Below are 57,671 nucleotides of genomic sequence, written 5' to 3' on the forward strand. Positions count from 1 at the left end.
TGAAGAGCTGCCGTTTCCCAATTTCAGCAGCTACTGCGCCAGCAAGGGCGGGATGAAGATGCTCATGCGCAACCTGGCGATCGAACTGGCGCCGATGGGCATCACCGTCAACAACGTCGCGCCGGGCGCCATCGAGACGCCCATCAACCGCTCGTTGATGAACCAGCCGAAGAAGCTTGCCGGCCTGCTGGGCAATATTCCCGCCGGCCGCCTCGGCCAGCCGCGCGATGTGGCTGGCGCGGTGGCCTTTCTCGCCTCCGACGAGGCCGACTACATCACCGGTACTACACTGGTAATCGATGGCGGACTGCTATGGAATTACAGCGAGCAATGACCGATACCGATACAAGACCCTTCGATTACGACACGCGTGCTGTCTCCTCTGCCGACACCCTGACCCCGGCGGACCGTTACCAGGAACTCTTCGTGGCGGTACAGACGCAGCGCGTATTCCCCGACAGCAAGACCTTCGTCGACTGCGCGCCGCGCCAGCATCCGGAACAAATCCTCGATAATTATCGGGCGCGTAGCGGTGAGTCCGGTTTCGATCTGAAAGCCTTCGTGCTTGAGCATTTCCAAGTGTACGAAATGGCTCCAACGGAGTTCGTGGCCAACCCCGACGATAGCCTGAGCGAGCATATCGACCGGCTCTGGCCGGTTCTGACCCGCCATCCGAGGCATCACCCAGAGTTTTCTTCGCTGTTGCCCTTGCCGCACGACTACGTCGTGCCGGGCGGTCGTTTCACCGAAATGTATTACTGGGACTCGTATTTCACCATGCTGGGGCTGGACGAGAGCGGGCACTGCGAGCTGCTACGTTCGATGGCCGATAACTTCGCCTACCTGATCGATACCTACGGTCATGTGCCCAACGGCAACCGCTCCTACTACCTGAGCCGCTCGCAGCCGCCGGTGTTCGCGCTGATGATCGATCTGTTCGAGGACACCGGCGTGCATCGCGCCAGCGATTACCTGCCGCAACTACGCAAGGAATACGCCTTCTGGACCGAGGGCGGCGATAAGTTGCGCCCCGGTGAGGCGCATCGGCGCTGCGTCTGCCTGCCCGATGGCAGCGTGCTCAACCGGTACTGGGACGAACGAGACACGCCACGTGAGGAGTCCTATCTCGAAGACGTCGAAACCGCGCGTTCATCGAGCCGGCCGGCGCACGAGGTCTATCGCGACCTGCGTGCCGGTGCCGAATCGGGTTGGGATTTCAGTTCACGTTGGCTGGGCGACCCGCAACGCCTGTCGAGCATTCGCACCACCCACATCATTCCGGTGGATCTGAACAGCTATCTCTATAAGGTCGAACGCCAAATAGCCCGCCTCAGCGATCAGAAAGGCTGGCATGGGTGTGCCGAAGAATTCCGCCAGCGTGCCGAGGCGCGTCTGACGGCGATCGACCTGTATCTCTGGAGCGACCGGGACGGCGCCTATTTCGACTACGACTGGACCTTGCAAGCGCCACGCGACAACCTCACCGCTGCCACCCTGACGCCATTGTTCGTGCAGCTGGCCAGTGAGGATCAGGCGAGGCGGGTTGCCGATACCGTTCATGAGCGCCTGCTTGCCCCCGGCGGGTTGTCGACGACGGAAATCAGCGACACCGGTGAGCAATGGGACCGTCCCAACGGTTGGGCACCCTTGCAGTGGATGGGCATCCGCGGGTTACAGGGCTACGGTCACGATGCGTTAGCGCAACAGATCGAAAAGCGTTGGCTGAGCATCGTCTCGCACCTGTTCGAAGAGGAAAGTAAATTGGTGGAGAAATACGTGTTGCGACCCAGCGTCGAGCACGCCACTGGCGGGGAATATCCGTTGCAGGATGGCTTCGGCTGGACTAACGGTGTGACCCGCAAGCTGATGCAGGAAGACCCTGCCCATGAGGCGCACCGGTGTCGCGCCGGACGATGCACGCCGCAATGAGCAGGATCGAGCGTTTTGTCGAGGCTCGGTCTTTTCCACTGACGCGTTTCACCCACTGCCGAAGCGCAACAGAGCGATCAATCGCTTTTGTAGGAGCGAGCTTGCTCGCGAATCGGCACTGTCCTCATAATTCAAGGGCGTCGATACGGGTTGGTAATGGCCCCGGACATATCCAGCGTGCCCTTCTCCACGAAGCGCTGAGTACCGAACAGGCCGCCGGCGAGTTTGCCGCGCAGGACATAGGGCACCTCGTCCATGCCGATGTTCTCGGCTAGGCCCAGCGCCTGTCGCGCGGCGGAGAACGCGGAGATGGTCACCGGAACGGTCAACACGGTTTCGCCGAAGCGCGGCACGCTGCCGCGCTCGTCGCTGACGCCACTGGCCAGACGCCGGCCATTGATTTCCAGATCGAGCGCCACGCCGTTGTATTCGAGGGCCATGTTGTTGGGGTTCTGTACGCGTAGCTTGACTGCCATGCGCAGCTCCAAGCCTTCGCCGGACAGCGGCTGAATGCCGGCGACTTGCACATTGAGCGGATCGCGCTGGTTGAAAATCGCACAGCTGGCTAGGCTCAACGCCAGCAGAATGACCGACAGCAGACGTGCAACAGATACAGCTGGGCGCATGCGCATAAATGCTCTACTCGGATTTCTTGGTGAGGTTGCCCAAGCCCTGTAACAGCTCCATGGGCAGCGGGAAAACGATGGTCGAGTTCTTGTCGCCAGCGATGTTGCTCAGCGTCTGCATGTAACGCAGCTGCATCGCTCCGGACTGACGACCGAGCATCTCGGCCGCCTGCATCAGTTTCTCCGACGCTTGCAACTCGCCCTCAGCATGAATGACCTTGGCCCGCCGCTCGCGTTCCGCTTCGGCCTGGCGGGCGATGGCACGAATCATCGACTCGTCGAGGTCCACGTGTTTGATCTCGACGTTGGCGACCTTGATTCCCCAGGCATCGGTCTGCGCATCGAGCACCTGTTGGATGTCGTTGTTGAGCTGCTCGCGCTCGGCGAGCATGTCGTCCAGATCATGCTTACCGAGTACCGCGCGCAGTGTGGTCTGGGCCAACTGACTGGTCGCCGAATGGTAATCCTCGACCTGAATGATCGCCTTCTCGGCATCCAACACGCGGTAATAGACCACGGCGTTGACCTTCACCGAGACGTTATCGCGGGAAATCACGTCCTGGGTCGGCACATCCAGCACCAGGGTACGCAGATCGACCCGCACCATTTGTTGGATGGCGGGAATGACCATGATCAGTCCCGGCCCCTTAACCTTCCAGAAACGTCCCAACTGAAATACCACGCCGCGTTCGTATTCGCGCAGGATGCGGAACGTCGATGCGAGCAGCGCAATCAGCAATACCAGCACCGCGATGAAGCTCATCTCAAAACCGAAACCCATGGTTCACCTCTTCTCGATTGGCGGCTCGTCGGCCGCAGCGACGTCCAGTTGCAGACCGTGTCTCGCCATGACGCGGATTTGTTGACCCAGGTGCAAGGGAGCCGGGCTACGGACCTGCCAGTGCTCGCCCTGCAACTGCACCCAGCCGTAAGTCGGGTCGTTTGCCTGAATGCGGGTGACCGGTGCCAGGCTGCCGATCAGTTCGGCATCACCGCTGACCACGCGTTGTCGGCGAGCCTTGAGTGCCATGCTGACGATGGCAAACACCAGCAGCGCGCTGGCTATCCCCAGCGTGCCGATCAAGGCCAGCGGTATGCCGTAGCCTGGCACTTCGGTGTCGATCAGGATCACCGAGCCGGTGACGAACGCAGCGACTCCACCCAGGCCGAGCACGCCGAAACTGGGCATGAACGCCTCGGCGATCATGAAACCCAGGCCCAACAAAATCAGCGCCACTCCGGCGTAATTGACCGGCAACAGCTGCAGCGAATACAACGCCAGCAGCAGGCAGATACCGCCGATCACACCGCCGCCGCCGGTGCCGGGGTTGGCGAACTCGAATATCAGCCCGTAGACGCCGATCATCATCAGGATCAGCGCCACGCTGGGGTTGGTGATCACTGCCAGCAAGCGCACCCGCCAATCCGGCTCGTGATGGTCGAGCGTGGCGTTAGCAGTCTGTAATGTTCGCTCGCCGGTGCTGGTCTCGATGGTTTTACCGTCGAGTTTGCCGAGCAGGTCATCGATATCGGTGGCAACGTAATCGACCACTTTAAGCGCCAGTGCCTCGCTGGCCGACAGACTGACCGCCTCGCGCACCGCCTGCTCCGCCCATTCGGCGTTGCGTCCACGTAACTGCGCCAGGCCGCGGATGTAGGCGGCGGCGTCGTTAACCTGTTTGCGACTCATAGCGTCGCCGTCCTGCTCGCCGTCCGGCTTCTGCGCATTGGGTTGTTCTTCGGACGGCCCGCCCGGAGCGCCGCCGATTTGCACCGGCGTCGCGGCGCCGAGATTGGTACCCGGAGTCATCGCTGCGATGTGACTGGCGTAGAGCATGTAAGTCCCTGCGCTGGCGGCACGCGCCCCGCTGGGTGTGACATAGGTGGCAATCGGCACGGGGCTGGCCAGGATTTCCTTGATAATGGCGCGCATCGAGCTGTCCAGCCCGCCGGGTGTGTCGAGCTGCAACACCAGCAGCTGCGCATTGGTTTCGGTCGCTCGCTGTATGCCGCCGATGATGTAGTCGGCGCTGGCCGGCCCGATCGCCCCGTCGACCCGCAGCACGGTCACCGGAGCCGCAGCCAGAACCGATCCCGCGAAGCCCAGCCATGAGGCCAGCAAGAGCGTTAGCAGCCAGACCAGTCGATCAATGGGGCGGCGGCGCATTGGCGTGGTCCTCCCGGCTTTGCGAAATGGCGCGACGGTTAATCGCGGCAGTAGCAGAGAGGATAGTTCAGCTGACGCGAGGTACCTGTCGCGACGTCGTATCAGCCGCCGCTGATATGCGCGCCTGAACTCTGCTGCGCAATCGGGCCTCACACATCAGACGAGGCTGATATCCGCGCGGGGTTGTCTCGCCGGCCCGCTCCATGAGGAGTCGTTCATGCGTATTCATCATCTCAACTGCGGCTGCATGTGCCCGGTGGGCGGCAAGCTGTTCGATGGTTTCAGCGACGGACTGACAGCCAGTCTGGTCTGCCACTGCCTGTTGATCGAGACCGAGCAGCACGGGCTGGTGCTGGTCGATACCGGATTCGGTAGCTGCGATGTGCTGGAGCCACGCAAGCGCCTCAGCCAGTTCTTCATCGCCTTCAACAACATCAAATTCGAGCGTCGCTTCACGGCGCTGGAGCAGGTGCGTCAGCTTGGTTTCAAGCCTGAAGACGTCCGGCACATCCTGCTGACTCATCTGGATTTCGACCATGCCGGTGGCCTCGATGATTTCCCCGAGGGCCAGGTTCACGTGCTGCAGCGAGAAATGGACGCGGCGCGCTCGACTCATAGCTTCATTGGTCATCGACGCTACCGTCATCGGCAGTGGGACGATGTGCGCAACTGGCAGTTCTACGAGCCGGGTGGCGACACCTGGTTCGGCTTCCAGGCTGTCAAAGCGTTGCGCGGCTTGCCGCCAGAGCTTCTGCTGATCCCGCTGACCGGTCACACCCATGGCCATGCGGGCGTCGCGCTGCAGACCGGCAACGGCTGGTTGCTGCACGCCGGTGATGCTTATTTCTACCGCGACGAAGTGGGACAGACCGAGCGCCATTGCACGCCGGGGCTGCGCCTTTACCAGCGCTTGATGGAAGTCGATCGTCCGGCGCGCCTGTCCAACCAACATCGGCTCTGGACCTTGTCGCTGGAGCACAAGAATGAGGTGACGTTGTTCTGCAGCCACGACGCCAAGGAACTCGAGCGCATGCGCGCGAGGCAGGGTTGATGTCGCCGCAAAATGACGAGCACATAGGCAGGCCGGTACGCGCCATGATGAAGTATGTTCGCTGGATCGGGCTGGTGGCGTGCTTGCTCGCGGGTCTGGGCTACATTCTGGTGGGCAACCTCAACATGGCCGGGTTTATGCTGGCGCTGGCCGTGCTGTCGTGGATCAATATTCGTCGCAAGCGCGGTGAACAAGGCCCGGTGGAGCGCTAGACACGCCGGGGTGCAGGCGAAGCGCTTGTTTTCGGCGGCAGCCAAGGAACCCCCAAGACGTGATTGGGTCGATTCACAGTAGGCAACCAGACCCGAGGGGAGCACCAACGATGGACCTGATCCGAATAATCATCGCAATACTCCTGCCGCCGCTGGGGGTATTCCTGCAAGTCGGCTTCGGTGGCGCCTTTTGGCTGAATATTCTGCTGACGCTGCTGGGCTATATCCCAGGCATCATCCACGCAGTTTGGATCATCGCCAGACGCTGACAGTGGGCGGAACGAAATAGCCCGCAGCCCGGCCGTTCGGCCGGGTTTTTTGTGCTTACAAGCGAGCCGGTGGTAAAGTCCTCGGTCGACTTGCATGCATGAATCCAATTCACGCGAAAATCCTCAATATGCCGGGATCGGAGCACGCGCAGCGCGCTACGGTGGGTAACTGCCATCGCGCAGCACCCGGGAAAGGAAACCACATGGGCGACTCTTTCATCGAGCAGAACAACTTCAGGCGCATTCTCAACCGCAACGTGGCGGTTCCCCTCGGTTTCGGCTTCCTTAGCGCGTTTTTCTTCAGCGCCATCGTCTATTTTTTGCTGAACGTCAGCCATTGGGTCGAGCGCTCTGTCGTTGGGGTTTCCTATGCGCACGAAACGCTGAAGCTCATGGGGGATATGGAAGCCTCGTTGCGCGGCTACCTCATCGCCGGCGAGGACATTTTTCTCGAACCCTATCGGCGAGAACTGCCGATGCTGGAAGACCAGCTGGAGCTGCTCAAGGGCTACGCTGGCGTTAACCCGGTTCAGCTGAGCCGTGTCGAGCGTGCCGAGAGATTGCATCGGCAATGGATCGATTACGCCGAAACGGCCATTGCCCGTCGAGTCCAGAACCTGCCGATCGATGGGTATGTGCGCAGCAAGAGCGGCATGGAGCTGAAGGACGAGCAACGCAAGTTGCTCGGCGAATTCATCGCTAGCGAGCGGCAGCTGCGCGCCGAGCGTACTGAAACGTCAGAAATGATAACTACCGCCCTGATCGGCGGCTTCCTGCTGTTCAGCCTGATCTTCAGTGGGCTGCTGGTGTATTTCGGTCGGCGCGACCTGCTCAACCTGTCCGACAGCTATGCCCAGTCGCTGGAGCGACAACAGGCCCATGCGGCGGCGCTGGAAAAACAGGCCTGGTATCGCACCGGGCAGACCCAGCTCAGCGAGTCGATCATCGGCGAGCAGGCGTTGCCGACGCTGGGTCAAAACGTGCTCAGCTTCCTCTCGCGCTACCTTGAGGTCGCCGTCGGTGCGCTCTACGTCGCCCAGGACGGCAAGTTGCAGCGGGTCGCGGAGTTCGGCTGGGACAAGGACAAACTGCACAGCGGCCAAACCTTGGAACTCGGTGAAGGGCTTGTCGGGCAGGTTGCTCTGGAGCGCAGGGCAATGATGCTCGACAGCCTGCCGCCCGGTTACCTGAAGATCAGCTCCGCCCTCGGCAGCACCGATGCAAAGTCCGTGTTGATCACACCGGTGGAGGACAGCGGCATACTCAATGCGGTGCTGGAGATTGGTTTCCTGCGGCCGTTGCGCGAAGAAGGCAGTGAGTTGTTGCGCCGCATCAGCGAGGGCGTCGGTTCGGCCATCGAGGCCGCGCGCTACCGCCAGCGTCTGCAGCGAGTACTGGCCGAAACCCAGCAGCTCAACGAAGAGCTCTAGGTGCAGCAGGAAGAATTGCGCGCAGCCAACGAAGAGCTCGAAGAACAATCCAGTGCGTTGCGCGAATCGCAGGCGCACATGGAAGAGCAGCAGGCCGAACTAGAACAGACCAACGAGCAACTCGCCGAGCACACGCAGGAACTGGCGCGTCAGCGCGACGAAATGGATATAAAGAACAATCGTCTGCACGAAGTGCAGCTGATGCTCGAGGATCGCGCCGACGAACTGCAGCGTGCCAGCCGCTACAAGTCCGAATTCCTCGCCAATATGTCCCACGAGCTGCGCACGCCGCTGAACAGCTCGCTGATTCTCGCCAAGCTGCTGGCGGACAATCCCGACGGCAATCTCCACGACGATCAGGTGCAGTTCGCACGTTCCATCTATTCGGCCGGCAATGATCTGCTCAACCTGATCAATGACATTCTAGACATCTCCAAAGTCGAGGCGGGCAAGCTCGATGTTCATCCCGAGCTGCTGACTCTGGCGCGAATGGTGGAGGGGTTGAAAAGCCTGTTCCTGGCTCAGTCGCTGGAAAAGTCGCTGCAGTTCAACGTTGAGCTGGACGAAGGGCTGCCTTCGAGCCTCTATACCGATCGCCAGCGTCTTGAGCAGATACTCAAGAACCTCCTGTCGAACGCCTTCAAATTTACCGAGAAGGGCTCGGTGGTTCTGCGCGTGACGCGCCATGACGAGCAGCGGCTCGCTTTTGCCGTGCGCGACTCGGGTATCGGCATTCCCGAGGATCAGCAGGCGGTGATTTTCGAGGCGTTCCGCCAGGCCGACGGCACCACCAACCGGCGTTATGGCGGTACTGGCCTCGGGCTGTCGATCTCCCGCGAGCTGGCACAACTGTTGGGTGGAACCATTGAGGTGAGCAGCGAGCCGGGCGCCGGTAGCGTGTTCACGCTGATCGTGCCGGAAAATTACAGCGAACTGGAGGTAACTGAGCAGCCGGAGTCGCTTCCCGCCCCGATGACAGCCGAGCGGGCGACGCGGGGCGTACCGGAGTCCCAGATGTCGGCTGTGGCCGCTCCGCAGCGGACCGAGGAGCAAGCCGTGCAGCCTCTGGCTGACGACCGCGATGAGTTTCCGTTCAGCGAACGCTCGGTGCTGGTGATCGAAGACGAGCCGCAGTTCGCCTGCATCCTTCGCGACCTTGCGCACGAGCTGAAGTACAGCTGCCTGATCGCACAGAATGCCGATCGCGGATTCGATACCGCGGTGCAGTACCGTCCCGACGCCATTTTGCTGGATATGCGCCTGCCCGATCATTCCGGCCTGACCGTGCTCGAACGGCTCAAGGAGAACCCGATCACTCGACATATTCCGGTGCATATCGTATCGGTCGAAGATCGTAAGGAAACTGCCCTGCAAATGGGGGCCATCGGCTATGCCACCAAACCGACCACTCGCGACGAGCTCAAAGAGGTCTTCGGCAGACTGGAAGCGAAGTTGGCGCAGAAGGTCAAACGCATCCTGCTGGTCGAGGACGACGCGCGACAGCGCGAAAGCGTGTCGCGGCTGATCGAAGACATCGACGTCGAAATCACTGCGGTGGAATTCGGCGAGCAGGCCCTCGAACTGCTGCGCTCGACTCTCTTCGACTGCATGATCATCGACCTCAAGCTGCCGGACATGGACGGTCACGAGCTGCTTGAGCGCATGGCACGCGAGGACATTTGTTCCTTCCCACCGGTCATCGTCTATACCGGGCGCAATCTGACTCGCGATGAAGAAGCGGCGCTGATGAAATACTCGCGCTCGATCATCATCAAGGGGGCGCGGTCGCCGGAGCGGCTGCTCGACGAGGTCACGCTGTTCCTGCACAAGGTCGAATCGGCCATGGCGCCGGAGCGGCAGAAGATGTTGAAAAGCGTGCGCAGCCGCGAAAAGGCCTTCGAGGGCCGCAAGGTTCTCGTGGTCGACGACGATGTGCGTAACGTCTTTGCACTGACCAGCGCACTGGAACAGAAGGGCGCGCTGATAGAAATCGCCCGCAACGGTCATGAGGCTATCGCCCAGCTACAGGATGTCGATGATATCGACCTGGTGTTGATGGACATCATGATGCCGGAGATGGACGGCTTCACCGCCATGCAGGAAATCCGCAAGGATTCACGCTTCGCCAAGCTGCCGATCATCGCAGTCACCGCCAAGGCGATGAAGGACGATCAGGACCGTTGCCTGCGCGCCGGGGCCAACGATTACTTGGCCAAGCCCATCGATCTGGACCGCCTGTTCTCGCTGATTCGCGTATGGCTACCGAAAGTGGAGCTGCTGTGACATGCCGGACCGCAACCAGGCCATCGAGCTAAAACTGCTGATCGAAGCGATCTACCTGCGCTACAGCTACGATTTTCGTGATTATTCCGGTGCTTCGCTCAAGCGCCGGGTGCTACTGGCGCTACGGCAAATGCAGTGCGAGAACATCTCGGAGCTGCAGCGCAAGATTCTTTACGATCCGCAGGCCTTCATGGAGCTGCTGCAGTTTCTCACTATTCCGGTGAGCGAGATGTTCCGCGACCCCAGTTATTATCTGGCGTTGCGTGAGCAGGTGGTTCCGGTGCTGCGTACCTATCCGTCGTTGAAAATATGGATAGCCGGTTGCAGCACGGGCGAAGAGGTTTACTCGATGGCGATCCTGCTCAAGGAAGAGGGCTTGCTGGAGCGCACCATCCTCTACGCCACCGACATCAATCCACGCTCTCTGGAACAGGCGCGCCAGGGCATTTTCGATATTGGCGACATGCAGCAGTACACGACCAACTACCAGCGCGCCGGCGGCAGGCATAGCCTCAGCGACTACTACACGGCCGCTTATGACTCGGCGATCATGGATAAGTCTTTGAAAGAACAGGTGACCTTTGCCGATCATAGTCTGGCGACCGATAGCGTTTTCGCCGAGACTCAATTGATTTCCTGTCGCAATGTGCTGATCTATTTCAACAAGCCGCTGCAGAACCGGGCCTTTGGGCTATTTCATGATTCCCTCTGCCATCGCGGCTTTCTCGGCTTGGGTAGCAAGGAAACCGTTGAATTCTCCGGCTATGCCGATCGTTACGAGGCATTCGACAAGCAGGAAAGGATTTTCCGCAAGCTATGAGCCATGCGACTACCAGTGCCTTTTCCTATTCGCCTACTCGGCCGATCGATGCCGTGGTTATCGGCGCTTCGGCGGGTGGGCTGGCCGCGCTGAGCGTTCTGGTCAGCGGATTGCCGGCTAGCTTCCGACTGCCGCTGTTGATGGTGCAACATGTTCCGCCCAGCGGGCCGACGCAGCTTGCTGAAATATTCGGGCGCAAGACCAAACTGAAGGTCAAGGAAGCGGCCGACAAAGAGCCGGTGTGTGGTGCGACCCTGTATTTCGCCGCGCCTGGTTATCACCTGCTGGTGGAGGCGGACCTGACCCTGTCGCTCAGCCAGGATGATGCGATGCATTTCTCCCGCCCCTCGATCGATGTGCTGTTCGAGTCGGCGGCCGATGCCTGGGGCGAGCGCGTCGCCGGCATCCTGTTGACCGGTGCCAACGAGGACGGCGCGGCCGGCCTCGAAGCGATCAAACGGGGCGGCGGCATCGCTATCGTCCAGGAGCCCAGCGAAGCCGAGGTTCAGACCATGCCCTTGGCCGCACTCCAGCGCTTTGCGCCGGATTACATTTTGCCCTTGCGCGATATTCATCGACTGTTGCGCGAACTGGAGTGACCCATGCCCAACCAAACCGATGAAGCGAATCTGCTGATCGTCGATGATCTGCCGGAGAATTTGTTGGCGCTGGATGCCATTCTCAAGGCGCCGGGCATCCATGTGCATCAGGCCGAATCAGCGGAGCAGGCGCTCGAGTTGTTGCTGCAGCATGAGTTCGCGCTGGCCATCCTCGACGTGCAAATGCCCGGCATGGATGGCTTTCAGCTGGCTGAGCTGATGCGCGGCACCGAGCGCACCAAGCAGATTCCCATCGTCTTCGTCAGCGCCGCGGGCCGCGAGCTCAACTACGCGTTCAAAGGCTACGAAAGTGGTGCCGTGGACTTCATGCACAAACCGCTGGACACCCATGCGGTGCGCAGCAAGGTCAGCGTGTTCGTTGATCTGTATCGCAACCGCAAGCGCATGGCGCGCCAGCTCGAGGCGCTCGAACGCAGCCGTCGCGAGCAAGAGGTCCTGCTCGACGAGCTGCGTAGCACCAAGGCCGAGCTGGAAGGTGCGGTGCGCATGCGCGATGACTTCATGTCGATCGTCTCCCATGAGCTGAAAACGCCACTCAACACCCTCATCCTTGAAGTGCAGCTGCGCAAGTTGCAGCTCGGACGGAACAACTTCGCCGCTTTCAGTGAAGACAAGCTGAGACAGATGGTCGACAAGGACGAGCGGCAGGTCCAGAGCCTGATCCGCCTGATCGACGATATGCTCGACGTGTCACGCATTCGCACCGGCAAGCTATCGATCAGGCCCATCCGTGTTGATCTGGGCAAGCTGGTGGCCAGCGTGGTGGAAAACTTTGCGCCGCAGATGCAAGCCAGCGGTTGCACGCTGTTGTTCCAGCGACCGGAGCCGATATTCGGCGTCTGGGACGAGTTTCGCATCGAGCAGGTGCTGGCCAATCTGCTGACCAATGCGATGCGCTACGGCGCAGGCAAGCCCGTGCAAGTCAATATCAGCGCCACATCGGCAGAGGCCTGCATCGAAGTGAGTGACCAAGGCATTGGCATCAGTCAGAAGAGTCTGGAACGGATCTTCTGCCAGTTCGAGCGCGCCGAAGGCAGCGAAAGCAGCGCCGGACTGGGGCTTGGTCTGTTCATCGCTGAGCAGATAGTCAAAGCCCACAGTGGTCATATTCAGGTGGAAAGCGAAGAGGGTCAGGGCGCGCTATTCCGGGTCCTGCTGCCGTTGGGTGTTGAGGCCTAAAGCCGGCCCGACGCCATCAACCTCCAAGAGCTGCAGTACTAGTGGTCAGTTTGGAAGGCGCCGTTGCGGTCCAGACGGTAAGCACTGATGGCTTCGTACACTGCTTTTCTCAAGCGGTTGATGCCGCCGATTGGTCGATGCTCAGGAAGTGAATGCCAAGGGTTGAAGGACAGATTGTCACAGTCGATATTCTGCGCCGGACTGTCGAAATCCTGAGCGAGAAGGCGGATATCCGCGACGGACTCAAAAGCGGAGATCGACTCGTCCCACTCAACGCTGGGGTCCTCGATAGGCATGTAGAAATCGGCGTTTTGCCGTTGTACCTGCAAGGTGAAACAAGCGGGCGTCTGGTCGAGCGAAAGCTGCTGGTAGAGCGCGTTGCGCAAGAAGTTTGGCAGGTCGCGGTTCTGTTCGGGTAATTGATAAGCCGGGCAGTTCTCCGGTGCAGGTATCACGCGGTATTTGATATTCAGCGGTCCAAGCTTGAACGGCGCCACCGAGTTGTAGGTCGTCGCCACTGGGCTGTCGGGCGCTGGCGATAGGGTTTTCAGCGCAATCGCCAGATGGCGGATTTCCCAGTGACGGGGATCCCAGCCTGGGAAGAATGCCAGCACTTTCTTGCCCTCGGCCTGAGCAGCGAAATTGCTCCGGTATTCGGCTACGTCGCGGACGAAGAATGCGGGGTGATTGAACATGACGAAATCCTGCTCAGCGGCGTGAGCCGGGTTCGCTGTCAACTTCTGTCCCGGTACGTCGAGCAGCTTTATCGCCATGCCTCGGGCATCACGGACGCGATCGAACTGAGGATAAGCATTGCCGTTCGAAAGCCTTACCCAGGCCTGCCAGCTATGTCCAGGTTGGCTGAAGACGCCATGCTGTAGGTCGCTGTCGATGTCCCCGCGGACGGAAACATCCGCCCTGAGGCAACCATGCGCTTTGGCGTGCGCGTCGCGCAGCACCCGGGTGTTGTCCCGGTGTTGTTCGACGACCCGGATTGCGTCAGCAATAATGGTCTGCGTGTCCGCTTTTTCGGTGACAGGAATCTGTTCCTCGCGTGACACCGGGCCGGAAAATTTCCAGCTATAGAACAGGCTGCCGATCAGCCAGCCGCCCAGGCCTAAGGCCAGAGCCAGCAAGAGGATTTTGCCGAGCCAGCTACCCAAACAGAGCCAGAATTTCTTGAGCATGGTGAAGTCCCTTTTGACCTTTCCATTATGGGAGTAGCAGCGCTGCGATCCGTGGCGTTACCCGCAGTTGGGGCCCGGTTTCCATGGTTTGGCTGGTAAATCTTGCAGTCGCGGCTCGAGTCGATCGTCGCCCAGCACTTTCAAATACTCGATCAGAGCCCAGCGTTCGTGAGGTAGCAGGGCGCGCCCTATAACGCCCTGCTCGCGACAGCCCGCGCGAAACTCATGGCCCCGGTTGCTATTGCCGGTAATGGAGGTGTCGAGCAGAAAGCCACCGGGAAAGGCGCCGGTTTCAAAACCGAGGCGCTTGGTGTCGTATTCGAAGGTACCCACCCAAAACTGGTCCTGCCGTTCGGCCACTGGCGACAATAATTCGAACAGGTTCGCGACCGAACCGTTATGCAGAAAAGGCGGTGTGGCCCAGATACCATCGAGGGGGCGGGCTTTGTAACCGCGTATCTCCTGGACGCCGATGGGAAGTCCGAAACCATCCATACTCGCGCGCTCGTCCGGATGAATATCGGCGTCACGGTATGCGCGCTGTTCGACATAGGCCGTGATGTAGGCCAGCCCTTTTGCGCTGGATATCCTTTGCAGGTCCAGCTCCGCTGGCGAGGCGCCAAAGAGTCGGACATTCAGTTGTTTCAGTTCGTCCTGCGTCCAGCCTAACCGGCTGACATCGAAACGGTGATCGGCAATATTGTTTGCGGTTGTGGGATCGGTGCCGATGATCTCGGTCGGGACGATTCGCATCCGCCATTCAGGGTCCCTGCTTGCAGCAAAGCGCTCGCCCACGGGCTTGGGAGCGGCTGCGTGGCAATAGGCGCAATTTTCCTCGAACAGTGCCCGGCCGAGACTGGCCTTTTCGATATCAACCTTGCCCAACACCTCTTCAGGCCAGCGCGGCGGCTCCAGGCGTTTAAGCGTCTGCTCCAGCCTATCGAGGTCGCGCACGCGAACGCTCGATGGGTAGCGTTCGGCGAGCGGTATGGGGCTGCCATCTTCGTGCAGCAGGCGCAGTGGTGCGCCCACGCCTAATGCCTCGCCGATGTTACGCGCCATTGGTTGCATGGCTGAGCCGTTCCACTGAACCCAGTCGAACTTCCATATATCCCATACCTGCGGATAGCTGACCGGTGCGTTGGCGACCCGATAGTTATCCGCATCAATGGCATCGCCAAACACGGTATTGGCGATCCGCCCGAATGCATCGGTACGGCCGAAACCTTCTTCCGTGGGATAGAGGCCTCGGTGCCAATCGTTGAAGGCTGTGCTGAGCAACCGATCCAGCACCCGCTTGAAATCGACCCGCAGCTGCTCTCGGTCGCGTGCGTAATTGTCGCCTAGGACTTCCAGCGCGAACCGTTTGAATTTGATCGGGTTGTAGTAGGTTGCGGCCATGCTCATTCCCAGGGCCTGGCCGAATGCTCCGCCTCTCAATGTGGGCACCGTCGAGGCTAGCGAGTGCAATGCCGCTCCGCCATCGATGCGTATGGCCTGGCCGCGGTGGCGTAGCTCACCCGTATGACATGCGGCGCAACTTATATCGAGGTAGGCAAAGCCGGTTTCGCTGTCTTCGTGCCGCGCGAAGCCAACGGGCAGATTGGCTGGATTGCGCGTGGACGGCTGCTGCTGTGGATCAACAAGAAAGCCGAACCTGGCCAAATAATTCGGCGCTGCGAGCTTTTCCCGGCCAAATGGCTTTTCCAGCGCCTGAAACCATTCGTACCTCAAGCCCTTAACCTGGGTGCCCTGCGGCGTGTAATAAAAGGCTTGCCGATCTTCTTCGCTCCACTGGTTCAGATAGTGAAGTTTCTCGGGCTGTTGGTAAGCGGGCAAGTTGGGGAAGGCCACGAAATACGCGCCAATCCCTGCGAGCAACGCAACTAACAGGACAAGCCCCAACAGGGCACGGCGGAGCAGTCGCATGGTGAACTTCCATGTAGCCAAGGCAGTTGGCCTTTATGCCAATCAATTAGGCTAATAGCAATATGCCATGGTGTTCGTAACGATTTACGCTCGCCCGGAAAGCAAAGGATTAGTGGGTTTCATAGACCTGCAGTGCGATTTGGGAATAGCCAAAAACAGGCGGGAAACCGCGCCAGACGTCCGAGCCCTTGAACGAGCACGTCAACAGTTTGGTTACACGTCCAGCCCGCGCTCACGCTCCAGATCAATCAAACGCGTCGTTGGGCCAACGGCTTGCAAACGCTCAGTAACTATCTGAGGCCAGCGATTACGGGAGCGGCGCTTAGCGACGTTGTAGGTGAACTCCTGCAGCCAGTTCATCGGATAGGACCAAACTTCCCACGCCAGCATGAAGGCGTCGGTCCACTCGAGGTAGTTCTTGCCGCCATTTGCCGCCTTTTTATCGGCGATCTTAGCCAGGGTTAGCCTGTGCCAGTCGGTGCGTTTGATGTTGCTAGCTTTTAGCATCTCCTTGACGTAGGCGTCTGAATCGCTGCGTTGACCGTGCTCATCGAACCAGGGGCCGTTGTCCATATAGGCGCGCAGCCACTCCCAGAAGCCTTTTTGCATCTGCAGCGTCTTGCCCATGGGTAGGCCGAGGCTTACCAGCAGGGCGTTGTCGGGCTCACCCAGACGGCGCACAAGAATCTCCAGCGAGGCATTACGCATGCCGCCGGTTTGCGGGCCAACCATCACATATTCACCGGCCAACGCCTGAATACCATCCCAAGGGCTGTGGTAAAGCTCGCCGTTATGGTCGAAATAAACCTCGCGGGTACGGCGATTGAAAAGGATGGGCAGGGGTAGTGGACGGCGGGTTTCCCATAGGAATGGGATCACCAAACAAATGAGTGCGAAAGGAAGAGTGATTGCAAGGCCGTCCCAATCTCCCCCGACGGCAAAAAGAAGGCTGAAGAAAACCATCACTATTGAAACAGTTCCTCCTAGCACGCCAGTTAGCATTCCTTTATCCGAGCCCCCCCCAGAATTCAACGCTAGATAATGCTCGGTGTGTTCGTCAGTCACGAACATCTCCCAAGGCTTTTCGCCGGTAGGTTGGTCGGCACGCAACAGCTCGCTAGGCGCTTGGCCGAAGCGGGTGCGGGCTTGCTGGATCAGGTCGCTTACAGCCATGCGAGTTCCTTGATTTCAATGGACGGCAGGGTCAGTCCTTCGACGGGGGAGTAGCTCAATTCGCCGCTAATGGCATCGAGCTCGGCGCTGTTTTCTTCATGGTAAACGCGGCGGTAGACAGCAACGCCAGGCTCGGTTGTCACCCGGGTGCCGCTGTGATGATCAAAGTCCTTGCCCGACCATTCCACTGCCCTGCGGGTGCCGCCAAGGCCGAAAAAGCTGCCCCAGGTTTCGTGTCCTTTGAAGTGGATCATATCTTCGCGCAGGACATCCCTGCCCGGGAGGCGTAGCAGTACATAGGTAATGGTCTGCATACCGCGATAGGGGTTCAGCTCGTTGAGCCGGTAAGCCTGGAGGCTGATGGGGAAAACGATTTTGTACAATTCGGTCATCGATTTTTCATAGCTGTCGGCCCATTCCGCTGGGCAAGTGCCGAAGCGAGTGTGTTTGACCCAGGCCTCCAATGGGGTGTCCTGGGTGTATTGCCGGGCGATGACCCCGCCGACGATCAGGATTGTCCAGCCCAGCGCGCGGGCCGCCAGGTGCGGTGCCACACTAATACCTCGCCCTATAGCAGCAGCCTCACCGGCAATTACCGCTGCACGGGCGGCGCGTATAGTGCGAAAGCTCTGCACGTACAAGCGCAGGTTGGCGGCGGAGGCCAGGGTAAGTCCAACGTTGATGCTTGCAGTATTATTATCGCCGGTTTGGTAGGACTCCATGGCCTCGATACCAAAGACCAATACGTCGAAACCTGAGGTGACTGATTGCAGGAAAGCAGTGCTGGCACCAATGCCCAACGCTTTGGTCAGGGCTGCTTGGGTCGAAAGAGAATGCGAGCTAGCGATCTTTGTGGTTGCCTCCCAGTCGACCTCGGCTACTTTTTGCACTACTGCTGATATAGCGGAAGCAAATCCCGTTGTACCTGCAGCAACCGAGAGCGCCGCTTTCAAGTTCTTATCTTGGAACAATTGGCCGCCACCCCAAACAAAATTCACCCCTGCGACTAGCGCCACCAGACACTTGATCGGGGCCTTTTCCATCGCCCCCTTACTCAGATCGAGCATCCCCTTGAGGTTGACGTCGGCGGCCAGGTGTCCCGTCAATGCGGGCAGGTCTTTTGCCGGTAACAGGCGGAAGAATGGCAAGGCGTCACTGACCGCAACGCTAAGTGGTATGGGCCTGAGGTTAGCGGGCAATCGGGGACGTGTGCCCATCAGGTCACTCATCCACTCGCCAACCTGACGCGGACTGACCGCTTCGATTGCCAGGCGCTGCTGGCTGCGTGCCAGCGCGGCGGCTAGGTAAAGACGGCCAGCTACGTTGGAACCATTGTCGGCTTGTCTCAGACGCAGGCCGGCGATAGGGGCAAGTGCAGCGAACAGCGCCTCCAATGGGGTGCCCTGAACATGGCGGGCCAAGCTCCCGGCTGCCTTGTTAAGCAGTGCCGCCAGCGTGCGCGCTTCAGCCAGCGCGCTGGCACCGTTGTCCCTGGCGCCGTCTGCCAGCCCGACGATGGTGTTAATTTCGCCAATGCCTAGCCGTTTCCCCAGCCCCAACAGTGACCAGACCAACCAGGGTTTGCCTGCTTTTTGTTGGAGCATCAAGGCGTTGGCGATGGCTTGCGCACCAGGGCCGGTTGTCGCTGGACCAAGGCAGGCGGCGGCGAAGTGCAGCTCTAGCTCCTCCCGCGGCGCCGACTGGGTGATGTCGAAGTGGCCACACGCGGTGTCCAGGCTTGCGGGGCCACGTTGTGCCAGAGTGTTGAACCAGGCTGCCCAGAGCTCACTGAGACGACGCACATCGACACTGTATTCATCTTCTTCCTGCGTTTGTTCCTGCCAGGCGGTTTGTAATTTTCGGTAATTGGTCATGCTGCGCAGCTGGCGATCGATTTGCGGGTCGCTCTCAGCCAGAGACTTGATTACGCCGGCCATGGCCCAATCCTCGCCATGTATTTCGCGAGTGGCCCTAAACGCCTGCTGGCGGGCGCGGAGCAATTCGGCCAGATCCAGCAGTACGCCCCAGGGATCATCGATCAAGGCATAGGACTGCTGTTCACAGCGCTGCATGTCGCTCAGTAGTTGTGGCCAGTCCGGACGGTGCGAAGTAGAGGGTTCGCAGCTCCAGCCATACCAGGTGGCGTCCATGTAGTCGCCGATACGCTCGTGGATAGTACGGGCCTGGCCGCTGAATGGAGCTGCACCAGGCGTAACTGTGCGCATTACTCGTTGGCGCACGTCGGCCTTGGTCTTGGCGGCAGCGAACTGACTGTCGCTCCACTGGCTGGGAGACCAGGCCAGCATGGCCGACTCGCCGGAAGGAAGTAGCAGATAGGACAACGTGCGTCCGTCGATGACTTTTCCGGCACGCGGCGTTTGGGTAAACGTGGCCCGGTTGACGCGGTATTCAATCATTTGTTTCAGCCCGCTCTGCCAGACATACAGCCAGCCGTCGCGTAACAGGCGGGTAGTGTAATTTAGCGAGCGGCCCTGCAAAGACTCGAAATAAACGCCGATATTGGGGAACATCCCTTGCAGCGGGGGCAGCCCATAGGCGCTAGTGTCAACCGGCAGGGTAGGGCCGATCGCATAGCGTAGAGGCAATACAGCGCTGAGCAACGGGCACGCGGCCACTATCGAACTGGATGGATGTGGAGCTTGAGCGGTCATGTGGCAGCCTCCTGTGCCGTGTCGTCCTGGCTGGCGAGCGCTTTTAACAGTGGCCAGTCGAGCGTCAACTGGGCGGCGACGCCCAAGTCAGCCTGCACATTGTTCTTTTCTGGATGTTCGTTATGCCAGGCGCAAAAAGTGCTGTGTTCGTGGCGAAGCCAGATGCGTTGGATACGATGCCAGAAGCCGTCCGGCCACTTCGCCCCGCTCTGCCAGGCCGAATACAGCGGACGGGCATCGCCGAGACGCAGCCAGAACTCGCGATGCTCGGGGGTACAGATGCGCAAACGGTTTTGCAGGATGCGCTGTAAGGCGTCTATCGGGGCGTCGCTTTCCAGCCAGACGCCGTCCTCAATACTGTCGCCGTGCTTCCATGCTTCGTAAGCCGGGCTGCCCACGGGGGCATTCAACAGAATGGGGCCCGCGTCTGCTATGGGTTCGTAAGCAGTACCGACTAGCAGTGGCAGTGGCTGGTGGCTTGGAAACGATTGATAGAGCCACGCCGTCGCGCTTTCATAGCGAGCACCATCCAGCAAAAGCGCACCGTTGCCGCTGCAGCTGATCGTGGACGCGCTCATGCATTGTCTCCAGGCGTTGCCTTGGCAGCTTCGCAGACCTCGCACACACCTGCCCGGGTGCTGCGAAACAACAGGTTCTGTTTCACCAGAGCTTCCAGAGGTACGCCTGCCTTATTCCCATCTGCCGGCTTCACCTGCCCCGGCAGAACTGGCGCGGCGCCCGATCCCTTCCCCGGACTCCCGCCAGAGTTCATCTTGATCACCGGCCCGACCATTGTGATGCCGCCCGCATCGAGTTTGATGAAGCTGCCAGCGGCCTTGAAGGTCAATTCGCTGCCTGCTTCGAGGACGACCTTGAGCCCGCTGGAGAGGTGGATTTCCTGGCCGGCTTCGATGAACTGGCCTGTGCCGACCCTCACGTGCTGGTTGTTGCCCACGGTGAGGTGGTCATTGGCTTTGACCTCACTGCGGCGATCACCATGGGTGGTGCGGTGTTCTTCGGCTCGGAATTCGCTGTAGCTGTTGGCCTCGACGGTGTCGTGGCGTTCGTGGCCAACGCGGATCTTCTGGTCGTGCTCGATGTTTTCGTCCCAGTCGCGCTGAGCGTGGAGGTAGATCTGTTCGGCGCCCTTGCGATCTTCGATACGTAGTTCGTTGTAGCCGCCCCCGCCTGGAGTGCTCAGCGTCTTGAATACGCTGCGGGTCTTGTTCGCCGGCAAGTCGTAGGGGACGGCGTTTTCCTTGTGGTATAGGCAGCCGGTGATCAGCGGCTGGTCGGGGTCGCCTTCTAGAAATGTAATCAACACTTCCATGCCGACACGAGGGATGGCGATGCCGCCGTAGCGGTCGCCGGCCCAGCTGCTGGAGACGCGCAGCCAGCAGCTGGTCTTGTCGTTGGCTTGGCCGTCGCGATCCCAGAAGAACTGTACTTTCACTCGACCGTATTCGTCGCAGTGGATCTCTTCGCCGGCGGGGCCGGTGACTACAGCGCTCTGGCTGCCGAGGATGCGGGGCTTGGGGTGGTGGAGCGCGGGGCGGAAGGGAACGGCCCAAGGTGTGGCGGTGAAGTGGTTGCGGTAGCCTTGGGTGAAGGCGCCAGCTCCGAAATGTTGGGCAATATTCCCTAGCCCCTCACCCCAGCCCTCTCCCCCAAGGGGAGAGGGGGTTGGTGCGTGCGGGCGTGACGCGTCGGTGATTGACTCCTCCAGTACCTGCGGCTGCTTGCCCTCGTGATGGATCTCGGTGAGTAGCCACAGCTGATTCCAGTCGCTCCGCGGATGCTCGGTGAAGGGAAGGAAATGACCGCTAACCAGCAGCGGCTGATCGCTTTCGCCTTCGGCCAGCTCGAAGTCATGGCGGTGCCGTTCCAGGGCTCGCTGGGACAGGTGATTGCCACGCTCACGACCGGCGAAACGGCCGGGGTAGTCGTAATCCTCAAGGTCAGGCTGGGCGTCGCTCCGAACGGCCGCTTCCATGGTCAGGCGTGGCTTTTCAAAATTGTAATCGCGACGGGTAACGCGGCTGGTGCGGGTCTCGACACGTACCCCGAAGCGCTTGATTACCGGCTCATCGGCTACCAGGCCAGAGTCCTGCTGATAGGCGACAGGTGCAAGTTTGGGAAAAACCGTCTGGTCGTCGCCGAACACCAGCAAGTGGCCGGACTCACTGTGCTGGAAATGGTAGTGAATGCCTTCTTCTTCGCAGAGTCGCTGGATAAAGTGCAGGTCGGTTTCATCGTACTGAACGCAATAATCCCGTTCCGGGTAAATCACCGGGCCGAGGTCGAATCGGTGGCCGTCATCGGCGAGAATGCCGCGCTCCTCGAGCACTTGGGCGATGATTTGCGGCACCGAGAGATTCTGGAAGATGCGCTGGTTGGTCCGGTGTGCCAGATAGGCAAGTCTCGGGACGATGACCAATTGATAGCGAGTCAGTCGCTTGCCGGACTCGCCTTGCGCGGCTCGATAGATCTGGCCATGAATACCAGAGCCATCTCCGGAGAATTTCAGGAACGCAGGCTGCTGTAGCAAGCGTTCCAGATCCATGTCTGGGCGTTCGCTGACCAGCTCCAGCTCGAAGCGATAGGGTTGGCTGATCGCTTCGCGACCGCTGAATTCGAGCACTTGAAGATCATGCTCGATGCCTTCGATATGCAGGGAAAAATGGGCTTGGTTGGCGGGGGCGAACATCCTTGTTCCTCCTGGATCCGTCCGTGGTTTGCGCCAGGGCGCATGCGGGGGCTCGATGTATCACAGGCCGGCGACGCGACTAAGTGCTAGGTCTCGCATTGCGGCGTCGCGAGACAAATTTCCGCTACTGTTTCGCAGAAAAGCTTCGGTCAGGTTATGCCCGGCCGAAGCTTCTCATGCCGTGATCACCTTAACTGGCGATCGGAGTACGCCAGTCGTCGGAACCGGAAGTGCCGGAAACTTCGTGGGTCCAGACAATCTTGCGGTAGGTGAAGTAGACGTCTTCCAGATGGGTGAAGTGGGACATGTTCGGATCTTGGCAGTTGGGCATGCGCGACTGCACGTCGACGATCACCGCGTCTTCCAGTTCGATGGTGTAGTAGTGCTCCTGGGTGCCGGTAGAGGAGGTGCGGTACCACTCCAGGCGGCATTTGCTCAGACGCTCGCCAGAGGTCAGCGAGTTGAAGATCAGCGGCGACGATTTGTCGAATACCTTGGTAATCATCAGCGGCTTGTGTACACGCTGGCCGGTGGGCTGACCGGACTGCGGATCACGCGGGATGATGACCTGGTGCTGGAAGGCCTGCACCAGAATCTGGTCCTCATGTCCTTCCTGGAAAATATTGCCGACCGAGTCCTCGGTGAAAGTGCCTGCGGTGATCAGGCCTTGCTTGGTGCCTTCGAGGGACAGATACGCGGGTGTTGGCATGAGTGCTCTCCTTGCTTTGTTAAATGCCGGAATGGCAGATAAACAATTACAAGGCGCGTGCCATAAAAATAAATGTCTTTTATATCAGTCAGTTGAGATGTTTTAGTGGGGGCGCCTGAACGGCGCTGCGGAACGGTGCACATTTAATTGGGCAATATTCTGCCGGCGCCTGCGCAAGGTTTGGCGCATGTGCGTGCCAGCCCAGTGGTTGCGCGCTATGCGACCGGCAGAAGCGCCCAGGTCGGCTTAACCCTGCGCAGCATCTTGCGCAGAACCCCCGCTCAGGATGAGCAGCTGATCTCCAGATGCTTGCCCCATTCCGGCGGCCGCTCGGCGTAGCGTTCCATGCCAGGTTGTTCGTCGAACGGGTGGCTGAGCACCGCGTGCAGTTCGCGAACCGGGCCGTAGTCTCCCGCTTCGGCTGCTTCGATTGCTTGCTGGGCAAGGTAGTTGCGCAGGATGTACTTCGGGTTGACCGCATGCATGCGTGCCCGGCGGTCGCTCTGGTCGCTGTTCTCGCGCTCGGTACGCTGGCGGTAGGTCGCGGCCCAATCGTCGAAGGCCTTGATGTCGAGGAAATCTTCGCGCAGACGAGCCAGGGACTGCTCCGGTGCGCTGTCGCCGAGTTCACGGAAAAAACGCGTGTAGTCGATGGCACTGGTCTGCATCAGCTGCAGCAGGCGTTGCACCAGCTCTCTGTCGTCTTCTTCCGCTGTCCGGAAGCCCAGGCGCCGGCGCATCAGGTCGAGCCAGGCGGCTTCATAGATCGGCAGAAACAGATCCATCGTCTCGCGCAGCTGCTCCACCGCGACGAAGGGTGTCAGAGCTTGAGCCAGTGCGGCCAGGTTCCAATGCGCTATAGGCACTTGGTTCTCGTACGAGTAGCGCCCGGCATCGTCGGAGTGGTTGCAGATAAAGCGCGCGTCGAAGTCGTCGAGGAAGGCGTACGGGCCGAAGTCGAACGTGATGCCCAGAATGGACATGTTGTCGGTGTTCATCACACCGTGGCAAAAGCCGTAGGCCTGCCAATAGGCGATCAATCCTGCAGTGCGCTCCAGCGCTTCGCGGAAAAAGGAGCGGTAGGGTTCCGGATGTTCCAAGCAGACGGGAAAGTGCGATTCGACGACGTGATCGAGTAGCTGCTTCAACTCGTCGTGTTGCTTGGTGTAGTAGAAAAACTCGAAATTACCGAAGCGCACATGGCTGGGGGCGAGGCGCATTAGCATGGCGCCGCGCTCCTGACGTTCGCGATAGACCGGCGTGTCGGAACCGGTCACGCACAGCGCGCGCGAGCTCGGGATGCCCAGCGCATGCAGGTGTTCGCTGGCGAGGAATTCGCGAATTGACGAGCGCAGCACGGCGCGGCCATCGCCCATACGCGAATAAGGTGTCTTGCCAGCGCCCTTGAGGTGCAAGTCCCAATGCTCGCCAGCGTCGTTGACGACTTCACCCAGCAGAAGGCCGCGACCGTCGCCCAGGCGCGGGTTATAGCTGCCGAACTGATGGCCGGAATAAACCATCGCGCGTGGCTCGGCGGTGCTCCAGAGCTTGTGGCCGGAAAACAATTCGGCGAACAGCGGATCGTCAGCCACCGCCGGGCCGAGATCGAGTAGCGCCATGGCCGCCTCGCTGGCCACCACCAGGCGCGGCTCTTCCAGCGGTTGAGGCATCACCTCGGTGGAGAACACATCGCCGAGGCGGGCGAAGCGGTTATCGAAATTCAGCTCGGTGAGAGTCTTCACGGGGTCTCCGGCGCTGTCCTGAAATGTAGCGCCCGCGGGGCGAGCGCACTTGAATTTGGAGGTCGCGCCTGTCGTGGCGTTCCTCAGGTCTGACCGTTGGCAGGTGTCCCGATAACGACTTCGTCTTTATTGGCTTGCTGGATTTGCAGAGCGGGCGGCGGATTTTTCAGATGCACGTCCAACTGACGGAACGCGATGACGATGCCGCGTGCACGGAATTCCTGGTCCAGCCACCGGTTTATCTCATCGATCACCGGGTTGCGGTCGGCGAGGTCGCGCACATGCAGGCGCAGCTCATGGTCCAAGCGGCTCTCGCCGAAGTTGAGGAAGAAGACCTGCGGTTCGGGTTCCTTGAGTACGCGGGGGTTTTCGCGGGCGGCCTGGAACAGCAGGCTACGCACCTCGTCCAGGTCGGAACCGAATTGCACGCCGATGCGGATGGTGACCCGAGTGATGGTGTCGTTGAGCGACCAGTTGACGAGCTGGTCGGTCACGAAGGTCTTGTTCGGGACGATGATTTCCTTGTTGTCGAAATCGGTGATGGTCGTCGCCCGAATGCGAATGCGGCTGACTGTCCCCGACAGATTGCCAATGGTCACCACGTCGCCGATGCGTACCGGTTTTTCGAAAAGAATGATCAGTCCGGAGACGAAATTGGCGAAGATCTCCTGCAGGCCGAAGCCCAAGCCCACCGACAACGCAGCGACCAACCACTGCAGCTTGTCCCAGCTAACGCCAAGCGTCGACAACGTCGTGACAATACCGATGCCGACCAAGGTGTACGAGAGCAACGTGCCGGTCGCATACGCACTGCCCTGCGCCAGGCGCATTCTGGACAGCACGAGCACTTCAAGGAGTCCCGGCAGATTTCGCGCCAGCGCGAAGGTTATGACGACCGTGGCCAGCGCACCGAGCAGATTGTTGAGTGTTATGGCGGAGGTACTGGCAGTCTCGCCGCTGCCGCTGGTGAACTCATACAGGGTGACGTTATCAAGGTACGACACCACGCTGATAAGGTCGGCCCAGACCCAGTACAGGACGACGAAGAACAGACCGAACATGGCCAGTCGGGTCAAGCGCAGGGACTGTTGATTGACCTGTTCGATGGCCAGGCCGGGCTCGGCCGCGTCTTCGTTCGAGGTGGTCGCTTCATCAGGACTCGCCTCTCGTCTGGCGATCGCTCGCTTGTATGCCAGGCGCCGCGCAGCCACCGTCAGGCCCCGGATCAGGGCGGCCTCGATAACCACCCAGGCCAGCAGCAGATACAGGGTATCGATCAGTCGGCCGGTCAGCTTCAGCGCCGTGTAGTAGTAACCGAGTCCCACGACTACGATCAGCGCCAATGGAAGCACGCTGAACAACAGGCCGATGATGCGCCGCACCGGCGGTGCGTTCTGGCTCGATGGGCCTTTTAACAACAGGCGCGTCAGGCGCCAGCTCATCAGTGCGTAGCAAGTAAGTACGACGACAATGCCGATCACGTCGTCGACCAAACTGCCTGGCTGATGTTCGGCAATCGCCACGACCGCCACCAATGCCATGACCACCAGCCCCAGCCGGCGAATCTCGTTGCGCAGGAAGGCCACCTGTGGGCGGAACCAGCCGAAATGCGCCTCGGCAACCCGGTTGGGAGAGAGCATGCGATAGGCGCTGTAGAACACCAGCCAGGCCTGCGCCATCTGGTAAAAGGCGGCGCCGAGGCTGATGTTCTGACCGCGCCCATCCATCTGCAGGACGTAACCACAGAGCGCCAGGAACAGCGCGCCAGGGAGTGCCAGCAGCAGGTTCAGCAGCAGGGCCAGCGGCGTATGCAATTGGCTGTCATGGCGAAAATGGCCGATGTCGCCGCTGAGCGAATCGAGCTTGGCGTTGATCGCGTTGCGACGCCAGAGCAGTAAACCGATCACCAGAAGCAGCGGCACGAAGAACAGCGGCCGTTCCAGCAACCCGGCGCCGAGCGCCTCGAAAACGGAGCCCCATGGCATCGCCCGCAACTGACGATCCAGTAGTGTCGGGACGTTCTTGAACCAGTCCAGATCCAGCGGCCTGTTGCTCGGGATCCAGAACATCTGCTCGTCTAGCGTTTCGCGCAGGGCTTCGGCCTTGGTCTGGAGCTGGCGTTGGTTCAACTGCAGGGTGATCGATTCGCTTAGCAGTGCGTTGAGCTCGTGATTGAGCCGGTCGAGCAGCTCGCTGCGGGTGCGCATCAGCTCCAGCAGCGCACTACGCACCTCCGGATTGACCTCTTCCGATGACTGACTGGCGAGCAGTTGGTCGACATAATCTTCGATATTTCCGCTGGCCTCGCGGCGCTGGTTCAGCTCGAATTGATAGAGGCGGATGTCGGCGATTTCATCGGCCAGATCCTTATCCAGACTCAGCTGCGGCAGGGCCTGCTTCTGCTGATAGAGCACTTTCGACAGCAGCAGGCTGCCCTCGAGCACGGCGATCTGCTCTTCCAACGCCTGGTCGGCCTGATTCAGTGTGTCGAGCTGCTGGCGCGTCTGCAGATTTTCCTGAGTCAGGTCATTGAGGCGCTCGGTGGCTCGGAGCAGATAACCGGAAAGTTTGCGGTTCTCGGCGCTTTCGGCAGGAAGAAGTTTGCCGGAACCGGTCTTTTCGGCCTTCAGCGTAATTTCGGCGACGGTCTGCTCTGATTCTTCCCGGCGCTTGTTGTTGATTGCCGTCTGCAGCGCCATGGTTTCCTGCTCGGCACGAGCGATGCGCTCGGACAGCAGATCGCGACGCGCGACGCCCAGGTCCTGTAGCAAGCTGTTTCCAGCCAGCTCATTGCGGCGTAGCTCGATCTGAGCGTTTAGGGCGGATTTCTCCGCAGTGAGCAGTTCGCGACGCTCGTCAGTCAGCGGTTTGCCAGCTTCGCGGCCCGTCTTGAGCAGGTTGTTGATTTCGTCGATGCGTGTCTGGGATTTGCTGATATCGGCCTGGGCACGCTCCGGACGTGTCTGTGCACTAATGATCATGCTGTTAGCGGCGGTCAGTGCCGTTTGCCAGGTCGACAGCTCATCGACGCGCTCGGCCAGCCGCTGCTCGAGCGCGGGGACCGTCAGCTTGGCCAGCTTCGCCGCCAGATTGCTGGTATCGCTGCCTTTGAGTTTGCTCAGTTCACGCTGCGCCGCAGCGATCTCCTTCGGCGCGCCGGCCAGCTCGGTCTTGAGCTCGGTCAGGCGTTGCTGTGCCTCTCCGGCCTGCTCAGCGAGCAGCTTGGCGCGATCGTCAGTACTGGGTTGCGCCGGTTTCGCAGCTGCGTCTTCAGCGGGTTGGCCAGCGCTCAGGCCGGGCACGGACTGGGCTAGTGCGTAAACAGGAGCAATGGCGAGCAGCGTCGCCAATAACAAGGTGCGAAAGGAGGCCATGGGTCCTGTCGAAGTGTCGAAAAGAGTGCGGAGTCTAAGGGCTGCCGATGGCCGAGGCGAGTCCATAGATCGGAACGTCTCAACCAGTTGCAGGCGGCCCAGGGCCATCTTTTTTAGAAGTGCAGCGCGGGGCCGGGTTTGTTGCCCTCGGGGAATTTCAAACCAACCTTGCGCACTTCGCCGTGCTCCATCGCGGCGATGGTCCAGGTCAGGCCGCTCCACTCGATATGGTCGCCGATGACCGGTTTGCCGCCGACACGCTCGGTGATGAACTGGCCTATCTGCTGGTTGCCATCCACATCGCCCAACTTCAAGCCGTACAGCGCAGCGAGGGCGCTCATCTCGGCTTCGCTTTCGAGGATGAAATCACCGAAGAAGCGCATGTCCCGGCCGCGCTGCGGTGCCTCGCTGAACAATTTGCCGAGCGCTGGAAGGTCCTCTTCGTGGCCGATCACGCAAAGAATGTCATCCACTTGCAGGCGTGTACTCCCGGAGGGGTGCAGCAGCGCCTTGCCGCGGAAGAGGGCGGCGATGCGTGTGCCTTCTGGCATCTTAAGTTCGCGCAGAGCGGCGCCTACGCACCACTTTTTAGCGTTTAGGTGATAGATGAACAGTTCCCACTGGCTGGTGGTATGAATCTGCAAACCGGTACGGGAAATGGGCACCGGTGAAGGCGGCACTTCCACCTTGGCCTTCTTCGCCGCCCAGGTCAGCGTGGTGCCCTGCAGCAACAGCGAGACCAGCACAATGAAAAACGCGACGTTGAAGAACAGCTGCGCATTGTCCAGCCCGGCAACCAACGGGAATACCGCGAGGATCACCGGCACCGCGCCGCGCAGCCCGATCCAAGAAATGAACAGCCGCTCGCGCAGGTTGAAGCTCCTGAACGGCAGCAGGCCAATGAATACCGACAACGGTCGGGCAAAGAGGATCATCCATAGTGACAGCAGTAGCGCCGGGACGGCGATCGGCAGCAGTTCGCTGGGCGTCAGCAGCAGGCCGAGTACGAGGAACATGCCGATCTGACTGAGCCACGCCAAGCCGTCGAACATGTGCAGAATGCCGTGGCGGTTGCGGATCGGCCGGTTACCCAGCAGCAGCCCGCAGACATACACGGCGATGATCCCGCTACCGCCCACCGCGCCGGATAAGGCATAGATCATGATGCCGCCGCTGACTGCTAGCAGCGGATAGAGGCCGTCGGCTACGGAGAGACGATTGATCAGCTGCAGCAGCAGCCAGCCACCGGCTAGGCCAAGGAGGATGCCGATACCAAATTGCTGGATCAGACTGACCAGCACGGTCCAGGTAAATGAGGTCTCCCCTGAAGCGATCATGCCGATCAGGGTGACGGTGAGGAACATCGCCATCGGGTCGTTGCTGCCCGACTCGATTTCCAGTGTCGGGCCGACCCGCTCGTTCAGGCCCTTGCCGTTGAGCAGATTGAACACCACGGCGGCATCGGTGGAACCGACGATGGCGCCGATCAGCATGCCCTCGATCAGGCGCAGGTCGAATAGCCAGGCTGCGGCGATGCCTGTGAGGCCAGCGGTGATCGCCACGCCGAAGGTAGCCAGAGACATCGATGGCCAAAGCGCGACGCGGAAGGTGGCCTTGCGGGTTCGCATGCCACCGTCGAGCAGAATTACCGCCAACGCAAGGTTACTGATGACAAAGGCGAGCCGGTAATCCTCGAAGACGATACCGCCGATGCCATCGACCCCGGCCAGCATGCCGACGCCGAGGAAGATGACCAGGATCGGCACACCCAGACGCGCGGAAATCGAGCTCATCAGGATACTGGCAGCAACCAACAGGGCACCGATGAGGAAGAGTTGGTTGATGCTGCCAACGTCCAAGGCGATCTCCAGAAAAGGGGGTTATCCGGCAGGGTATGCACGGGACATGCCAGGGATTCTAACCTGATGATTTAACGGGCTGTCAAAAAAAATGCCTCTTGTACAAAGAGGCATTCATTGAGTGCTTCGCGAAGCACGCAGGTAGTTTTAAAGCTTGCTAGAACCAGCTGTCGTTCATCGACAGGCAGGTGTCGTCACGGCTGGCGAGCAGATCCAGCTCGTGATGACAGCTCGGCACTTCCCAAGTCAGGAAATAACGTGCCGCTTGCAGCTTGCCGCGGTAGAAGTCCGTATCCGCCGAGTTGCCTTCCGCCAGTCCCTGTTCGGCGCGAATCGCCTGTTCCAGCCAGCGCCAGCCGATCACGGTGTGGCCGAACACTTTCAGATACAGCGCCGAGTTAGCCAGCGCCTGGTTGATCTTGCCGGCCATCAGATCGCCCAGTAGTGCCTGGGTAACCTCGGTCAGGCGTGCTATTAGCCGTTCCAATGGCTCACGCAGGGCGTCGAGCGAGCTGTACTCGCCGGCTCGCTTGCAGGTGCCATGAATCAAACCGAGCAACTGACGCAGGCCGGCGCCGCCATTCTGCATGAGTTTACGGCCCAGCAAGTCCAGCGACTGGATGCCGTGGGTGCCTTCGTGGATTGGGTTCAAGCGGTTATCGCGGTAGTACTGTTCGACCGGATATTCGCGGGTATAGCCGTGGCCTCCGAGAATCTGGATCGCTAGTTCATTGGCCTTGAGGCAGAACTCCGAGGGCCAGGATTTGACGATTGGCGTGAGCAGATCCAGTAATTCGTGGGCGTTCTTGCGTTCTTCCTCGGTCTGCGCGGTGTGTTGCTCGTCGACGAGGCGCGCGGCATACAGCCCGAGATCGAAGGCGCCTTCGACATAGGCTTTCTGCGTCAACAGCATGCGCTTGATGTCGGTGTGCTCGATGATCGGTACCTGCGCAGAGGCCGGGTTCTTGCCGTCCGGCAGGCGGCCCTGAGGGCGTTCACGGGCGTAGTTGAGCGAGTACAGGTAGCCGGCGTAGCCGAGCATGATCGCGCCCATGCCGACGCCGATGCGCGCGTCGTTCATCATCTGGAACATGTACGACAAGCCCTTGTGCGGCTCGCCGACCAGGTATCCAACGCACTCGCCTTTATCACCAAAGTTCAGCGCGGTGGAGGTGGTGCCGCGCCAGCCCATCTTGTGGAACAGTCCGGCAAGAATCACATCGTTGCGCTTGCCCAGCGAGCCGTCATCGTTGACCAGAAACTTGGGCACGATGAACAGGCTGATGCCCTTCACGCCCGGCGGCGCATCCGGCAGCTTGGCCAGCACCATATGAACGATGTTTTCCGACAGCGGATGGTCGCCGCCGGAAATGAAAATCTTGTTGCCCTTCAGGCGGTAGGTACCGTCGCCGGCCGGCTCGGCGCGGGTGCGTAAATCCGACAAGGACGAGCCGGCATGCGGCTCGGTCAGCGCCATGGTGCCGAAGAAACGACCTTCGAGCATCGGTTTCAAGAAGCGCCTCTTCTGCTCATCGTTACCGAACACTTCGATCAGGTGCGAGGCGCCCATGGTAAGCATCGGGTACGACGAAGTTCCGATATTGGCGGACTGGAAATGCGCAAAGCAGGCGCGTGAAAGCAGGTTCGGCAGCTGCATGCCGCCATCGTCGAAGCTGCGCGAGGCGTTATGGAAGCCGGCTTCGATAAAGGCGTCGACGGCGGGTTTTACCTCGGGGATCAGCACCGCTTCGCCATTCTTATAGATCGGCTCGTTCTCGTCGGCCTTGCGGTTGTGCGGGGCGAAGAGGTTTTCGGCAATGCTGCGGGCAGTGTTCAGCGCCGCATCGAAGGTTTCGCGGCTATGGTCGGCGAATCGTTCGCGCTGGGTCAGGCTCTCGGCGTCGAGCACTTCATAGAGTTCGAACGCCAGGTTGCGCGGGCAAAGCAGAGTCTCGGGCATGGAAATTCCTCCGTGTTCATGCGCCGGAGTCTAAGGAGGCGGCAAGATGACTGCCTAGCACCATACATTCGAGTGATGGAGCGACACAGCAGCGTTTCTTGGCGCTTGCCTGGCCCGCTTCAGTATGGCCGTGCGCAGCAATATTCAAGCAGCTGGGCCAGGTATCCGCCACCGAGCCCGGTATCGATCAAGTGCTGTTCTGCACGGGCCAAATGGTCCTCGAGATGCTGGCGCGCCGCCTCTGGGCCGAGCAGGGCGACGACGGTGCTTTTGCCACGGTCCTTGCCGGTATCCTTGCCGGTCTGTTGCGGTGTGAGACCGTCGGCCAGATCGTCGAGCAGCTGGAAGGCCAGCCCCAACTCGGTGGCGAAGCCGTTCAGATGACACGTGCGGCTGGCGTCGGCGGCTCCCAGCAGGGCGGCGAATCCAAGTGCGGCTGTGAACAATGGGCACGTCTTAAGCCGATTGGTGTGGGCGATGGCCTCCAGCGGTCTTACTCGATGGCCTTCGCGTAGATCGTGGTATTGGCCGCGAACCAGCCCCTGCGCGCCGGTGGCCTGAGCGAGCAGCCGCACCAGCTGGTTGCGCAGCGAATCGCCGATGCCCTCGGCCGATGCCGCTATGCTGAAGGCATGGCTGAGTAACGCGACCGAGCTGAGCACTGCGATGTCCTCGCCGAACTGCAGGTGAATGGTCGGCCGGCCGCGGCGCAGTTCGGCATTGTCCATACAGGGCATGTCATCGAGAAAAAGCGAGGCGGCGTGCACCATTTCCAGTGCGCAGGCGAGATCGAGTGCGGCATCGACGGTTTGCTCCTGCTGCAGATCCTGGAGCGCCAACAACAGCAGCAATGGGCGGATGCGCTTGCCAGGTGCCAGCGTGCCATCGCGCATGGCAAGTCCGATGAGGTCATGCGCGGGGCATGGAGGCAGCCTTTGATCCAGTCTGTCGTCGACCCGCGTACGCAACGCGCTGAGCATCTGCTCGAAATGAGGTTGCATGCTCGACATAGCGGTGGCCATGGCGCCTCCCGTGTGGTTTGGAAACTGTGACAAAACTTATACAGTATGTATAAGTAATGGGCACTTTTACTGACCGCATCCGTCCACATAAGGTCATTCGAACGAGGCGCTGTATGAGCAAAGAGCTTCTCGCGGCACGCAAGAACGATCATCTGGATATCGTTCTTGACCCTCGCCGCGCCTGTTCACGAGCGGAAACGGGTTTCGCTGCACTGACCTTCGAGCACTGCGCGCTACCGGAGTTGCGCCTGGATCAGGTGGATATTCGGACCTCCTTGTTTGGCAGAACGCTGGCCGCGCCGCTGCTGATCAGTTCGATGACGGGCGGTGCGGCGCGGGCGACGCAGATCAACCGACACCTGGCCGAAGCCGCCGAGGTGCTGGGTATCGCTCTGGCCGTGGGCTCGCAGCGCATCGCGCTGGAAACCGGTGCGGATCAGGGGTTGACTCATCAGTTGCGCCAGCTGGCGCCTAGTATTCCGTTGTTGGCCAATTTCGGCGCCGCGCAGTTGGCGGCGGGCTATGGCCTGGACGAGGCGCAGCGTGCCGTGGACATGATCCAGGCCGATGCGCTGATCATTCATCTCAATCCGCTGCAGGAAGCCGTGCAGATCGGTGGCGACCGCGATTGGCGCGGCGTGTTGAATGCCATCGAAGCGCTCGCCTCGCGGTTGCCGGTACCGCTGGTGGCCAAGGAGGTGGGAGCGGGCATTTCGGCAGGCGTGGCGCGGCGTCTGCTCGATGCCGGCGTTTCGGTCATCGACGTGGCGGGCGCCGGTGGCACCAGCTGGGCGGCCGTCGAGGCCGAGCGTACTGCGGATCCGCAGCAGCGCGCCGTTGCTCAGGCATTCGTTGGCTGGGGCATCCCCACCGCCCAGGCGATTGCGGCGGTGCGTCGGGCCTGTCCCGATGCGCGGCTGATTGCGTCCGGCGGCATTCGCGATGGGATCGAAGCGGCGAAGGCGATACGCCTGGGCGCTAATGTCGTCGGCCAAGCCGCGGGTGTGCTTGAAGCGGCGCTGCTCGGTCCGCAGGCGGTCATCGAGCATTTTCAGGTGCTGATCGAGCAGCTGCGTATCGCCTGCTTCTGTACCGGCTCGGCTGATCTTGTAGCTCTGAGGCGGGCGCCGCTGCTACCGCCCTTCGATCCGTCCGCGCCCTGATGCGCTCACGGGTGCGCTTAGTTCGCCGCTGGCGGGGTGCGGTTCGATGACCCATTTCGCGGTGATTGCGCTGCCGTTTCACAGCCACCTGTGCGCCATGGAAGCGATCGCTGCCGAGCTGCTCGCGCGCGGTCACCGTGTCACATTCGTGCAGCAAGCGGACATCGGGGCTGCGTTGCGCCATTCGCAGCTGGGTTTTGCTGCGGTCGGCCTCGGTTCGCATCCGCCGGGATCGCTTAAATCAGCGATCGATCGCGCCGCACGTCCCGGTGGGCCCTGGGGGATTCGCCGAGTCATAGCCGATATGGCAGCTGCGACCGACATGCTCTGTCGCGACGCGCCGGCGGTGCTGCGTTCGATAGGCGCCGAAGCGCTTATTGCCGATCAGATGGAACCGGCGGGCGGACTGGTCGCCGAGCATCTCCGGCTGCCGCTCGTCTCGGTGGCCTGTGCGCTGCCGGTCAATCGTGAAGCGCAAGTGCCGCTGCCGGTGATGCCCTGGCGTTATCGAGCCACGGCCTGGGGTGAGCAGCTGAACCACCATAGCAGCCGCGTTTACGATCGAGCGATGCAGGCGCATGCAAAGGTGATCGCCCGTCATGCGGCAGCGTTTGGTTTGCCACCGCGAGAGCGCCTCGATGAATGCCTGTCGCCCTTGCTGCAGCTGAGCCAGACCACCCCCGGCTTCGACTTTCCTCGCCAATCCCTGCCAGCGTGTTTCCACGCGGTCGGCCCGCTGCGTTCGGTGCTGGCCACCGAGGGCGTATTGGATATCCCGGTGGCGACCGGCAGGCCGTTCGTCTTCGCCTCGCTGGGCACCTTGCAGGGAGATCGCCTCGGTTTGTTCCAGCGCATCGCCGAGGCGTGTCGCGAGCTCGACGTGCAATTGCTGATCGCGCATTGCGGCCGCCTCGATGCGACACAGGAAGAACGATTGCTCAAGGCCGGCGCCAGTTGGGTTACCGATTTCGCGCCGCAACGTGCCGTGTTGGCGCGGGCCGATGCGTTGATCACCCATGCCGGGCTCAATACCGTACTCGATGCACTTGAAGCGGGCGTGCCGAGCCTGGCGCTGCCGATTGCCTTCGATCAGCCGGGTGTCGCGGCACGCGTTGTACACGCGGGGGTCGGTCTGCGTCTCGATCGGAGATGGGCTAGCCGTCGACGCATCGTGCAGGCGTTGCGCCGGTTGTTACGCGAGCCGAGCTTCGGCCAGCGCGCGCAGACCCTCGGTGCCGAAGTCCGCGCGGGCGGCGGTGCGCCCCGTGCAGCGCAACTTATCGAAGAGGCGCTAGGCATCGACCAGCCACGGACCGAGAGGGCGAACCATGGCTGATCCGGACCTGATTCTGGTTGGTGGCGGTCTGGCCAACGGTTTGCTGGCCTGGCGTCTGCGTCAACGGCGTCCAGACTTGCGTGTGCTGGTCCTCGAGCGAGGCGCGACCCTGGGTGGCAACCACACATGGTCCTTCCATCAGCATGACCTGGCGTTGGCGCAGCATGCCTGGCTGGAGCCGTTGGTGGGCAACCGCTGGCCGGGCTACGAAGTGATCTTTCCGGCGTTCAAGCGGTGTCTCGACAGCGGCTACGCGAGCATCTTTTCGGAGCGCTTTCATCAATGCCTGATGGCCGATCTGGTCGACAGCGTCTGGTTGAACGTCGAGGTTGCAGAGGTCGGCCCGCAGCAGGTGCGTTTGGCCTCAGGCGAAACCTTGCAGGCCGGCGCGGTGATCGACGGCCGCGGCGCGCGACGAAGCCATCACCTTGCGCTGGGCTTCCAGAAGTTTCTCGGTCAGGAACTGCAGCTGAGCCAGCCGCACGGGCTGCAGATGCCAATCATCATGGACGCCAGCGTGGCGCAGCAGGACGGTTATCGCTTCATCTATGTGCTGCCGCTCGGCCCCGACAGGTTATTGATCGAGGACACCTATTACGCCGACGGCGACGCGGTGGCACTCGATACGCTGCGGCGCAATATTGCCGACTATGCGCGCGGGCGCGGCTGGGCGATTGCCGAGTTGCTGCGTGAAGAGCAGGGCGTGCTGCCTATCGTGCTGTCCGGTGACTTACCCGCGTTCTGGGATGAAGCCCGCGGTGTGCCGCAGATCGGCTTGGCCGCTGCACTGTTTCATCCCACTACAGGCTATTCATTGCCTGATGCCGTACGCCTTGTCGACCACCTGATAGCGCTGGATCGCTGGAGCGCCCCCGAGCTGTTCTCGGCGATACGCGAATATTCGCTGTTGCAGTGGCGCCAGCGTGGCTTCTTCCGCCTGCTCAATCGCATGCTGTTTCTGGCTGGCCCGGCCGATCGCCGCTGGGCGGTGATGCAGCGCTTCTACCGCCTGCGCGAACCGCTCATCCAGCGCTTCTACACCGCGAACCTGACTATCTGGGACCGCTTGCGCATCGTCTCGGGCAAACCTCCCGTGCCGGTGGGTGAGGCGCTGCGCGCGCTGGCCGCCTGTAATCTGCACCACAAGGACAAGCGATGAACGAGGCAACAGACGTTGCGCCCAAACGGGCCGTAGTGATCGGCGCCGGATTTGGCGGCCTGGCGTTGGCGATCCGCCTGCAGCGCAGCGGCGTGCAGACCACGCTGCTGGAGAAACGCGACAAGCCGGGCGGTCGCGCGTACGTCTATCACGATCAAGGCTTTACCTTCGACGCCGGGCCGACGGTGATCACCGATCCGCCGGCCTTGGAAGAGCTCTTCACCGGCGCTGCCAAGCGTATGGCCGATTACGTCGAGCTGCTGCCGGTCAGCCCTTTCTACCGGCTGTGCTGGGAGGACGGCTATAGCTTCGATTACGTCAACGACCAGGCCGCGTTGGATCGGCAGATCCATGCGCTCAATCCGAAGGACGTGGCCGGCTACCAGCGCTTTCTTGCCTATTCCCGCGCGGTGTATGAGGAGGGCTACGTCAAGCTCGGCACCGTGCCCTTCCTGTCGTTTCGCAGCATGATTGGGGTCGCTCCGCAGTTGGCCAAACTGCAGGCCTGGCGCAACGTGTACAGCATGGTGGCGCGCTTCGTGGAGAACGAGCGGTTGCGTCAGGCGTTGTCCTTCCATTCGCTGCTGGTGGGTGGCAACCCGTTCGAGACATCGTCGATCTATGCGTTGATCCATGCACTGGAACGGCAGGGCGACGTCTGGTTTCCCCGCGGTGGCACCGGTGCGCTGGTGCAGGGCATGGTCGAGCTGTTCGAGGATCTTGGCGGCAGGATGGAGCTGAATGCTGAAGTGGCACGCATTGAGTTGTCCGGGGGACGGGCGGATACGGTGATCACGCAGGACGGCCGCCGCTTCGACACCGATGCGGTGGCCTCCAACGCAGATGTGGTGAATACCTACAAGCAGCTGCTCGGCCATGAGCCGCGCGGTCGTGACGAGGCCAAGCGGCTCTCCGGCAAGCGATTTTCCATGTCGCTGTTCGTCATTCACTTCGGGCTCAAGCGCCGCCACGAGCACTTGCAGCACCACACCGTCTGCTTCGGTCCGCGCTACCGGGAGCTGATCGACGAGATCTTCAAGCGCGAAACCCTGGCCGATGACTTTTCCCTTTATCTGCATGCGCCCTGTGTCACCGATCCATCGTTGGCTCCAGAAGGCTGCGCCAGTCATTACGTGCTGGCGCCAGTGCCGCATCTGGGCACGGCAAATATCGACTGGTCAGTGGAAGGGCCGAAGTACCGCGACCGCATTTTTGAATACTTGGAGCGCCACTACATTCCAGGCCTACGGGAAGATCTGGTGACCCACCGAATCTTCACCCCGCACGATTTCCGTGATGAACTCAATGCGCATCTCGGTTCGGCGTTTTCGCTGGAGCCGATCCTTACCCAGAGCGCCTGGTTCCGCCCGCACAACCGCGATGACGTGATTCCCAACCTCTATATCGTCGGCGCCGGCACCCATCCCGGCGCGGGTGTACCTGGCGTGGTGGGCTCGGCCAAGGCCACTGCCGGGCTGATGCTGGAGGATCTGACGCGATGAACGACCAGGTCATCGACCATTCGACCCAGGCAATCAACGTCGGCTCCAAGAGCTTCGCCGCCGCGGCGAAACTGTTCGACGAGCGTACTCGCCAAAGTGCGGTGATGCTCTACGCCTGGTGCCGTCATTGCGACGATGTGATCGATGGGCAGACGCTGGGCCACGGTCAGGTCGATGGGGATCGCTCGACTGGCGAGGCATGGCTGGCGGAACTAGTGAGCCTCACCGAGCGCGCCTACGCAGGCGAGCCCATGAGCGATCCGGCATTCGCTGCGTTTCAGCAGGTGGTTCAGCGGCACCAAATTCCCAGGGATTACCCGCTGGAGCACTTGGCCGGCTTTCGCATGGATGTGCAGGAGTACCGCTACCAGACCCTCGACGACACGCTGCTGTACTGCTATCGCGTGGCCGGCGTGGTCGGTTTGATGATGGCGCGAGTGATGGGCGCCGAAGGGGAAGCGACGCTGGATCGCGCCTGCGATCTGGGGCTGGCCTTTCAGCTGACCAATATTGCGCGCGATATCGTCGAGGATGCCGAAATCGGGCGCGTCTACTTACCAACGGAGTGGCTGGCCGAAGCTGGGATTCCAGTCGATGAAGTCAGTCTGCCGCAGCACAGAGCTGCACTGGCGATATTAGCGGCACGGCTGATCGATCTGGCCGAGCCTTATTACCAATCCGCGTCGCAGGGGCTACGCGATCTGCCATTGCGCTCGGCCTGGTCGATCGCCACGGCACACGGCGTTTACCGCCAGATCGGCATCGAGGTGAAGGCACGCGGTGCGGCGGCTTGGGACGCGCGGGTCTCGACCAGCAAAGTGCAGAAGCTGCAATTCCTGCTCGGCGGTGGCGTGCTGGCGTTGGTTTCGCGAGGAATGCAGCTCAGGCCGCGTCCCGATTCGCTGTGGAAGCGTCCACGCTAGCCTTGCGTAACGGCCCGTCGTGCAGCTCGCGCAATTGCTGTTTGAGAACGGGCAGCGGCGGCGCGTAGAGAAAGCCAAAGGACACGCAACGCTCCTTGCCTTCTACCGCGTGGTGCAGGCGGTGAGCCTGGTAAAGCCGCTTGAGATATCCGTTGCGCGGCACGTAGCGCAGCGGCCAGCGGTGATGCACCAACCCGTCATGGGCGACGAAATACAGAAAACCATAGGCGGTCATGCCGGCACCGATCCACTCCAGCGGGCCATAGCCGGCAGTACCCAGCGCGATCAGGGCGATAGCGACCCCGGCGAAGACCACCGCATACAGATCATTCTTCTCGAACCAACCGTCACGCGGCTCATGGTGCGAGCGGTGCCAGCCCCAGCCCCAGCCGTGCATGACGTACTTGTGCGCCCACCAGGCAAACAGCTCCATCCCGGCCAGGGTAGCGAGAAATACCAGAGCGTTGATCAGCACGGTCATAACCGGTCCGTTCGCAACGAAGACAACACCAGTCTACTCGTTGGACGACTCCCGTCGACCCGGCTCCGACACCTGGTGGTGCCGGCGTGGGCTCCGCTCAAGCGCGCCAACCGACCGTCAGCGCAGCGGTCAACTCTGCGGCGGGGATTGATCGGCACCCGCTGACATTCTGACCAGCCCAGAGCGGCGAATAATGGTCGAGTCCCTGGCTTTCTGCCTTGGCGCGCAAAACACTGATTGCGTTACCAGCCAGGGGGAATGTCGGAACCGCGTCGGGCCGAGGGCCGAGCTCCTGAATCAGGCGATTGACGATGCCGCGAGCAGGGCGACCGGAGAACAAGGTGGTCAGCACGGTGTTATGCGCCGCGGGGCTTTGCAGCGCCTGGCGGTGCAATTGGCTGATGCGACTCTCATCGCACAATAGATAGGCGGTGCCGACCTGCACGCCTGCCGCGCCGAGTGCCTGCGCCGCCGCGACACCACGCGCGTCGGCAATGCCACCGGCTGCGATCACGGGTATGTCCAGCGCGGCGACCAGTTGCGGCAGTAGCGCCAGGATACCGACTTGGCTATCGATGTCGTCGCTGAGAAACATGCCGCGGTGACCACCGGCTTCGAGTCCCTGGGCAATCACTGCGTCGACGCCTTGAGCCTGTAGCCAGAGGCCTTCTTCAATGGTCGTGGCGCTGGAAAGAATCTTCGCACCGGTGGCGCGCACGCGTTGCAGCAGGTCCGGCGCAGGCAGGCCGAAGTGAAAGCTGACCACGGCCGGGCGATGACGCTCGATCACGTTGGCCATCGCAGCGTCGAAAGGTTTGCGTGTCGCGCCGCTGGGTATGCTCGCCGGATCGATCTGCAGCTCCTGCAGAAAAGGCATCAGCATCGCCAGCCAGGCTTCGTCGCGTCGAGGGTCAGCTGCAGGTGTTCGGTGGCAGAAGAAATTGACGTTGTAAGGCTTGTCGGTCAGCGCCGCCATCGCGGTGAGCTCGGCGTCCAGTACCTCGGCTGCGAGCATGCCGGCGGGGACCGAGCCGAGCCCGCCCGCGGTGGACACCGCCGCTGCCAGCTGATGATTCTGCGCGCCAGCCATCGGCGCCTGGATGATCGGCAATGAGATGTCGAAGAGGTCGCGTATGTCCATGCTGGTGTCCTTGTCTGCTGCTTGAGCGGGCGTAGCCACTTTAGCAGCAACTGAGCGCTGTATCGGGCGGCTGCAACCGGTTGCGCGTTACCCCTCTGATTCGCGCCGCCGCGCAGTTAGACTGTGCGCTCTTCAGGAGTGATCGATGAATTACCGCCACGCTTTCCATGCCGGCAACCACGCCGACGTGTTCAAACATCTCGTCTTGTCCCGGCTGTTTGCCCTGCTCGCCCGCAAGGAAGCGCCGCTCGCCTATCTCGACAGCCATGCCGGTGTCGGTCTGTATGACCTGGCCGGCGACCAGGCCAGTCGTACCGGCGAGTGGCTGCAAGGTATCGCGCGCCTGTGGCAGGTCGGTGACGTGCCGGCGATGGCGGAGAGTTATCTGAACGTGATCCGCGCGCTCAACCCTGACGGCGCGCTGCGTTATTACCCTGGCTCGCCGGAACTGGCGCGACAGCTGACACGCCCGCAGGATCGCTTGCAGCTCAACGAGAAGCATCCGGAAGATGGCCGTCTGCTGAAGGACAACATGACTGGCGACCACCGCGTCGCGGTGCATCTGGGCGAGGGCTGGTATGTGCCTAGGGCGCTGATGCCGACGGCGGAGAAGCGTGTTGTGCTGCTGGTCGATCCGCCGTTCGAGAAGGCCGACGAGCTGAGCCGCTGCGTTCAAGCACTGACCGAAGCGCTGGGGCGCATGCGCCAGACCATCGGCGTGATCTGGTATCCGATCAAGGATGAGCGTCAGCTCAAGCGGTTTTACCAGGACCTGTCGCGTAGCGGTGCGCCGAAACTGCTGCGCGCCGAGCTGTTCGTTCACCCCACCGATGATGCGCTGCGGTTGAATGGCTCAGGCCTGGCCATCAGTAATCCGCCGTGGGGGCTGGAGGAAGAGTTGCGCGAGTTGCTGCCTTGGCTGGCCAAGCTGCTCGGGCAGAGCGAAGGTGGGTGGCGGCTGGATTGGTTGATCGAAGAGGCCTGAGCCGCCGGCAAAAGCGCTGGAGACTGGTGTCGTCTCGGTGGGCTGAAGCCCACCCTACGGAGTCACTCAGTCGGTAGGGTGGGCTTCAGCCCACCGAGGGTCGTTTCGACCCCCTCTAGAACAACTTCAACGGCTCTTCCTGCAGCGCCGACATCTGTTCGCGCAAGATAAGGATCTGGTCGCCCCAGTAGCGCTCGGTGCCGAACCAGGGAAAGCTCATCGGAAAGGCCGGGTCGTCCCAGCGGCGAGCCAGCCAGGCGCTGTAGTGCATCAGGCGCAGGGCACGCAGGGCTTCGATCAGTGGCAGTTCACCTGGGGCAAAATCGTGGAATTCGTTGTAACCGTCGACCAGCTCCGACAACTGCCCGAGCCGCTCATGACGTTCGCCCGCAAGCATCATCCAGATGTCCTGCACCGACGGGCCCATGCGGCAATCGTCCAGATCAACCAGATGGAAGGCGTCGTCACGCGCAAGGATGTTGCCGGGGTGACAGTCGCCATGCAGGCGAATCGGCTGGAATTCGGTACGGGCGAAGACCTCATCGACACGCTTGAGCAGGTCGCGGGCGACCGATTCGTAGGCCGGCAGTAGACTTTTCGGGATAAAGCCGCCGTCGAGCAAGGTCGCCAGCGAGTCGTGGCCGAAGTTCTGCGCGCCGAGCGTTTCACGATGCTCGAAGGGGCGGCTGGCGCTCACCGCATGCATGCGCCCCAGCAACTGACCGAGGCGGTAGAGCTGGTCGAGGTTGCCCGGCTCCGGCGCGCGACCGCCGCGACGAGGGAAGAGTGCGAAGCGAAAGCTGGCGTGCTCGAAGAGCGTTTCGCCGTCGCGCTCCAAGGGCGCCACTACTGGAATCTCGCGGTCAGACAATTCCTTGGAGAACCGATGCTCCTCCAATATGGACTCATTGCTCCAGCGACCGGGGCGATAGAACTTCGCCACGATCGGCGTCTCGTCCTCGATACCGACCTGATAGACGCGGTTTTCGTAGCTGTTCAACGCCAACACACGGGCATCGCTGATGAAACCGGCGCTTTCCACCGCATCGAGCACAAGGTCAGGCGTGAGTGTGTCGAAGGGGTGGCTCATGGTCGGCTCCGCAACTGGGGCGGCCAGTGTATTGCACTGGTGGGTTTACACAACTGCGCCTCGGCCCGGCTACTCGCCGGGTTTCGGCGTGCGCGCCAGGCAATAAATATCGACTCGCGCGGCCCCGGCGCGTTTCAGCAGGCGGGCCAGTGCCTCTGCAGTGGCGCCGGTGGTGAGCACGTCATCGATGATCGCGACGTGTCGGCCGACAAGTTGCCGCTCGTCAGTGAGCGCGAAGGCTTGGCGCAGGTTGCGGCGTCGGCTGGCAGCATCCAGTTGCTGTTGCGATTGAGTGTCCTGAATGCGCTGCAGTAGCTCATTTCGAACAGGAATTTTCAGAACGGGGCTCAACCAGTCGGCAAGCATCTGCGCCTGGTTGAAGCCGCGCTGGCGCAGCCGCTTGCGCGCCAGCGGCACGGGCAAGAGAGTATCCGGGCGCGGCAGACCTTCATCGAAAGCGTGCTGCAGATGGCGGCCCAAGTGTTCGGCCAGCAACCGTCCAAGTGGCCAGCGCGATTGATGCTTGAAACGGGTGATCAGACTGTCCACCGGAAAGTCGAAGCGCCAGGGCACGGCAACATGATCGAACGTTGGTGGCTGTTTGAGGCATTGACCGCAGGTCAGTCCGGTCGCAGGCAACGGCAGCGCGCAGATCGAGCACTGCCCGCCGAGCCAGGGGAGCTCGGTCTCGCAGGGGCTACACAGTGATTGGCCTGTTTCGCAGCGCTCGTCGCAAAGCTGGCAGTCGTGTTCGATTTTTAACCAGTTGTAAACCATGATTCCGTTCCAGGTTGACAGCTTCATCGGCTTGGCTAACCATTTCGCATCCGTGCCAAGCCCCTATGTACAAGGAATGCCCCATGAGCGCCACTGCTGCTTCCGTTACTCGCCACGACTGGAGCCTCACCGAAGTCAAGGCGCTCTTCGAACAGCCTTTCAATGACCTGTTGTTTCAGGCCCAGGCCGTGCACCGCCAACACTTCGATGCCAACCGCGTCCAGGTATCCACGCTGTTGTCGATCAAGACCGGCGCCTGCCCTGAAGACTGCAAGTATTGCCCGCAATCGGGCCACTACAACACCGGCCTCGATAAAGAAAAACTGATGGAAGTGCAGAAGGTGCTGGAAGCAGCGGCCGAAGCCAAGGCCATCGGCTCGACCCGTTTCTGCATGGGCGCGGCCTGGAAGCATCCGTCCGCCAAAGACATGCCCTACGTGCTAAAGATGGTCGAAGGGGTGAAAGCGCTGGGGCTGGAAACCTGCATGACTCTCGGCAAGCTCGACCAGGAGCAGACCAAGGCGCTGGCCGAAGCCGGTCTCGATTACTACAACCACAACCTCGACACTTCGCCTGAGTTCTACGGCAACATCATCACCACGCGCACCTACGCCGATCGTCTGGAGACGCTGAGCTATGTGCGCGAGTCGGGTATGAAGATTTGCTCCGGCGGCATCCTCGGCATGGGCGAATCGCTGAATGACCGCGCCGGCCTGTTGATCCAGCTGGCCAACCTGCCCGAGCACCCGGAGTCGGTGCCGATCAATATGCTGGTGAAAGTGAAGGGCACGCCGCTGGCCGAAGAGCAGGACGTCGACCCCTTCGACTTCATCCGTATGCTCGCCGTGGCGCGGATCATGATGCCCAAATCCCACGTGCGGCTGTCTGCCGGTCGCGAGCAGATGAACGAGCAGATGCAAGCGCTAGCCTTCCTCGCAGGCGCCAACTCGATCTTCTACGGCGAGAAGCTGCTGACCACCGGTAACCCGCAGGCCGACAAGGACATGCTGCTGTTCAAGCGTCTGGGCATCCAGCCCGAAGCCCGCGAGGAGCACGACGATGAAGTGCATCAGGCCGCCATCGAGCAGGCGCTGGTCGAACAGCGCGATTCCAAGCTGTTCTATGACGCCACTGCTTGACCCGCTTTGGTAGGAGCGAGCTTGCTCGCGGAGCTTTCGCTCTCTCCCATTCGCGAGCAAGCTCGCTCCTACGGTACTGAATTTTGCCTTTCGATCTCGCTTCCCGTCTCGCCGAGCGCCGCGCTGCACATCTCTACCGTCAACGTCCGTTGCTGGAAACCCCGCAGCAGCCGGAGGTGACGGTCGATGGCGAGCCGCTGCTGGCGTTCTGTTCCAATGATTATCTCGGCCTTGCCTCTCATCCAGAGGTGATCCGCGCCATGCAGAAGGGTGCCGAGCGTTGGGGCGTGGGCGGTGGTGCTTCGCATCTGGTGATGGGTCATAGCACGCCGCATCATCAGCTCGAAGAGGCCTTGGCCGAATTCACCGGTCGCCCCCGGGCATTGCTGTTCTCCACGGGCTATATGGCCAATCTGGCTGCGGTGACCGCCTTGGTAGGGCAGGGCGATACGGTGCTCGAAGATCGCATCAATCATGCCTCGCTACTCGACGCCGGCCTGCTCAGCGGTGCGCGTTTCTCCCGCTATCTACACAACGATGCAGACAGCCTGGCCAAGCGCCTGGATAAGGCGACCGGCAACACTCTGGTGGTCACCGACGGCGTGTTCAGCATGGACGGCGATCTGGCTGATCTGCCAGCCCTCTGCGCCACCGCGAAAACCCGCAACGCCTGGGTAATGGTGGACGATGCCCATGGCTTCGGCCCGCTGGGCAAAACCGGTGGCGGCATCGCTGAGCATTTCGGGCTGGGCATGAATGACGTGCCGGTACTGGTCGGCACGCTCGGCAAGGCTTTCGGCACTGCTGGGGCTTTCGTCGCCGGTAGCGAGGAGCTGATCGAAACGTTGATCCAGTTCGCGCGTCCCTATATCTACACCACCAGCCAGCCGCCGGCGGTTGCCTGCGCAACACTCAAAAGCCTTGAGCTGTTGCGCAGCGAAAGCTGGCGTCGTGAGCATCTGAGTCGGCTGATTTCACGCTTCCGCCAAGGCGCTGCCGAAATCGGGCTGACCCTGATGGACAGCCCGACGCCGATCCAGCCGATTCTGGTCGGCAGCAGCGAGCGCGCCCTCAAACTCTCCGCTGGGTTGCGCGAGCGTGGGATTCTGGTTGGCGCCATCCGTCCGCCAACGGTGCCGGCCGGCAGTGCCAGGCTGCGCGTCACTTTCAGTGCGTCGCATAGCGAAGAGCAGGTTGAACGACTGCTCGATATCCTGGCCGAATGCTGGAATCGATTGGCCGAGGAGCCTGAAGCGGATGCGTAATCAGCTGATTTTGCTACCCGGATGGGCATTCGGCCCGGCGGCGTTGCAGCCGTTGTGCGACGCCTTGACCGAACTGGCGCCGACGCTCGACGTCGTCATCGAGCCCTTGCCGCAAACGGCCGCGGCGGACGCCTGGCTCGATGAGCTTGGCCAGCGCCTGGCACATGACAGCTGGCTGGCCGGCTGGTCGCTGGGTGGCATGTTGGCGACCCAACTGGCGGCGCGGCGTATCGATACCTGCCGTGGGCTGATTACCATCGCCAGCAATCCCTGTTTCCGTGCCCGCCCGCAGTGGCCTGAGGCCATGGCTACGGACATTTTCGATGCATTTCATGAGGCGTTCCAGCTCGATCCCGAGGAAACCCTGAAGCGCTTCCGCTCGCTCTGTAGCCGTGGTGGCTTTGATCCGCGAACCCTTGCGCGGCAGCTACAGGTCAGTCAATCGCAATTGCCCCCCGAAGTATTGGATGCGGGCCTGCAACTGCTGGCGCAATTGGATGGACGCGGTGCGTTGCACGGCTATTTCGGGCCGCAGCTGCACATTTTTGCGGAACGGGATGCGTTGGTGCCAGTCGCTGCTGCCGCCGCGCTGCGCACCTGGATGCCCGGTGTCACAACCGAAGTAATGAACGATGCCAGCCATGCCTTGCCGCTGGAGCGCGCCGACGACGTCGCTGCTGCGATGGTAGCTTTCATGAATGGAACCGGCGCATGAGCGATCCGGCCACTCTAATTCCGGCAAGCGTCGAGTCGGGGCTGCCCGACAAGCGCCAGGTCGCCGCTTCATTCTCCCGTGCGGCCGCCAGCTATGACGCCGTGGCTGAATTGCAGCGGGCGGTTGGCAACGCGTTGATCGAGCGACTACCCACTGGGCTGCAGCCATCGTGCTGGCTCGACCTGGGCAGCGGCACTGGCTACTTCTCCCGGACGCTGGCGAGCCGCTTCCCGGCCAGTGAGGGCCTCGCGCTGGATATAGCCGAAGGCATGTTGCGATACGCGCGGCCGCTGGGCGGTGCCGCTGCTTTCGTGGCCGGTGACGCTGAATATCTACCGCTACGCGGCGAGTCGGTGGGATTGATCTTTTCCAGCCTGGCATTGCAGTGGTGCGAAGACTTTGCCGCGGTGCTGCGCGAGGCGGCGCGCGTGCTGCATCCTGGCGGGGTCTTCGCCTTCAGCAGCTTGTGCAGCGGCACGCTGCAGGAGCTGCGCGACAGCTGGCAGGCGGTGGATGGCTTCGCCCACGTCAATCGTTTCCGCTCCTTCGAGACGTATCAGCAGCTCTGCGCATCCAGTGGCTTGGGCCTGGTTGGTTTGGATGTGCAGCCGCAGGTGCTGCATTTCCCCGAACTGCGTCAGCTGACCGGTGAACTCAAAGCGCTGGGTGCGCACAATCTCAACCCCGGCCGTCCCGGAGGGCTCACCGGTCGGGCGCGGATCCGCGCATTGATCGATGCCTATGAGCGTTTCCGCACGCCCAGCGGGTTGCCGGCGACCTATCAGGTGGTTTACGGCGTGTTGCGCAAGGAATCTTCATGACTGCTGCTTTTTTCGTGACCGGCACCGATACCGAAGGCGGCAAGACCACCATTGCGGCCGGCCTGTTGCATGCGGCTCGTCTGGCGGGGCTCAGCACGGCTGCGGCGAAACCGGTGGCGTCGGGCTGTGAAGTGACGGCTGAAGGGCTGCGCAATGGCGATGCGTTGGCGCTGCTCGGCGAATGCACGCTGCCGATGCGCTACGAGGAGGTCAATCCGTTCGCTTTCGAACCGGCCATCGCACCGCATCTGGCAGCGCGGGAGGCAGGTATCGATCTGAGCGTCGTGCACCTGGCCGAACCTGTCCGGCAGATGCTGGCACTGCAGGCGGACTTCTCGCTGGTCGAGGGGGCGGGAGGTTGGCGCGTGCCGTTGGCCGGTCGCGAGAATCTTTCCGATCTCGCTGTGCAGTTAGGCCTACCGGTCATCCTGGTGGTTGGGGTGCGCCTTGGTTGCATTAATCATGCGGTGCTCAGTGCGGAAGCCATTGAGCGCGACGGGCTGCGCCTAGCGGGTTGGGTCGCCAATATCGTCGAGCCTGAAACGTCACGGCTGGAGGAAAACCTTGCGACACTTGCCGAGCGTCTAGCGGCGCCTTGTCTTGGGCGGGTGCCGCGTCTTGCAGCGGCGGGACCCAGCGAGGTGGCGCCATATCTCGATCTTCGGCCGCTTGAGGCACAGTGAGTGCTGCTTGTGCCCGCGTAGGCTCACTGTCCGTCATGCCATGTTTGGTAATGAAATACGGGTGGTTATAGCGATGTGGAACTGGCGCCAGAAGGATGGCTCTGCTTCAATGATGGCTACCTGATTGCGCGGAGTAGCACCATGCAGATCAATAACAGCCTCCTCTCTGCCGGCCTTGGCGCCTACCAGGCCGGGCAGCAGCGTATCGACCAGGCCGGCGCCGAAATCGCTGGACAAACATTGCCGGCAGCCGGCAACTCCCAAGCGTTGGCCGATACGGTCGAGCTCACCGAGCAGCTCGTGCAAATGAAGGTCGGCGAGCACGAAGCCAAGGCTGGTGCGCGCATGCTGCAAACCGCCGATGAAGTGCTCGGCACTCTGGTCAACACCAAAGCCTGACGGCAGCCGGCCTGCGCGGCCGGCTTTATCTCGCCCCATCTGCGGGCACGAATATTCAAAGTCTGTTCTCGTTTCTCTGCGAGCCGCGTTGCTGCGCGTCCCCAAGACAGGGTCCGCTCCCGGCGAGCTTGCTTTCACTTCATCAGGCCTTACCTGTATCCGATGCGGCGCCGACGAATGGCGTCATGGTCCCTGCTTGACATCGCTCAGGGCTAAACGTATGTTTCAAACACTTGTTTGATCTGTCGTGCAACTCCTCGGCAGTCACAACCCAAATCACGCGTGACTGTCGACCGGTCACCTGAACCAAAGAACCCACCGCTGAGGTTTACGCTATGCCTGACTACAAGGCCCCCTTGCGCGATATCCGCTTCGTACGTGACGAATTGCTCGGCTACGAGGCGCATTATCAGAACCTTCCGGGTTGTGAAGATGCCACTCCGGATATGGTCAATGCCATCCTCGACGAGGGCGCAAAGTTCTGTGAGCAGGTGATTGCCCCCCTCAACCGCGTAGGTGACATCGAGGGTTGTACCTGGAGCGAAAGCGGTGTGAAAACGCCGACCGGCTTCAAGGAGGCCTACCAGCAGTTCGTCGAAGGCGGCTGGCCGAGCTTGGCGCATGACGTCGAGCACGGCGGCCAGGGTCTGCCGGAGTCGCTGGGCATGGCCATCAGCGAAATGGTTGGTGAAGCCAATTGGTCCTGGGGCATGTACCCCGGCCTGTCCCATGGTGCGATGAATACCCTGCACGAGCACGGCACGCCCGAGCAGCAGGAGACCTACCTGACCAAGCTGGTCTCCGGCGAGTGGACCGGCACCATGTGCCTGACCGAGCCACATTGCGGCACCGACCTGGGCATGTTGCGCACCAAGGCCGAGCCTCAGGCCGATGGCAGCTACAAGGTTTCCGGCACCAAGATCTTCATTTCCGCTGGCGAACACGACATGGCCGGCAACATTGTCCATATCGTTCTGGCTCGCCTGCCCGATGCGCCACAAGGCACCAAGGGTATTTCGCTGTTCATCGTGCCAAAGTTCCTACCGAACGCCGAAGGCGGTGTGGGCGAGCGCAACGGCGTGTCCTGCGGCTCGCTCGAGCACAAGATGGGCATCCACGGCAATGCTACCTGCGTGATGAACTTCGATGCTGCCACTGGCTTCCTGATCGGCCCGCCGAACAAGGGCCTGAACTGCATGTTCACCTTCATGAACACGGCGCGTCTGGGTACCGCCCTGCAGGGCCTGGCCCATGCTGAGATCGGCTTCCAGGGCGGCATTAAGTATGCGCGTGAGCGTCTGCAGATGCGCTCGTTGACGGGCCCCAAGGCGCCGGAGAAGGCTGCTGACCCGATCATCGTGCATCCGGACGTGCGCCGCATGCTGCTAACCATGAAGGCGTTCGCCGAAGGCAACCGCGCGATGCTCTACTTCGCCGCCAAGCAGGTCGACATCGTTCAGCGCAGCCAGGACGAAGAGCAGCGCAAGGCCGCTGATGCGATGCTTGCTTTCCTCACCCCGATCGCCAAGGCGTTCATGACCGAAGTTGGTTTCGAGTCTGCCAACCACGGCGTTCAGATCTACGGTGGCCACGGCTTCATCGCCGAATGGGGCATGGAGCAGAACGTCCGCGACAGCCGCATCTCCTGCCTGTACGAAGGCACTACCGGCATCCAGGCGCTCGACCTGCTGGGTCGCAAGGTGCTGATGACCCAGGGCGAAGCGCTGAAGGGTTTCACCAAAGTCATTCACAAGTTCTGCCAAGCTAACGAGGGCAATGAGTCGGTCAAGCAGTTCGTCGAGCCGCTTGCCAGGATGAACAAGGAGTGGGGCGACTTGACCATGAAGGTCGGTATGGCCGCGATGAAGAACCGCGAAGAAGTCGGTGCCGCTTCGGTGGATTACCTAATGTATTGCGGTTACGCCTGCCTGGCCTATTTCTGGGCCGACATGGCGCGTCTGGCGTCCGAAAAGATCGCAGCCGGCGAAGATGCCGACGGCTTCTATACCGCCAAGGTGCAGACCGCGCGCTTCTATTTCCAGCGCATTCTGCCGCGCACCCGCACTCATATCGAAGCCATGCTGTCCGGCGCCGACAACCTGATGGACATGGACGAGGCTCACTTCGAGCTGGCCTACTGAGGCTCCGCGATATAAAGGAACCGCTGCCCCGGCAGCGGTTTTTTTCGTTTCGGTAATCCTACCGCACCCGATGTTGCTATCTGGTTGGGTGATTGCCTGATCGAATACAGGCACAATGCCTGCTTTCCACGATCAATCGTCGGAGCCTTTGTGCCTCGTCTGGATGTCGCGCGCTTCAGCCATTTCTATGCCCCGCTGGCATTGCTGGTCGGCGGGCTAGTGACTGCGCGGCAACCGAGCCTCAACGAATTCTTCACGTCATTGTTCAACGTGCTGCCCACCGTCCTGCTGTTGCTTGGCGGTGCGTTCTGCATCGCCTATGCACGGGTTCGTGAGACCTGCCTGCTGCTGGTGGTCTATATCGTCTATTTTCTGTTGGATACCCAGGCGGACCATTATCGTGCCAGTGGGGCTTTGCTGCCTGAGGCGGCACTGACCTTTCATCTTTGCAGCCTGCTGCTGCCGCTGCTTTACGGCCTGTACGGGTTGTGGCAGGAACGGACACATCTGCTACAGGACGGCCTGGCGCGAATTGCTGTCCTGTTTGCCGTGGCTGCGGTTGCACTGGCTTTGACGCGGCGTTTTCCTGACACGATGCACGACTGGCTGGTAGAAATTCGTTGGCCGTCGCTGCAGTCGGACTGGCTGCAACTGATACAGCTCGCCTATCCAGTGTTTCTGCTGGCGCTGGTGGGATTGCTGGTGCAATACCTGCGGCGACCGCGGCCTGTTCACGCTGCCCAGTTCGTCGCCTTGGTCGGATTGTTGCTGATGCTGCCGCAAGTATTCAGCCAACCGGGCGCGCTCAATGTCATGAGCAGTCTGATGATGTTGATACTGGTACTGGCCATCGCCCAGGAGGCTTACCAGATGGCATTCCGTGACGAACTGACAGGTTTGCCTGGGCGCCGGGCCCTGAACGAGCGCCTGCAGCGGCTGGGCCGGCAATATGTCATTGCCATGGCGGACGTGGATCGCTTCAAGGCGTTCAATGATACCCACGGCCACGATGTAGGCGATCAGGTACTGCGGCTGGTGGCGAGCCGGCTGCGCAAGGTCGGCGGCGGCGGGCGGGCGTACCGTTACGGCGGGGAAGAGTTTGCGTTGGTATTCCCCGGCCGCGACCTGCAGCATTGCCTGCCGCATCTAGAAGCCGTACGGCAGGCAGTGGAAAACTATCCGCTGCAGCTGCGCGACAAGGTCAGTAGACCGAAGGCGACCGAACAGGGTCGCCAGCGCCGCGGTGGCGGTGCCGCCGAGTCGGTTTCGGTGACCATCAGCATTGGTGTTGCCGAGCGGCTGGCCACACAGCGCAGCCCGGATGAAGTCATCAAGGCCGCGGATCAGGCGCTCTACAATGCCAAGGGGGCAGGGCGTAACTGCGTACGTGCCCATGGCGAAAACCGCCGAGGTGCCGTGCGCACAGCGAAACAGCGCGCGGCCGACGCGTAGCGGTTATGACGACGCATTCATCGCCCGCAATGTGATTGTTGAATCGGATGATCTACCAGTAGCGTGCCGGAGATAAAACCACGCACCGCGCCGTCTTCTGGAGAACAATATGCCCGCCTACAAGGCACCCCTGCGCGACATGCGCTTTCTGATCGATGAAGTGTTCGATTTCCACAGTAGCTATGCCGCTAACGGGGCGGAGGACGCCACGCCGGACATGGTCAACGCCATTCTCGAGGAAGGCGCCAGGTTCTGTGAGCAGGTACTTGCACCGCTCAATCGCAGCGGTGACGAGGAGGGCTGTCATTTCGACAACGGTGTGGTGACCACGCCCAAGGGCTTCAAGGAAGCCTTTGCCCAGTACGCAGAAGGCGGCTGGATGGGGCTGGCTTCGGCCCCCCAATTTGGCGGCCAGGGCCTGCCGCATTCGCTGGGGCTGGTCATCGGTGAAATGATCGGCTCGGCCAATACCTCGTTCGGCATGTATCCCGGACTAACCCACGGCGCGATGGCCGCGATTGCTGCCCATGGTACCGACGAGCAGAAGCAGACCTATCTGAGCCGCATGACGGAGGGCCGCTGGACTGGCACCATGTGCCTGACCGAATCCCATTGCGGCACGGATCTGGGCATCATCAAGACCCGCGCGGTTCCCCAGGCTGACGGCAGCTATGCGATCAGCGGCACCAAGATATTTATCTCGGCAGGCGAGCACGATATGAGCGAGAACATCGTGCATCTAGTGCTTGCCAAGCTGCCCGATGCGCTAGCCGGTACCAAGGGGATCTCACTGTTCATCGTGCCGAAGTGCTTGCCGAACGGCGACGGCGAAGCGGGCGAGCGTAACGGCGTCGTTTGTGGCTCTATCGAACACAAGATGGGCATCAAGGCCTCGGCCACGTGCGTGATCAACTTCGATGGCGCTACCGGCTTTCTCATCGGCGAGCCGAACAAGGGGCTGAACTGCATGTTCACCATGATGAATCATGCGCGCCTGGGCACCGGCATGCAGGGTTTGTGCAACGGCGAGGCGAGTTTCCAGGGCGCGATCCTGTACGCCAACGAGCGCCTTCAAATGCGTGCCCTGACCGGGGCGAAATTCCCGGAAAAGCCGGCAGACCCGATCATCGTGCATCCCGATGTGCGCCGCATGCTACTGACCATGAAGGCATTCAACGAGGGCAACCGGGCGCTCGCCTATTTCACCGCGCAGTTGCTCGATCAGCTGCACAGCCCGGAAGAAGACAAGCGCAAGGAGGCTGAAGGTCTACTCGCCTTCCTCACGCCGATCTGCAAAGCCTTCATGACCGACACCGGACTGGAGGTGACTAACCTCGGCATGCAGGTATTTGGTGGCCACGGCTATATCCGTGAATGGGGCATGGAGCAGCTGATGCGCGACTGCCGCATCGCGCCGATTTACGAGGGCACCAACGGCATCCAGGCACTGGATCTGCTGGGGCGCAAGGTGCTCGGCAGCCAAGGCAAGCTGATGCTTGGTTTTACCAAGTTGGTGCATAAATTTTGCGAAGCCAATGCGCAGCATCCTCAGCTGCAGACCTACGTGGCGCAGCTGGCGGGGCTCAACCACAAGCTGGGCGAAATCACCACTCGAATCGGAATGGCCGCGATGAAGAACCCGGACGAAGTGGGCGCGGCGTCTGTGGATTATCTGATGTACTGCGGCTATCTGATCCTCGGCTATTTCTGGCTGCGCATGGCGGTGGTGGCCCAGGGCAAGCTGGACGCAGCGGACGGTGATACGGCGTTCTATCAATCGAAGCTGACCACCGCCGAATTCTACTTTGCCCGACTGTTGCCACGCACAGCCGCGCATAAGGCCGCAATTGAGGCGGGAAGCTCGAGCCTGATGAAGTTGTCGGCGGACCAGTTCGCCTTCTAGTCCGTTCGCTCTGTTTGAGCCCGCCATGTGCGGGCTTTTTTATATCTTGTTGGCGGCTCGGCAAATCGCATTCTGAGAGTTTGAATGCGAAGCTAATGCTGACTTCGCGGTCATGGTGAGAATTAATTGGTCAGATTGGGACGCTTCGGCCAATGGTTGGTCTTCAGTTAGACTCGCCGAACTGCTGCGGCCAAACCGGCCGGTGATGAGTTTTCTGCGAGGTCCTTTTCCATGGCTGACTACAAAGCGCCGCTGCGTGATATGCGTTTCATCCTGAATGAAGTCTTCGATGCACCAGCGCTTTGGCAGACGTTGCCTGCACTGGCCGAGGTCGTCGACGCAGAAACCGCCGATGCCATTCTTGCGGAAGCGGGTAAGATCACCGCCAACACCATCGCACCGCTCAATCGCAGCGGTGACGAAGAGGGATGCCACTGGACCGAAGGCGCGGTCAGTACACCTGCTGGCTATCCAGAGGCTTATCGTCTATATGCCGAAGGTGGCTGGGTGGGTGTCGGTGGCGACCCGGCATACGGCGGCATGGGCATGCCTAAGGCGATCTCGGCTCAGGTCGAAGAGATGATGAACTCCGCAAGCCTGGCGTTCGGTCTCTATCCGATGTTGACGTCCGGCGCTTGCCTCTCGATCTATGCACATGCCAGCGAAGAGCTGAAGCAAAAGTACTTGCCAAATATGTATGGCGGCGTCTGGGCGGGCTCGATGTGCCTGACCGAACCGCATGCGGGCACTGATCTGGGCATCATTCGGACCAAGGCCGAGCCCCAGGCAGATGGTTCCTACAAGATCAGTGGTACCAAGATCTTTATTACTGGGGGTGAGCACGACCTGACCGAGAACATCATCCACTTGGTCCTGGCAAAATTACCGGACGCGCCTGCAGGCTCGCGCGGTATCTCGCTATTCCTGGTGCCCAAGCTGATGGTCGAGGACGGCAGCCTAGATGAGCGCAACAGCCTGAGCTGCGGCTCTATTGAGCACAAGATGGGCATTCAGGCGTCGGCTACCTGTGTGATGAACTTCGATGGTGCCACTGGCTGGATGGTTGGCGAGCCGAACAAGGGCCTGGCGGCGATGTTCACAATGATGAATTACGAGCGCCTGGGCGTTGGCATTCAGGGGCTTTCCACGGGCGAGCGCTCGTACCAGAGCGCCATCGAATACGCGCGCGAGCGTATTCAGAGCCGCGCACCGACCGGCCCGGTCGAGCAGGATAAAGCGGCCGATCCGATTATCGTGCACCCTGATGTTCGCCGTATGCTGCTGACTATGAAAGCGCTGAACGAAGGCGGGCGAGCCTTCTCCAGCTATGTCGCGCTGCAGCTGGACATAGCCAAGTTCAGCGAAGATGGTGAGGCACGGCAGCGTGCGGAAGCGCAGGTGGCGCTGCTGACACCGGTAGCCAAAGCTTTCCTCACGGATATGGGCCTGGAAACAACGCTACACGGGCAACAGATTTTCGGAGGTCACGGCTTTATCCGCGAATGGGGCCAGGAGCAACTGGTGCGCGATTGCCGCATCACTCAAATCTATGAAGGCACCAACGGTATCCAGGCGTTGGATTTGCTGGGTCGCAAAGTGGTGGGCAGCGGCGGCGAGCTTTACAACGTCTTCGCTGACGAGATTCGAAGCTTTTGTGCCGCGGCAGGTTCGGAGCTTTCAGAGTTCGTCGCACCGCTTGAGACCGCCCTAGAGAATCTTGATGAGCTGACGGCGTTCGTACTCGATAGCGCGAAGAACAATCCCAACGAGATCGGCGCCGCCTCGGTGGAATATCTGCATGTGTTCGGCTATACGGCTTACGCCTATATGTGGGCGCGGATGGCGGCTGCTGCGTTGGGCAAGGAAGGTAAGGATGATTTTTACGCCAGCAAACTCGGGACGGCACGCTTCTACTTTGCGCGATTGCTACCACGTATCCACTCGCTGAGCGCATCAGTCAGGGCGGGCAGTGATTCGCTGTACTTGCTCGACGCCGCGCATTTTTAAGTTGATTAATCCGTACAGGCACAATGAAATTAATTAGCCATGTATGGGAACGCTGCGCCACTACACCAGTCATAGCTCTGCACCGTTTGTAGTTAATCACTTACAAGCTTGAGCCAATGGACGGTTCCTTGTAAGCAATTACTTACAGATCGTGGGGCAGATGGCTACTACAGCTGCGTTCGACCGCTCGGTAGTCTTTCGCATTACAGACGCCGCGTATGGAAGCGCACACAAGAATACGGAAGCGTAGAGGAACGACGCCAGGATGGCGCAGGTCACGGATGTCAGGATTCAGTCTGCAAAGGCCCCGCTTCGGCGGGGTTTCTTTTTATTGCCCAAACCATGGTTCGTGGATTGATGTTCCTTTGTGCTGCGTCGCTCATCGCGCGCTCATGAGCGATCGTCAGGCCGGCATGCACACGCCAGTGCCGCCAAGCCCGCAATAACCGCCGGGATTCTTCGCCAAGTACTGCTGATGGTAGGTCTCGGCATAATAGAACAACGGCGCCTCGGCGATTTCCGTCGTAATGTTGCCGAATCCCTGTCTTTCCAGTTCTGCCTGGAAGCGCTCTTCGCTCGCTCGCGCCTGATCTAGCTGAGCAGCATCGAAGCAATAGATCGCCGAGCGGTACTGGGTACCGATATCGTTGCCCTGGCGCATGCCTTGGGTCGGGTTGTGCGCCTCCCAGAACAGCTTCAGGAGCCCGTCGTAAGTTATTTCCTGCGGATCGAACACAACCAATACCGCTTCGGTATGTCCGGTAAGGCCAGAGCAAACTTCTTCATAGGTGGGGTTCGGTGTGTGGCCTCCGGCGTAGCCCACTGCTGTTGTCCAGACGCCAGGCTGTTCCCAGAAACGCCGCTCCGCTCCCCAGAAACACCCCATGGCGAACAGCGCCTGCTGCAGATGAGCTGGGAACGGTGGTTGCAGGGGATTGCCATTGACGAAGTGGGCCGCCGGAACAGGTACCGCCGCGGCGCGACCGGGCAGGGCTTGGCCCGCATCGGGAAGAGCCTGTTTGTGAACGAGAATTTGCGAGCGCAGGGTCATGATGGTCCTCGAGCCTGATAGTCGTAAGGGCTACTGGAAGCCTAGGCTACCAAGAGGCAAAACCAAAGCGCCTTTGCGTAAGCGGTGGGCTGACGAAAGGATCAGCTCCAGTGCGGGTAACGTCGGAGCGAATTGACCAGCAGGTTGCTGGGGATGGGCTTGTCGAACAGATAGCCCTGGCCGATATCGCAGCGCTGATGACGCAGAAAGGTCAGTTGCTCGGTTGTCTCGATGCCTTCTGCTACAACCTTCAGGCGGAGGTTGCGAGCCATGGCGATCACAGCCGAGGTGATTTCGATATCGTCCTGGTTGCCCGGAATGTCCTTGATGAAGCTCCGGTCGATCTTGATCACGTCGATGGGGAATTTCTTCAGATAACTCAGCGACGAATAGCCAGTGCCGAAATCGTCCATCGCCAGCGTCACACCGAGCGCCTTGAGGCCGATCAGCTGTTGACGCGTCTCCTCGGTCGCATCGAGCAGCAGGCTCTCAGTCAGCTCCAATTCCAGAAAGCCTGATGGCAACCGCTCTTCGAAAAGAATCGCGGCGATGGATCCGACGAGGTCCGGATCGGAAAACTGCTTGGGCGACAGGTTTATTGCCATTTGCGGTGTGCCG

General features: G+C 60.9%; 45 protein-coding genes and 1 pseudogene (2 of these 46 running past the window's edge). 25 read left to right on the forward strand and 21 right to left on the reverse strand.

Annotation, left to right across the window (positions count from 1 at the left end; translation table 11 throughout):
* On the forward strand, nucleotides 1-334 hold the 3' portion of the coding sequence (locus D7241_RS13450; RefSeq protein ID WP_408101929.1) for an SDR family NAD(P)-dependent oxidoreductase. 434 nt of this gene lie to the left of the window's left edge; only the last 334 of its 768 coding nucleotides appear in the window; the start codon falls outside the window, past its left edge; it ends in the stop codon at nucleotides 332-334.
* Nucleotides 331-1,929, forward strand: a complete 1,599-nt coding sequence (gene treF, locus D7241_RS13455) for an alpha,alpha-trehalase TreF (RefSeq protein ID WP_408101930.1) — start codon at nucleotides 331-333, stop codon at nucleotides 1,927-1,929. Before D7241_RS13450 ends, treF begins: the two co-directional genes overlap by 4 nt.
* A 131-nt stretch (nucleotides 1,930-2,060) precedes the next feature.
* Here the strand turns inward: treF and D7241_RS13460 are convergent, their stop codons facing one another.
* The 3 genes from D7241_RS13460 to D7241_RS13470 are packed head-to-tail and all read right to left on the reverse strand — an operon-like array spanning nucleotide 2,061 to nucleotide 4,722.
* Entirely contained in the window at nucleotides 2,061-2,561 is a 501-nt protein-coding gene (locus tag D7241_RS13460) for an LEA type 2 family protein (RefSeq protein ID WP_408101931.1), read from the reverse strand.
* A gap of 7 nt (nucleotides 2,562-2,568) precedes the next feature.
* Nucleotides 2,569-3,336, reverse strand: a complete 768-nt coding sequence (locus tag D7241_RS13465; RefSeq protein WP_408101932.1) for a slipin family protein — start codon at nucleotides 3,334-3,336, stop codon at nucleotides 2,569-2,571.
* Between the two features lie 3 nt (nucleotides 3,337-3,339).
* The gene (locus D7241_RS13470; RefSeq protein ID WP_408101933.1) at nucleotides 3,340-4,722 is read right to left on the reverse strand and encodes an NfeD family protein; all 1,383 of its coding nucleotides are present in this window, start codon (nucleotides 4,720-4,722) and stop codon (nucleotides 3,340-3,342) included.
* A 217-nt stretch (nucleotides 4,723-4,939) separates the two neighbouring features.
* Between D7241_RS13470 and D7241_RS13475 the strand changes: the two genes are divergently transcribed.
* From D7241_RS13475 to D7241_RS13505, 7 genes and pseudogenes are all read left to right on the forward strand, one after another.
* On the forward strand, nucleotides 4,940-5,773 hold the full coding sequence (locus D7241_RS13475; protein ID WP_408101934.1) for an MBL fold metallo-hydrolase: 834 nt from the start codon (nucleotides 4,940-4,942) through the stop codon (nucleotides 5,771-5,773).
* On the forward strand, nucleotides 5,773-5,985 hold the full coding sequence (locus D7241_RS13480; RefSeq protein ID WP_255977710.1) for a hypothetical protein: 213 nt from the start codon (nucleotides 5,773-5,775) through the stop codon (nucleotides 5,983-5,985). The genes D7241_RS13475 and D7241_RS13480 overlap by 1 nt, the downstream gene beginning before the upstream one ends.
* Nucleotides 5,986-6,095: 110 nt before the next feature.
* Nucleotides 6,096-6,254 carry a YqaE/Pmp3 family membrane protein gene (locus tag D7241_RS13485; RefSeq protein ID WP_131649596.1) on the forward strand — a complete coding sequence of 53 codons (159 nt, stop codon included), beginning with the start codon at nucleotides 6,096-6,098 and terminating at the stop codon, nucleotides 6,252-6,254.
* Nucleotides 6,255-6,457: 203 nt separating this feature from the next.
* Nucleotides 6,458-9,967, forward strand: a pseudogene (locus tag D7241_RS13490) (response regulator).
* Between the two features lies 1 nt (nucleotide 9,968).
* Nucleotides 9,969-10,787 carry a CheR family methyltransferase gene (locus D7241_RS13495; RefSeq protein ID WP_408101935.1) on the forward strand — a complete coding sequence of 273 codons (819 nt, stop codon included), beginning with the start codon at nucleotides 9,969-9,971 and terminating at the stop codon, nucleotides 10,785-10,787.
* The gene (locus tag D7241_RS13500) at nucleotides 10,784-11,386 is read left to right on the forward strand and encodes a chemotaxis protein CheB (protein ID WP_408101936.1); all 603 of its coding nucleotides are present in this window, start codon (nucleotides 10,784-10,786) and stop codon (nucleotides 11,384-11,386) included. Before D7241_RS13495 ends, D7241_RS13500 begins: the two co-directional genes overlap by 4 nt.
* A 3-nt stretch (nucleotides 11,387-11,389) precedes the next feature.
* Nucleotides 11,390-12,586 (forward strand): ATP-binding protein, encoded by a 1,197-nt coding sequence (locus D7241_RS13505; RefSeq protein WP_408101937.1) that lies wholly within the window; start codon nucleotides 11,390-11,392, stop codon nucleotides 12,584-12,586.
* A gap of 38 nt (nucleotides 12,587-12,624) precedes the next feature.
* On the opposite strand, the gene D7241_RS13510 is transcribed toward D7241_RS13505, so the two are convergent.
* The 12 genes from D7241_RS13510 to D7241_RS13565 all read right to left on the reverse strand — a co-directional run bounded on the left by D7241_RS13510 (nucleotide 12,625) and on the right by D7241_RS13565 (nucleotide 32,920).
* Nucleotides 12,625-13,773, reverse strand: coding sequence for a catalase family protein (locus D7241_RS13510; RefSeq protein WP_408101938.1), 1,149 nt, complete (start codon nucleotides 13,771-13,773; stop codon nucleotides 12,625-12,627).
* 57 nt (nucleotides 13,774-13,830) lie between these two features.
* Nucleotides 13,831-15,702 (reverse strand): di-heme-cytochrome C peroxidase, encoded by a 1,872-nt coding sequence (locus D7241_RS13515; protein ID WP_408101939.1) that lies wholly within the window; start codon nucleotides 15,700-15,702, stop codon nucleotides 13,831-13,833.
* A 213-nt stretch (nucleotides 15,703-15,915) separates the two neighbouring features.
* Complete coding sequence (locus D7241_RS13520; RefSeq protein WP_408101940.1) at nucleotides 15,916-16,875, reverse strand: hypothetical protein; 960 nt, start codon at nucleotides 16,873-16,875, stop codon at nucleotides 15,916-15,918.
* Nucleotides 16,866-19,547 (reverse strand): toxin VasX, encoded by a 2,682-nt coding sequence (locus D7241_RS13525; RefSeq protein WP_408101941.1) that lies wholly within the window; start codon nucleotides 19,545-19,547, stop codon nucleotides 16,866-16,868. The genes D7241_RS13520 and D7241_RS13525 overlap by 10 nt, the downstream gene beginning before the upstream one ends.
* Nucleotides 19,544-20,125, reverse strand: a complete 582-nt coding sequence (locus tag D7241_RS13530) for a DUF4123 domain-containing protein (RefSeq protein WP_408101942.1) — start codon at nucleotides 20,123-20,125, stop codon at nucleotides 19,544-19,546. Before D7241_RS13530 ends, D7241_RS13525 begins: the two co-directional genes overlap by 4 nt.
* The gene (tssI, locus tag D7241_RS13535) at nucleotides 20,122-22,254 is read right to left on the reverse strand and encodes a type VI secretion system tip protein TssI/VgrG (protein ID WP_408101943.1); all 2,133 of its coding nucleotides are present in this window, start codon (nucleotides 22,252-22,254) and stop codon (nucleotides 20,122-20,124) included. The genes D7241_RS13530 and tssI overlap by 4 nt, the downstream gene beginning before the upstream one ends.
* A gap of 190 nt (nucleotides 22,255-22,444) precedes the next feature.
* Nucleotides 22,445-22,963: an Hcp family type VI secretion system effector gene (locus D7241_RS13540; RefSeq protein ID WP_255977685.1), complete on the reverse strand. Its 519-nt coding sequence runs from the start codon at nucleotides 22,961-22,963 to the stop codon at nucleotides 22,445-22,447.
* A 281-nt stretch (nucleotides 22,964-23,244) separates the two neighbouring features.
* On the reverse strand, nucleotides 23,245-24,705 hold the full coding sequence (gene selO, locus D7241_RS13545; RefSeq protein ID WP_408101944.1) for a protein adenylyltransferase SelO: 1,461 nt from the start codon (nucleotides 24,703-24,705) through the stop codon (nucleotides 23,245-23,247).
* 83 nt (nucleotides 24,706-24,788) lie between these two features.
* On the reverse strand, nucleotides 24,789-28,079 hold the full coding sequence (gene mscK, locus D7241_RS13550) for a mechanosensitive channel MscK (protein ID WP_408101945.1): 3,291 nt from the start codon (nucleotides 28,077-28,079) through the stop codon (nucleotides 24,789-24,791).
* Nucleotides 28,080-28,192: 113 nt separating this feature from the next.
* Nucleotides 28,193-29,938 (reverse strand): potassium/proton antiporter, encoded by a 1,746-nt coding sequence (locus D7241_RS13555; RefSeq protein ID WP_408101946.1) that lies wholly within the window; start codon nucleotides 29,936-29,938, stop codon nucleotides 28,193-28,195.
* A 157-nt stretch (nucleotides 29,939-30,095) separates the two neighbouring features.
* Complete coding sequence (locus D7241_RS13560) at nucleotides 30,096-31,898, reverse strand: acyl-CoA dehydrogenase (protein ID WP_408101947.1); 1,803 nt, start codon at nucleotides 31,896-31,898, stop codon at nucleotides 30,096-30,098.
* 119 nt (nucleotides 31,899-32,017) lie between these two features.
* Nucleotides 32,018-32,920 (reverse strand): polyprenyl synthetase family protein, encoded by a 903-nt coding sequence (locus D7241_RS13565; protein WP_408101948.1) that lies wholly within the window; start codon nucleotides 32,918-32,920, stop codon nucleotides 32,018-32,020.
* Nucleotides 32,921-33,033: 113 nt separating this feature from the next.
* On the opposite strand from D7241_RS13565, the gene fni reads away from it, so the two are divergent.
* Genes fni through D7241_RS13590 form a run of 5 tightly spaced genes read left to right on the forward strand, consistent with a single transcriptional unit; the run spans nucleotide 33,034 to nucleotide 39,003 of the window.
* Complete coding sequence (fni, locus tag D7241_RS13570) at nucleotides 33,034-34,083, forward strand: type 2 isopentenyl-diphosphate Delta-isomerase (protein ID WP_408101949.1); 1,050 nt, start codon at nucleotides 33,034-33,036, stop codon at nucleotides 34,081-34,083.
* 46 nt (nucleotides 34,084-34,129) lie between these two features.
* A complete protein-coding gene (locus tag D7241_RS13575; RefSeq protein ID WP_408101950.1) occupies nucleotides 34,130-35,419 on the forward strand; it encodes a glycosyltransferase in 1,290 nt (429 codons plus the stop codon).
* The gene (crtY, locus tag D7241_RS13580; RefSeq protein WP_408101951.1) at nucleotides 35,412-36,578 is read left to right on the forward strand and encodes a lycopene beta-cyclase CrtY; all 1,167 of its coding nucleotides are present in this window, start codon (nucleotides 35,412-35,414) and stop codon (nucleotides 36,576-36,578) included. The genes D7241_RS13575 and crtY overlap by 8 nt, the downstream gene beginning before the upstream one ends.
* Nucleotides 36,575-38,080 carry a phytoene desaturase gene (locus D7241_RS13585; protein WP_408101952.1) on the forward strand — a complete coding sequence of 502 codons (1,506 nt, stop codon included), beginning with the start codon at nucleotides 36,575-36,577 and terminating at the stop codon, nucleotides 38,078-38,080. Before crtY ends, D7241_RS13585 begins: the two co-directional genes overlap by 4 nt.
* Nucleotides 38,077-39,003, forward strand: coding sequence for a phytoene/squalene synthase family protein (locus D7241_RS13590; RefSeq protein WP_408101953.1), 927 nt, complete (start codon nucleotides 38,077-38,079; stop codon nucleotides 39,001-39,003). Before D7241_RS13585 ends, D7241_RS13590 begins: the two co-directional genes overlap by 4 nt.
* On the opposite strand, the gene D7241_RS13595 is transcribed toward D7241_RS13590, so the two are convergent.
* Nucleotides 38,963-39,484 carry a sterol desaturase family protein gene (locus D7241_RS13595; RefSeq protein ID WP_255977663.1) on the reverse strand — a complete coding sequence of 174 codons (522 nt, stop codon included), beginning with the start codon at nucleotides 39,482-39,484 and terminating at the stop codon, nucleotides 38,963-38,965. The genes D7241_RS13590 and D7241_RS13595 overlap by 41 nt on opposite strands.
* Nucleotides 39,485-39,581: 97 nt before the next feature.
* Nucleotides 39,582-40,625 (reverse strand): NAD(P)H-dependent flavin oxidoreductase, encoded by a 1,044-nt coding sequence (locus D7241_RS13600; protein ID WP_408101954.1) that lies wholly within the window; start codon nucleotides 40,623-40,625, stop codon nucleotides 39,582-39,584.
* A 145-nt stretch (nucleotides 40,626-40,770) separates the two neighbouring features.
* Here D7241_RS13600 and D7241_RS13605 point away from each other — a divergent pair, with 145 nt between their 5' ends.
* On the forward strand, nucleotides 40,771-41,610 hold the full coding sequence (locus tag D7241_RS13605) for a 23S rRNA (adenine(2030)-N(6))-methyltransferase RlmJ (RefSeq protein ID WP_408101955.1): 840 nt from the start codon (nucleotides 40,771-40,773) through the stop codon (nucleotides 41,608-41,610).
* A 115-nt stretch (nucleotides 41,611-41,725) separates the two neighbouring features.
* Here the strand turns inward: D7241_RS13605 and D7241_RS13610 are convergent, their stop codons facing one another.
* Both D7241_RS13610 and D7241_RS13615 read right to left on the reverse strand, forming a co-directional pair.
* Nucleotides 41,726-42,700 (reverse strand): serine/threonine protein kinase, encoded by a 975-nt coding sequence (locus D7241_RS13610; RefSeq protein ID WP_408101956.1) that lies wholly within the window; start codon nucleotides 42,698-42,700, stop codon nucleotides 41,726-41,728.
* A 69-nt stretch (nucleotides 42,701-42,769) separates the two neighbouring features.
* Nucleotides 42,770-43,477 carry a ComF family protein gene (locus tag D7241_RS13615; RefSeq protein WP_408101957.1) on the reverse strand — a complete coding sequence of 236 codons (708 nt, stop codon included), beginning with the start codon at nucleotides 43,475-43,477 and terminating at the stop codon, nucleotides 42,770-42,772.
* Nucleotides 43,478-43,560: 83 nt separating this feature from the next.
* Between D7241_RS13615 and bioB the strand changes: the two genes are divergently transcribed.
* The 10 genes from bioB to D7241_RS13665 all read left to right on the forward strand — a co-directional run bounded on the left by bioB (nucleotide 43,561) and on the right by D7241_RS13665 (nucleotide 56,002).
* Nucleotides 43,561-44,616 (forward strand): biotin synthase BioB, encoded by a 1,056-nt coding sequence (gene bioB, locus D7241_RS13620; protein WP_408101958.1) that lies wholly within the window; start codon nucleotides 43,561-43,563, stop codon nucleotides 44,614-44,616.
* 83 nt (nucleotides 44,617-44,699) lie between these two features.
* Entirely contained in the window at nucleotides 44,700-45,881 is a 1,182-nt protein-coding gene (gene bioF, locus D7241_RS13625) for an 8-amino-7-oxononanoate synthase (protein WP_408101959.1), read from the forward strand.
* The gene (locus D7241_RS13630; protein WP_408101960.1) at nucleotides 45,874-46,596 is read left to right on the forward strand and encodes an alpha/beta fold hydrolase; all 723 of its coding nucleotides are present in this window, start codon (nucleotides 45,874-45,876) and stop codon (nucleotides 46,594-46,596) included. Before bioF ends, D7241_RS13630 begins: the two co-directional genes overlap by 8 nt.
* Nucleotides 46,593-47,417: a malonyl-ACP O-methyltransferase BioC gene (bioC, locus tag D7241_RS13635; protein ID WP_408101961.1), complete on the forward strand. Its 825-nt coding sequence runs from the start codon at nucleotides 46,593-46,595 to the stop codon at nucleotides 47,415-47,417. The genes D7241_RS13630 and bioC overlap by 4 nt, the downstream gene beginning before the upstream one ends.
* Entirely contained in the window at nucleotides 47,414-48,100 is a 687-nt protein-coding gene (bioD, locus tag D7241_RS13640) for a dethiobiotin synthase (protein WP_408101962.1), read from the forward strand. The genes bioC and bioD overlap by 4 nt, the downstream gene beginning before the upstream one ends.
* Before the next feature lie 141 nt (nucleotides 48,101-48,241).
* Nucleotides 48,242-48,499: a hypothetical protein gene (locus tag D7241_RS13645; RefSeq protein WP_255977643.1), complete on the forward strand. Its 258-nt coding sequence runs from the start codon at nucleotides 48,242-48,244 to the stop codon at nucleotides 48,497-48,499.
* 335 nt (nucleotides 48,500-48,834) lie between these two features.
* The gene (locus tag D7241_RS13650) at nucleotides 48,835-50,640 is read left to right on the forward strand and encodes a phenylacyl-CoA dehydrogenase (protein WP_408101963.1); all 1,806 of its coding nucleotides are present in this window, start codon (nucleotides 48,835-48,837) and stop codon (nucleotides 50,638-50,640) included.
* Between the two features lie 150 nt (nucleotides 50,641-50,790).
* The gene (locus D7241_RS13655) at nucleotides 50,791-52,092 is read left to right on the forward strand and encodes a diguanylate cyclase (RefSeq protein ID WP_408101964.1); all 1,302 of its coding nucleotides are present in this window, start codon (nucleotides 50,791-50,793) and stop codon (nucleotides 52,090-52,092) included.
* A gap of 109 nt (nucleotides 52,093-52,201) precedes the next feature.
* A complete protein-coding gene (locus tag D7241_RS13660; RefSeq protein WP_408101965.1) occupies nucleotides 52,202-53,995 on the forward strand; it encodes an acyl-CoA dehydrogenase C-terminal domain-containing protein in 1,794 nt (597 codons plus the stop codon).
* Nucleotides 53,996-54,226: 231 nt separating this feature from the next.
* Entirely contained in the window at nucleotides 54,227-56,002 is a 1,776-nt protein-coding gene (locus D7241_RS13665) for an acyl-CoA dehydrogenase C-terminal domain-containing protein (protein WP_408101966.1), read from the forward strand.
* A 403-nt stretch (nucleotides 56,003-56,405) separates the two neighbouring features.
* On the opposite strand, the gene msrA is transcribed toward D7241_RS13665, so the two are convergent.
* Together msrA and D7241_RS13675 are read right to left on the reverse strand one after the other, a co-directional pair.
* Entirely contained in the window at nucleotides 56,406-57,053 is a 648-nt protein-coding gene (gene msrA, locus D7241_RS13670; protein WP_408101967.1) for a peptide-methionine (S)-S-oxide reductase MsrA, read from the reverse strand.
* A 101-nt stretch (nucleotides 57,054-57,154) separates the two neighbouring features.
* Nucleotides 57,155-57,671: the final stretch of a bifunctional diguanylate cyclase/phosphodiesterase gene (locus D7241_RS13675; protein ID WP_255977631.1), read on the reverse strand. The gene runs 2,159 nt beyond the window's last position; the window shows 517 of its 2,676 coding nt (coding positions 2,160-2,676); its start codon lies off the right edge, out of view; the stop codon is at nucleotides 57,155-57,157.

This window comes from Stutzerimonas sp. VN223-3 (assembly GCF_045999685.1).
GTDB classification, from domain to species: domain Bacteria; phylum Pseudomonadota; class Gammaproteobacteria; order Pseudomonadales; family Pseudomonadaceae; genus Stutzerimonas; species Stutzerimonas stutzeri_AR.

Excerpts from the sequence above, each read along its gene's own strand:
- D7241_RS13615 (WP_408101957.1), bottom strand. The coding sequence starts at position 43,477 with ATGGTTTACAACTGGTTAAAAATCGAACACGACTGCCAGCTTTGCGAC.
- D7241_RS13530 (WP_408101942.1), bottom strand. The coding sequence starts at position 20,125 with ATGAGCGCGTCCACGATCAGCTGCAGCGGCAACGGTGCGCTTTTGCTG.
- D7241_RS13515 (WP_408101939.1), bottom strand. The coding sequence starts at position 15,702 with ATGCGACTGCTCCGCCGTGCCCTGTTGGGGCTTGTCCTGTTAGTTGCG.
- bioB (WP_408101958.1), top strand. The coding sequence starts at position 43,561 with ATGAGCGCCACTGCTGCTTCCGTTACTCGCCACGACTGGAGCCTCACC.
- D7241_RS13605 (WP_408101955.1), top strand. The coding sequence starts at position 40,771 with ATGAATTACCGCCACGCTTTCCATGCCGGCAACCACGCCGACGTGTTC.
- D7241_RS13610 (WP_408101956.1), bottom strand. The coding sequence starts at position 42,700 with ATGAGCCACCCCTTCGACACACTCACGCCTGACCTTGTGCTCGATGCG.
- fni (WP_408101949.1), top strand. The coding sequence starts at position 33,034 with ATGAGCAAAGAGCTTCTCGCGGCACGCAAGAACGATCATCTGGATATC.
- D7241_RS13630 (WP_408101960.1), top strand. The coding sequence starts at position 45,874 with ATGCGTAATCAGCTGATTTTGCTACCCGGATGGGCATTCGGCCCGGCG.
- D7241_RS13525 (WP_408101941.1), bottom strand. The coding sequence starts at position 19,547 with ATGACCGCTCAAGCTCCACATCCATCCAGTTCGATAGTGGCCGCGTGC.
- D7241_RS13540 (WP_255977685.1), bottom strand. The coding sequence starts at position 22,963 with ATGCCAACACCCGCGTATCTGTCCCTCGAAGGCACCAAGCAAGGCCTG.
- bioC (WP_408101961.1), top strand. The coding sequence starts at position 46,593 with ATGAGCGATCCGGCCACTCTAATTCCGGCAAGCGTCGAGTCGGGGCTG.
- crtY (WP_408101951.1), top strand. The coding sequence starts at position 35,412 with ATGGCTGATCCGGACCTGATTCTGGTTGGTGGCGGTCTGGCCAACGGT.
- D7241_RS13595 (WP_255977663.1), bottom strand. The coding sequence starts at position 39,484 with ATGACCGTGCTGATCAACGCTCTGGTATTTCTCGCTACCCTGGCCGGG.
- D7241_RS13660 (WP_408101965.1), top strand. The coding sequence starts at position 52,202 with ATGCCCGCCTACAAGGCACCCCTGCGCGACATGCGCTTTCTGATCGAT.
- D7241_RS13480 (WP_255977710.1), top strand. The coding sequence starts at position 5,773 with ATGTCGCCGCAAAATGACGAGCACATAGGCAGGCCGGTACGCGCCATG.
- D7241_RS13590 (WP_408101953.1), top strand. The coding sequence starts at position 38,077 with ATGAACGACCAGGTCATCGACCATTCGACCCAGGCAATCAACGTCGGC.
- msrA (WP_408101967.1), bottom strand. The coding sequence starts at position 57,053 with ATGACCCTGCGCTCGCAAATTCTCGTTCACAAACAGGCTCTTCCCGAT.
- D7241_RS13495 (WP_408101935.1), top strand. The coding sequence starts at position 9,969 with ATGCCGGACCGCAACCAGGCCATCGAGCTAAAACTGCTGATCGAAGCG.
- D7241_RS13475 (WP_408101934.1), top strand. The coding sequence starts at position 4,940 with ATGCGTATTCATCATCTCAACTGCGGCTGCATGTGCCCGGTGGGCGGC.
- D7241_RS13575 (WP_408101950.1), top strand. The coding sequence starts at position 34,130 with ATGACCCATTTCGCGGTGATTGCGCTGCCGTTTCACAGCCACCTGTGC.
- D7241_RS13565 (WP_408101948.1), bottom strand. The coding sequence starts at position 32,920 with ATGGCCACCGCTATGTCGAGCATGCAACCTCATTTCGAGCAGATGCTC.
- mscK (WP_408101945.1), bottom strand. The coding sequence starts at position 28,079 with ATGGCCTCCTTTCGCACCTTGTTATTGGCGACGCTGCTCGCCATTGCT.
- D7241_RS13585 (WP_408101952.1), top strand. The coding sequence starts at position 36,575 with ATGAACGAGGCAACAGACGTTGCGCCCAAACGGGCCGTAGTGATCGGC.
- D7241_RS13460 (WP_408101931.1), bottom strand. The coding sequence starts at position 2,561 with ATGCGCATGCGCCCAGCTGTATCTGTTGCACGTCTGCTGTCGGTCATT.
- treF (WP_408101930.1), top strand. The coding sequence starts at position 331 with ATGACCGATACCGATACAAGACCCTTCGATTACGACACGCGTGCTGTC.
- D7241_RS13665 (WP_408101966.1), top strand. The coding sequence starts at position 54,227 with ATGGCTGACTACAAAGCGCCGCTGCGTGATATGCGTTTCATCCTGAAT.
- D7241_RS13470 (WP_408101933.1), bottom strand. The coding sequence starts at position 4,722 with ATGCGCCGCCGCCCCATTGATCGACTGGTCTGGCTGCTAACGCTCTTG.
- D7241_RS13645 (WP_255977643.1), top strand. The coding sequence starts at position 48,242 with ATGCAGATCAATAACAGCCTCCTCTCTGCCGGCCTTGGCGCCTACCAG.
- D7241_RS13500 (WP_408101936.1), top strand. The coding sequence starts at position 10,784 with ATGAGCCATGCGACTACCAGTGCCTTTTCCTATTCGCCTACTCGGCCG.
- D7241_RS13520 (WP_408101940.1), bottom strand. The coding sequence starts at position 16,875 with ATGGCTGTAAGCGACCTGATCCAGCAAGCCCGCACCCGCTTCGGCCAA.
- D7241_RS13650 (WP_408101963.1), top strand. The coding sequence starts at position 48,835 with ATGCCTGACTACAAGGCCCCCTTGCGCGATATCCGCTTCGTACGTGAC.
- D7241_RS13510 (WP_408101938.1), bottom strand. The coding sequence starts at position 13,773 with ATGCTCAAGAAATTCTGGCTCTGTTTGGGTAGCTGGCTCGGCAAAATC.
- D7241_RS13600 (WP_408101954.1), bottom strand. The coding sequence starts at position 40,625 with ATGGACATACGCGACCTCTTCGACATCTCATTGCCGATCATCCAGGCG.
- D7241_RS13485 (WP_131649596.1), top strand. The coding sequence starts at position 6,096 with ATGGACCTGATCCGAATAATCATCGCAATACTCCTGCCGCCGCTGGGG.
- D7241_RS13465 (WP_408101932.1), bottom strand. The coding sequence starts at position 3,336 with ATGGGTTTCGGTTTTGAGATGAGCTTCATCGCGGTGCTGGTATTGCTG.
- D7241_RS13560 (WP_408101947.1), bottom strand. The coding sequence starts at position 31,898 with ATGCCCGAGACTCTGCTTTGCCCGCGCAACCTGGCGTTCGAACTCTAT.
- tssI (WP_408101943.1), bottom strand. The coding sequence starts at position 22,254 with ATGTTCGCCCCCGCCAACCAAGCCCATTTTTCCCTGCATATCGAAGGC.
- bioD (WP_408101962.1), top strand. The coding sequence starts at position 47,414 with ATGACTGCTGCTTTTTTCGTGACCGGCACCGATACCGAAGGCGGCAAG.
- D7241_RS13505 (WP_408101937.1), top strand. The coding sequence starts at position 11,390 with ATGCCCAACCAAACCGATGAAGCGAATCTGCTGATCGTCGATGATCTG.